60 protein-coding genes (1 of these 60 only partly in view) are annotated in these 57,309 nt (G+C 41.3%); 29 read left to right on the forward strand and 31 right to left on the reverse strand.

What is annotated here, in order from left to right; all coding sequences use genetic code 11:
- The 4 genes from G3T18_RS10065 to G3T18_RS10080 form a co-directional block, all read left to right on the forward strand.
- Positions 1-200 (forward strand): glutathione binding-like protein (locus tag G3T18_RS10065; protein WP_224410422.1); only part of this gene is annotated, 200 nt, incomplete at its 5' end.
- A 24-nt stretch (positions 201-224) separates the two neighbouring features.
- Positions 225-1,100 carry an alpha/beta fold hydrolase gene (locus G3T18_RS10070; RefSeq protein WP_224410423.1) on the forward strand — a complete coding sequence of 292 codons (876 nt, stop codon included), beginning with the start codon at positions 225-227 and terminating at the stop codon, positions 1,098-1,100.
- Between the two features lie 23 nt (positions 1,101-1,123).
- Positions 1,124-1,303 (forward strand): hypothetical protein, encoded by a 180-nt coding sequence (locus G3T18_RS10075; RefSeq protein WP_224410424.1) that lies wholly within the window; start codon positions 1,124-1,126, stop codon positions 1,301-1,303.
- A gap of 425 nt (positions 1,304-1,728) precedes the next feature.
- Positions 1,729-2,019 carry a hypothetical protein gene (locus G3T18_RS10080; RefSeq protein WP_224410425.1) on the forward strand — a complete coding sequence of 97 codons (291 nt, stop codon included), beginning with the start codon at positions 1,729-1,731 and terminating at the stop codon, positions 2,017-2,019.
- Positions 2,020-2,023: 4 nt separating this feature from the next.
- Here G3T18_RS10080 and G3T18_RS10085 read toward each other — a convergent pair whose 3' ends face one another.
- From G3T18_RS10085 to pstS, 10 genes are all read right to left on the reverse strand, one after another.
- A complete protein-coding gene (locus G3T18_RS10085; RefSeq protein ID WP_224410426.1) occupies positions 2,024-2,488 on the reverse strand; it encodes a DUF2358 domain-containing protein in 465 nt (154 codons plus the stop codon).
- A 14-nt stretch (positions 2,489-2,502) separates the two neighbouring features.
- The gene (locus G3T18_RS10090) at positions 2,503-3,291 is read right to left on the reverse strand and encodes a DUF1206 domain-containing protein (RefSeq protein WP_224410427.1); all 789 of its coding nucleotides are present in this window, start codon (positions 3,289-3,291) and stop codon (positions 2,503-2,505) included.
- A 291-nt stretch (positions 3,292-3,582) separates the two neighbouring features.
- On the reverse strand, positions 3,583-4,599 hold the full coding sequence (cydB, locus tag G3T18_RS10095; protein ID WP_224410428.1) for a cytochrome d ubiquinol oxidase subunit II: 1,017 nt from the start codon (positions 4,597-4,599) through the stop codon (positions 3,583-3,585).
- A gap of 96 nt (positions 4,600-4,695) precedes the next feature.
- A complete protein-coding gene (locus G3T18_RS10100) occupies positions 4,696-5,463 on the reverse strand; it encodes a DUF4253 domain-containing protein (protein ID WP_224410429.1) in 768 nt (255 codons plus the stop codon).
- A 59-nt stretch (positions 5,464-5,522) separates the two neighbouring features.
- Positions 5,523-6,965 (reverse strand): cytochrome ubiquinol oxidase subunit I, encoded by a 1,443-nt coding sequence (locus tag G3T18_RS10105; protein ID WP_224410430.1) that lies wholly within the window; start codon positions 6,963-6,965, stop codon positions 5,523-5,525.
- Between the two features lie 348 nt (positions 6,966-7,313).
- Positions 7,314-8,453, reverse strand: coding sequence for a 4-hydroxyphenylpyruvate dioxygenase (gene hppD, locus G3T18_RS10110; RefSeq protein ID WP_224410431.1), 1,140 nt, complete (start codon positions 8,451-8,453; stop codon positions 7,314-7,316).
- A gap of 124 nt (positions 8,454-8,577) precedes the next feature.
- Positions 8,578-9,390, reverse strand: a complete 813-nt coding sequence (gene pstB, locus G3T18_RS10115) for a phosphate ABC transporter ATP-binding protein PstB (protein WP_224410480.1) — start codon at positions 9,388-9,390, stop codon at positions 8,578-8,580.
- A gap of 309 nt (positions 9,391-9,699) precedes the next feature.
- The gene (pstA, locus tag G3T18_RS10120) at positions 9,700-10,662 is read right to left on the reverse strand and encodes a phosphate ABC transporter permease PstA (RefSeq protein WP_224410432.1); all 963 of its coding nucleotides are present in this window, start codon (positions 10,660-10,662) and stop codon (positions 9,700-9,702) included.
- Positions 10,659-11,651, reverse strand: a complete 993-nt coding sequence (gene pstC / locus G3T18_RS10125) for a phosphate ABC transporter permease subunit PstC (protein ID WP_224410433.1) — start codon at positions 11,649-11,651, stop codon at positions 10,659-10,661. Before pstC (G3T18_RS10125) ends, pstA (G3T18_RS10120) begins: the two co-directional genes overlap by 4 nt.
- Before the next feature lie 81 nt (positions 11,652-11,732).
- Positions 11,733-12,803, reverse strand: a complete 1,071-nt coding sequence (gene pstS, locus G3T18_RS10130) for a phosphate ABC transporter substrate-binding protein PstS (RefSeq protein ID WP_224410434.1) — start codon at positions 12,801-12,803, stop codon at positions 11,733-11,735.
- 286 nt (positions 12,804-13,089) lie between these two features.
- On the opposite strand from pstS, the gene G3T18_RS10135 reads away from it, so the two are divergent.
- A complete protein-coding gene (locus G3T18_RS10135; RefSeq protein ID WP_224410435.1) occupies positions 13,090-14,343 on the forward strand; it encodes a hypothetical protein in 1,254 nt (417 codons plus the stop codon).
- Here G3T18_RS10135 and G3T18_RS10140 read toward each other — a convergent pair.
- The 4 genes from G3T18_RS10140 to G3T18_RS10155 form a co-directional block, all read right to left on the reverse strand.
- Complete coding sequence (locus G3T18_RS10140; protein ID WP_224410436.1) at positions 14,340-14,759, reverse strand: ExbD/TolR family protein; 420 nt, start codon at positions 14,757-14,759, stop codon at positions 14,340-14,342. The two genes, G3T18_RS10135 and G3T18_RS10140, sit on opposite strands and share 4 nt — an antisense overlap.
- A gap of 463 nt (positions 14,760-15,222) precedes the next feature.
- The gene (locus G3T18_RS10145; protein WP_224410437.1) at positions 15,223-15,660 is read right to left on the reverse strand and encodes an ExbD/TolR family protein; all 438 of its coding nucleotides are present in this window, start codon (positions 15,658-15,660) and stop codon (positions 15,223-15,225) included.
- A 233-nt stretch (positions 15,661-15,893) separates the two neighbouring features.
- A complete protein-coding gene (locus G3T18_RS10150; RefSeq protein WP_224410438.1) occupies positions 15,894-16,661 on the reverse strand; it encodes a MotA/TolQ/ExbB proton channel family protein in 768 nt (255 codons plus the stop codon).
- A 139-nt stretch (positions 16,662-16,800) separates the two neighbouring features.
- Entirely contained in the window at positions 16,801-17,883 is a 1,083-nt protein-coding gene (locus G3T18_RS10155) for an NYN domain-containing protein (RefSeq protein WP_224410439.1), read from the reverse strand.
- A gap of 74 nt (positions 17,884-17,957) precedes the next feature.
- Between G3T18_RS10155 and G3T18_RS10160 the strand changes: the two genes are divergently transcribed.
- From G3T18_RS10160 to G3T18_RS10180, 5 genes are all read left to right on the forward strand, one after another.
- Positions 17,958-19,466, forward strand: a complete 1,509-nt coding sequence (locus tag G3T18_RS10160; RefSeq protein WP_224410440.1) for a UbiD family decarboxylase — start codon at positions 17,958-17,960, stop codon at positions 19,464-19,466.
- A gap of 40 nt (positions 19,467-19,506) precedes the next feature.
- Complete coding sequence (locus tag G3T18_RS10165) at positions 19,507-19,824, forward strand: hypothetical protein (protein ID WP_224410441.1); 318 nt, start codon at positions 19,507-19,509, stop codon at positions 19,822-19,824.
- Positions 19,825-19,915: 91 nt separating this feature from the next.
- Positions 19,916-20,161, forward strand: a complete 246-nt coding sequence (locus G3T18_RS10170; RefSeq protein ID WP_224410442.1) for a hypothetical protein — start codon at positions 19,916-19,918, stop codon at positions 20,159-20,161.
- 34 nt (positions 20,162-20,195) lie between these two features.
- The gene (locus G3T18_RS10175) at positions 20,196-20,570 is read left to right on the forward strand and encodes a nucleotidyltransferase family protein (protein ID WP_224410443.1); all 375 of its coding nucleotides are present in this window, start codon (positions 20,196-20,198) and stop codon (positions 20,568-20,570) included.
- 156 nt (positions 20,571-20,726) lie between these two features.
- Positions 20,727-21,062, forward strand: coding sequence for a hypothetical protein (locus G3T18_RS10180; protein WP_224410444.1), 336 nt, complete (start codon positions 20,727-20,729; stop codon positions 21,060-21,062).
- Positions 21,063-21,168: 106 nt separating this feature from the next.
- On the opposite strand, the gene G3T18_RS10185 is transcribed toward G3T18_RS10180, so the two are convergent.
- Positions 21,169-22,194: a sodium:calcium antiporter gene (locus G3T18_RS10185; RefSeq protein ID WP_224410445.1), complete on the reverse strand. Its 1,026-nt coding sequence runs from the start codon at positions 22,192-22,194 to the stop codon at positions 21,169-21,171.
- A gap of 384 nt (positions 22,195-22,578) precedes the next feature.
- On the opposite strand from G3T18_RS10185, the gene G3T18_RS10190 reads away from it, so the two are divergent.
- The gene (locus G3T18_RS10190; protein ID WP_224410446.1) at positions 22,579-23,076 is read left to right on the forward strand and encodes a DUF427 domain-containing protein; all 498 of its coding nucleotides are present in this window, start codon (positions 22,579-22,581) and stop codon (positions 23,074-23,076) included.
- Positions 23,077-23,311: 235 nt separating this feature from the next.
- On the opposite strand, the gene psb27 is transcribed toward G3T18_RS10190, so the two are convergent.
- From psb27 to pstC (G3T18_RS10210), 4 genes are all read right to left on the reverse strand, one after another.
- A complete protein-coding gene (gene psb27 / locus G3T18_RS10195) occupies positions 23,312-23,719 on the reverse strand; it encodes a photosystem II protein Psb27 (protein ID WP_263480339.1) in 408 nt (135 codons plus the stop codon).
- A 109-nt stretch (positions 23,720-23,828) separates the two neighbouring features.
- Entirely contained in the window at positions 23,829-24,635 is an 807-nt protein-coding gene (pstB, locus tag G3T18_RS10200) for a phosphate ABC transporter ATP-binding protein PstB (protein WP_224410447.1), read from the reverse strand.
- 57 nt (positions 24,636-24,692) lie between these two features.
- Positions 24,693-25,595, reverse strand: a complete 903-nt coding sequence (gene pstA / locus G3T18_RS10205; RefSeq protein ID WP_224410448.1) for a phosphate ABC transporter permease PstA — start codon at positions 25,593-25,595, stop codon at positions 24,693-24,695.
- Positions 25,596-25,617: 22 nt separating this feature from the next.
- A complete protein-coding gene (gene pstC, locus G3T18_RS10210) occupies positions 25,618-26,523 on the reverse strand; it encodes a phosphate ABC transporter permease subunit PstC (RefSeq protein WP_224410449.1) in 906 nt (301 codons plus the stop codon).
- 426 nt (positions 26,524-26,949) lie between these two features.
- Between pstC (G3T18_RS10210) and bioB the strand changes: the two genes are divergently transcribed.
- The 5 genes from bioB (at position 26,950) to dcm (ending at position 33,208) form a co-directional block, all read left to right on the forward strand.
- On the forward strand, positions 26,950-28,017 hold the full coding sequence (gene bioB, locus G3T18_RS10215; protein WP_224410482.1) for a biotin synthase BioB: 1,068 nt from the start codon (positions 26,950-26,952) through the stop codon (positions 28,015-28,017).
- Positions 28,018-28,019: 2 nt separating this feature from the next.
- On the forward strand, positions 28,020-28,604 hold the full coding sequence (locus G3T18_RS10220; RefSeq protein ID WP_224410450.1) for a biotin transporter BioY: 585 nt from the start codon (positions 28,020-28,022) through the stop codon (positions 28,602-28,604).
- A gap of 66 nt (positions 28,605-28,670) precedes the next feature.
- Positions 28,671-29,150 carry a signal peptidase II gene (lspA, locus tag G3T18_RS10225; RefSeq protein WP_224410451.1) on the forward strand — a complete coding sequence of 160 codons (480 nt, stop codon included), beginning with the start codon at positions 28,671-28,673 and terminating at the stop codon, positions 29,148-29,150.
- 93 nt (positions 29,151-29,243) lie between these two features.
- On the forward strand, positions 29,244-31,484 hold the full coding sequence (locus tag G3T18_RS10230; RefSeq protein WP_224410452.1) for a PBP1A family penicillin-binding protein: 2,241 nt from the start codon (positions 29,244-29,246) through the stop codon (positions 31,482-31,484).
- 161 nt (positions 31,485-31,645) lie between these two features.
- Positions 31,646-33,208 (forward strand): DNA (cytosine-5-)-methyltransferase, encoded by a 1,563-nt coding sequence (gene dcm / locus G3T18_RS25750; protein WP_318013953.1) that lies wholly within the window; start codon positions 31,646-31,648, stop codon positions 33,206-33,208.
- A gap of 23 nt (positions 33,209-33,231) precedes the next feature.
- Here dcm and G3T18_RS10245 read toward each other — a convergent pair whose 3' ends face one another.
- On the reverse strand, positions 33,232-34,257 hold the full coding sequence (locus G3T18_RS10245; protein ID WP_224410453.1) for a hypothetical protein: 1,026 nt from the start codon (positions 34,255-34,257) through the stop codon (positions 33,232-33,234).
- A 254-nt stretch (positions 34,258-34,511) separates the two neighbouring features.
- Positions 34,512-36,149 carry a DUF3352 domain-containing protein gene (locus G3T18_RS10250; RefSeq protein ID WP_224410454.1) on the reverse strand — a complete coding sequence of 546 codons (1,638 nt, stop codon included), beginning with the start codon at positions 36,147-36,149 and terminating at the stop codon, positions 34,512-34,514.
- A 118-nt stretch (positions 36,150-36,267) separates the two neighbouring features.
- Between G3T18_RS10250 and G3T18_RS10255 the strand changes: the two genes are divergently transcribed.
- The 4 genes from G3T18_RS10255 to G3T18_RS10270 all read left to right on the forward strand — a co-directional run bounded on the left by G3T18_RS10255 (position 36,268) and on the right by G3T18_RS10270 (position 39,785).
- On the forward strand, positions 36,268-36,618 hold the full coding sequence (locus tag G3T18_RS10255) for a rhodanese-like domain-containing protein (RefSeq protein ID WP_224410455.1): 351 nt from the start codon (positions 36,268-36,270) through the stop codon (positions 36,616-36,618).
- A gap of 191 nt (positions 36,619-36,809) precedes the next feature.
- Positions 36,810-37,898, forward strand: coding sequence for a heat-inducible transcriptional repressor HrcA (gene hrcA / locus G3T18_RS10260; RefSeq protein ID WP_224410456.1), 1,089 nt, complete (start codon positions 36,810-36,812; stop codon positions 37,896-37,898).
- A gap of 226 nt (positions 37,899-38,124) precedes the next feature.
- Positions 38,125-38,817 (forward strand): DUF2834 domain-containing protein, encoded by a 693-nt coding sequence (locus tag G3T18_RS10265; RefSeq protein ID WP_224410457.1) that lies wholly within the window; start codon positions 38,125-38,127, stop codon positions 38,815-38,817.
- Between the two features lie 68 nt (positions 38,818-38,885).
- Complete coding sequence (locus G3T18_RS10270) at positions 38,886-39,785, forward strand: ferritin-like domain-containing protein (protein WP_224410458.1); 900 nt, start codon at positions 38,886-38,888, stop codon at positions 39,783-39,785.
- A gap of 47 nt (positions 39,786-39,832) precedes the next feature.
- On the opposite strand, the gene G3T18_RS10275 is transcribed toward G3T18_RS10270, so the two are convergent.
- From G3T18_RS10275 to G3T18_RS10295, 5 genes are all read right to left on the reverse strand, one after another.
- On the reverse strand, positions 39,833-40,279 hold the full coding sequence (locus G3T18_RS10275; RefSeq protein ID WP_224410459.1) for a hypothetical protein: 447 nt from the start codon (positions 40,277-40,279) through the stop codon (positions 39,833-39,835).
- An 83-nt stretch (positions 40,280-40,362) separates the two neighbouring features.
- Positions 40,363-40,815, reverse strand: coding sequence for an SRPBCC family protein (locus tag G3T18_RS10280; RefSeq protein WP_224410460.1), 453 nt, complete (start codon positions 40,813-40,815; stop codon positions 40,363-40,365).
- Between the two features lie 202 nt (positions 40,816-41,017).
- Complete coding sequence (locus G3T18_RS10285; RefSeq protein WP_224410461.1) at positions 41,018-41,500, reverse strand: hypothetical protein; 483 nt, start codon at positions 41,498-41,500, stop codon at positions 41,018-41,020.
- Entirely contained in the window at positions 41,490-41,678 is a 189-nt protein-coding gene (locus G3T18_RS10290; protein ID WP_224410462.1) for a CPXCG motif-containing cysteine-rich protein, read from the reverse strand. Before G3T18_RS10290 ends, G3T18_RS10285 begins: the two co-directional genes overlap by 11 nt.
- A gap of 206 nt (positions 41,679-41,884) precedes the next feature.
- Complete coding sequence (locus G3T18_RS10295) at positions 41,885-43,510, reverse strand: B12-binding domain-containing radical SAM protein (protein ID WP_224410463.1); 1,626 nt, start codon at positions 43,508-43,510, stop codon at positions 41,885-41,887.
- Positions 43,511-43,733: 223 nt separating this feature from the next.
- Here G3T18_RS10295 and G3T18_RS10300 point away from each other — a divergent pair, with 223 nt between their 5' ends.
- Both G3T18_RS10300 and psb35 read left to right on the forward strand, forming a co-directional pair.
- Positions 43,734-46,301 carry a transglycosylase domain-containing protein gene (locus G3T18_RS10300; protein ID WP_224410464.1) on the forward strand — a complete coding sequence of 856 codons (2,568 nt, stop codon included), beginning with the start codon at positions 43,734-43,736 and terminating at the stop codon, positions 46,299-46,301.
- A gap of 245 nt (positions 46,302-46,546) precedes the next feature.
- The gene (gene psb35, locus G3T18_RS10305; protein WP_224410465.1) at positions 46,547-46,759 is read left to right on the forward strand and encodes a photosystem II assembly protein Psb35; all 213 of its coding nucleotides are present in this window, start codon (positions 46,547-46,549) and stop codon (positions 46,757-46,759) included.
- A 203-nt stretch (positions 46,760-46,962) separates the two neighbouring features.
- Here psb35 and G3T18_RS10310 read toward each other — a convergent pair whose 3' ends face one another.
- Positions 46,963-49,350 (reverse strand): NACHT domain-containing protein, encoded by a 2,388-nt coding sequence (locus G3T18_RS10310; RefSeq protein WP_224410466.1) that lies wholly within the window; start codon positions 49,348-49,350, stop codon positions 46,963-46,965.
- Positions 49,351-49,503: 153 nt separating this feature from the next.
- Here G3T18_RS10310 and G3T18_RS10315 point away from each other — a divergent pair, with 153 nt between their 5' ends.
- Both G3T18_RS10315 and G3T18_RS10320 read left to right on the forward strand, forming a co-directional pair.
- Positions 49,504-49,899 carry a response regulator gene (locus tag G3T18_RS10315; protein WP_224410467.1) on the forward strand — a complete coding sequence of 132 codons (396 nt, stop codon included), beginning with the start codon at positions 49,504-49,506 and terminating at the stop codon, positions 49,897-49,899.
- A 272-nt stretch (positions 49,900-50,171) separates the two neighbouring features.
- Positions 50,172-50,972: a tryptophan-rich sensory protein gene (locus tag G3T18_RS10320; protein WP_224410468.1), complete on the forward strand. Its 801-nt coding sequence runs from the start codon at positions 50,172-50,174 to the stop codon at positions 50,970-50,972.
- A gap of 4 nt (positions 50,973-50,976) precedes the next feature.
- On the opposite strand, the gene G3T18_RS10325 is transcribed toward G3T18_RS10320, so the two are convergent.
- Together G3T18_RS10325 and G3T18_RS10330 are read right to left on the reverse strand one after the other, a co-directional pair.
- Positions 50,977-51,981 carry a DUF389 domain-containing protein gene (locus G3T18_RS10325; RefSeq protein WP_224410469.1) on the reverse strand — a complete coding sequence of 335 codons (1,005 nt, stop codon included), beginning with the start codon at positions 51,979-51,981 and terminating at the stop codon, positions 50,977-50,979.
- Positions 51,982-52,093: 112 nt separating this feature from the next.
- Entirely contained in the window at positions 52,094-52,657 is a 564-nt protein-coding gene (locus tag G3T18_RS10330; protein WP_224410470.1) for a general stress protein, read from the reverse strand.
- Positions 52,658-52,872: 215 nt separating this feature from the next.
- Between G3T18_RS10330 and G3T18_RS25875 the strand changes: the two genes are divergently transcribed.
- Positions 52,873-53,103 (forward strand): zinc ribbon domain-containing protein, encoded by a 231-nt coding sequence (locus G3T18_RS25875; RefSeq protein WP_224410484.1) that lies wholly within the window; start codon positions 52,873-52,875, stop codon positions 53,101-53,103.
- A gap of 141 nt (positions 53,104-53,244) precedes the next feature.
- Here the strand turns inward: G3T18_RS25875 and G3T18_RS10340 are convergent, their stop codons facing one another.
- Positions 53,245-53,544, reverse strand: a complete 300-nt coding sequence (locus G3T18_RS10340; RefSeq protein ID WP_224410471.1) for a ferredoxin — start codon at positions 53,542-53,544, stop codon at positions 53,245-53,247.
- A 447-nt stretch (positions 53,545-53,991) separates the two neighbouring features.
- On the opposite strand from G3T18_RS10340, the gene G3T18_RS10345 reads away from it, so the two are divergent.
- From G3T18_RS10345 to G3T18_RS10355, 3 genes are read left to right on the forward strand one after another with little or no spacing between them, the layout of a single operon-like run.
- Entirely contained in the window at positions 53,992-54,978 is a 987-nt protein-coding gene (locus tag G3T18_RS10345) for a Gfo/Idh/MocA family protein (RefSeq protein ID WP_224410472.1), read from the forward strand.
- A gap of 20 nt (positions 54,979-54,998) precedes the next feature.
- Complete coding sequence (locus G3T18_RS10350; protein WP_224410473.1) at positions 54,999-55,349, forward strand: hypothetical protein; 351 nt, start codon at positions 54,999-55,001, stop codon at positions 55,347-55,349.
- Complete coding sequence (locus G3T18_RS10355) at positions 55,336-55,557, forward strand: DUF2283 domain-containing protein (protein WP_224410474.1); 222 nt, start codon at positions 55,336-55,338, stop codon at positions 55,555-55,557. The genes G3T18_RS10350 and G3T18_RS10355 overlap by 14 nt, the downstream gene beginning before the upstream one ends.
- Positions 55,558-55,564: 7 nt before the next feature.
- Here the strand turns inward: G3T18_RS10355 and G3T18_RS10360 are convergent, their stop codons facing one another.
- Positions 55,565-56,806, reverse strand: coding sequence for a Rid family detoxifying hydrolase (locus tag G3T18_RS10360; RefSeq protein ID WP_224410475.1), 1,242 nt, complete (start codon positions 56,804-56,806; stop codon positions 55,565-55,567).
- Positions 56,807-57,066: 260 nt separating this feature from the next.
- Between G3T18_RS10360 and G3T18_RS10365 the strand changes: the two genes are divergently transcribed.
- A protein-coding gene (locus G3T18_RS10365; protein ID WP_224410476.1) for a retroviral-like aspartic protease family protein crosses the window boundary here: on the forward strand, positions 57,067-57,309 show its 5' portion. 201 nt of this gene lie beyond the right edge of the window; the window shows 243 of its 444 coding nt (coding positions 1-243); it begins with the start codon at positions 57,067-57,069; its stop codon lies beyond the right edge, outside the window.

Genomic DNA, 57,309 nt, shown 5'->3' on the forward strand with positions numbered 1-57,309 from the left:
AGGTGATGGAAAAGCATTTACAAGAGAATCTATTTTTTGTTGACGATCGCTATACGATCGCTGATATTAGTTTATTCGCTTATACTCATGTTGCTGCTGAGGGAGGATTTGATTTAAACACTTTTCCTGCTATCCTGGCTTGGATAGAACGAGTTAAGTCTCAACCTCGCTATCTGGCGATCGCTGATTCTCTCAAATAAGCAAGTTAATGCGGATTTTTGTCTATGTCGGGATTAAATGGTTGGACGGAAGATTTTATTACTACGAATAGAATTAAATTGCATTATGTGACTCAAGGGGAAGGTCCTTTGATGTTAATGTTACATGGTTTTCCTGAGTTTTGGTATTCTTGGCGACATCAAATTCCGGAATTTGCGCGAAACTATAAAGTAGTTGCTTTGGATTTACGTGGTTATAACGATAGCGATAAACCTCAAGATCCGGAAGCTTATAAAATGGGTGAGTTAATCGAGGATGTTGAAGGTGTAATTAAAGGATTAGGCTATGAAAGTTGCGTTTTGGTAGGTCATGATTGGGGAGGTGCGATCGCATGGTGTTTCGCTTATGAATTTCCCCAGATGGTGGAAAAATTGATTGTGATGAATATTCCCCACCCTGCTTTATTTACCGAAGCAATTCGCAGTAATCCTCAACAAATGTTGCGTAGCTGGTATATCTTATTTTTTCAGTTACCTGGGCTACCAGAATTTTTGTTGCAGTGGAATGACTACAATGCGATCGCGGCTGCTTTTCAAAATCTGGCTATTGACAAAAGTGCCTTTACCTGGTCTGATTTAGAAGCTTATAAAGATGCGGCGGCGAAACGCGGCGCGCTGACAGCAATGCTAAACTATTATCGCCATGCTTGGAGTAGCTTTTCTAGTTCCTTAGAGTGGGAAGTATTAGATTTACCTACTTTAATGATTTGGGGTGAAGAAGATACTGCTCTCGCTAAAGAGTTAACTTATGGTACAGAAGCTTATGTTAATCATTTAACTATTAAATATATCCCGAATTGTAGTCATTGGGTGCAACAGGAACAACCTTTATTAGTTAATCAATATATGAGAGAATTTCTTACAGAGTCTTCTGCTAGCTAAGAATTGAAGTCAAGATAAAGCCGATGAGTGAAAATAAATTAGGAGTTTGTCCAGTTTGTGGGGTGAAAATCTTACGAGGAGATTTAGTCATCTTTTCTTATGGGGCAAAAGGAAATAGAATTAAACTTTGGGAACGAGTTTGTCAATATGCGACTAAACCTGGTTGTATTAATCCTCATCCTAATTCAGATAATAATTCGTAATTAACGACTTTTGTCCGAAAATTTTAGCCGGGGATCGAGATTAAAAACTATTTTTTCAGTTAAGGCTTGTACTTATCGTTCAAATTAAAAAAACTTATCAAAATATTTTGCGATCGCACCAAGCGCAAACTTTTCTTTCCTAAGACTAGACACATTCTGGTTTGTGAAATAAAATAATTATATTACTCGCAAAAAATCAATAAAATTATTTTTTCCCTCTGCCAAAAGGTCAAATTCGCTACAACTTTTTCCAGTTATTGACTACAACATTGCTAAAGAAACATCTTAACAAAAAAACTGTCATACTTTTTACTGCCCTAGGTCGATTATTAGGGGATTTATTCTCCCCCAGAAGACTGAAGGAGTTTTTGAGTAAGTAGTTGTAAGGTGTATGTCAACTCGATCGCATTCAGAGAGAGAAAATTATGTCAAAAAATAAAATAGGAATCTGTCCAGCTTGTGGAGTAAAAATAGTAGCAGGAGACAAAGTTCTGTTTTCTTTTGGACCTCCAGGAACTAGATCGAGATTGTGGGCACGTGTTTGCCAATTTGCCAAAAAACCAGGTTGTATTAACCAAGATAAAGAAGCAATTGGCGAAATTAACAAACTAGATTATTACGGAGATCCTGATGAATTACCATTGCCCGAAGGAAAAGAACTTCCCGAACCATTACCCGCAGTAGTTTCGGGTATGATGGGATCGAAAGGCAAGTAAGTATTTAAGACTTTTGTCGTTTTGTCGGCAAAAACTGCTTGAGAATCTCCTGCGGTTTTCGATCCCAAGTGTCGAGGTGTTCGTAAATTAAACCCTCTTCATTCATTTTATAAGTCGAATTACCGTTGAAAAATACTTTTGCTTGCCAGGGAACGCGCAAAGTACCGCGCACTGTCCAATCTACTTTAATTACATCTTTCGCTGCTTGGCGAATATTATGAACGTCAAAGTAGATTTCGCGAAAAAAGAGTTGAGCGTGAAAGCGTAACGTCCAGAAAATAATCCGGTAATTAAATTTGTATTTAAATGTATTTACCGGGTCGTTGAAATAAATATCTGGGGTGTAAATATCGTAGCTAATATCCTCTGCAAATAAAGTAGGTAAATCTTTTTGCAAGGTAGCAAGATTTTTTTCTACCCTTGCTTGATATTCGCTTTCACTCAATTCTGGACTTTCCGAAACAGTCATCTTCAATCCTTAAACTATGTCGTCCTAATTCGACGATATCGCGCTTCTACCCACATATAAATCCCGTAAGCCACTAAACCGAGGGCGACTATTCCCAAGAGAAACTTACCAAACGGTTGCTGTGCTAAAGTTTGTAAGGCTCCATCGAGTCCTCTTGCTTCGCTAGGATCGTACTGATAAGCTGCTTGTAAGAGGAAAAAGCCAATCATGGTTAAAACTACTCCTTTTGCAGCCAAACCAAACCTACTGATGCGAACAGCCCATTTTTCTTGTTCGAGATTTAACTCACTTAAATTGAGCTTTTTGCGGAATTTAACACTATAAGCTTTATATAGCATATAGAAACCAACACCGATCGCGATCGCGCCACCAATTCCGACTAACCAACGCCCAAAAGGTTGCTGCATTACCTTTGCTGTCCAATCTTGAGTAGAATCACCACTACCACCACCTTGACTCGAACCCATCGCCAGTAGCGCTGCATTGAAAGCTAAACCTGCATACAAAATTCCGCTACCTACATATCCTAAACGAGCCGCAATACCCTTGGCATCTGTACCCTTATTATCCGGATCTTTAATCGCTTCGACAAAGCGCCAAAGTACATAACCACACAAACCAATAGCCACTAAAACCAACAAAAATTGACCGAATGGTTGCGCGGCGATCGTTTGCAGCGCGCCTTTAGTCCCCGTCGTTTTCCCACCAGCGCTAAAAGCTGCCATTACTGCTAGTATACCAACGATCGCATAAACTACTCCTTTGGCTGCATAACCAAATCTTGCCAGTTTTTCAACCCACATTAAATCCTCCTTCGCCCCAGTTTCTTCTTCTCGGCGACTCTACAACTATGCGTTTTTCTAACTACGGAGGATAGGTCAAATTACACTGTATTTGCATCCACCCAACTACTTAGCTTTCTTTCTAGGTAAAGAAACACTAACGATGGAAGCAAAAAAAAGCAGTTTTTGTTAAGATTAGAAATCCCGATTAAAAAATTTCGGTAGCAGAATCAAACTACTCAAACAAGTAATATTTCTGCTTACCGCAATATCTGCAAATAAATTCTAGCATTTTCCCCAGCATCGAGGATGTCAATCGCCGCCGTAAGTTCCCGCAGTAACTTTCCCGCGAAAAACGACGTAAGAATAGATATTGTAGAAAATCATCACCGGAATCAATGCCCCAATCAAGATAATCATAAATACTAACGCGCTGGGGTCGGCTGCGGCTTCGTAAATCGTAATCTCTGTCGGGATAATGTAGGGAAATACAACTAATGCTAGTCCAATGAACGTCAGCAAAAACAGCAAAATTGTCCAGACAAAAGGTGTTCTTTCTTCTTTACGGTTGAGACTTTGTAACAGTAGCCAAATTAAGAGAACTCCCAATAAAGGAATCAGGGCGAAAATATAAATTTGCGGCGGATTTAAGAGGCGAATTCTCGCGTAGCCGTAGAAAATTGGAGTGGCGATGGTAATCAAAATTGCCCCAATTAAGGTAGTTATCGCAGCAATTTTAGCAGTTTTGTAATGAGTTTCTTGTAACTCGTCGCTAGTTTTCCAAACGAGATAAGTGGAACCAATTAAAACATAACCTTGAATTAAAGTTAAGGCTACTAAAACAGAAGGTAAATTTAACCAGTCCCAAGTAGTACCAATAAAATGACCAGCTTCATCTACTTTTATTCCGGCAAGTACACCACCAAGGGCAAATCCTTGACCGAGGGCGGCGATAAAACTACCAATTCCAAAAGCAAGATTCCAAAACCATTTCCGATTAGCTTGTTCGCGAAATTCAAAAGCTACGCCGCGAAAGATAAAGCCAAATACCATTAAGATAATGGGGATATAAAGGGCGTTTAAAATTGTCGCGTAAGCGAGAGGAAATGCGCCGAATAAACTACCACCCATGAGAACTAACCAGGTTTCGTTAGCATCCCAAACGTTGCTAAGGCTAGTCATTAAAATGCCTCGACGTTCTTCATTTGAAGCAGTAAGGGAAAGAATACCAACGCCGAGGTCAAATCCATCTAGCATGATGTAGAGGAAGAGAAATAAAGCGAGGATGAAAAACCAGACTTGCGGAAGAAAATAAGTTAGGGTTTCCATGTGTTTTTTTCTTGATTAATTGATTGTGGAGTTTTAGTTTTAGGCAGGATTTAATTTATTCGCTAATCTTGTCGGGAGAAGAAAGAAAGATTCTGTTTAATCCCACCAGAGAAATAAAAGTTTTTCCTTTGATAAAGAGTCTACTACCCTTTTTGGACTATCACAATCAGGACAAAATTCATAAACTTCCTCAGAAAAAGCTTTTAAATCTTCTGGAAGTTTAATAAAGTGTAGTTCTACCCAATCATTTCCAGCACCAACAACACTGAAGGAATATTTCTGTTTCCATCCTTCTAGTTTGCGGATAATGTCAACAGTTGAAAGCTCATAGTTAGCGGCATTAGTTTGTCTTACCCAAAGTAAAGGACTCGCATCTTCTGCTTTAAAAAATACTACCATTGCCTTACCAACATATCTTTCGATTGCGGTATCAAAGCCTAACCCAAAGATATGACAGTAGTCCAATGGAGATACAGCTGTAACGAGTGCCTGATAGCCTTGTGCAGCTAGCTGTGACTGTAGGGATAGAACCAAATGGCGCGATGTTTCTCTGGCGGCTTCTCTCTGTAAAAATAAATCCATTGGTTCTACTCGTTCTCGTATCTCGGACGATATGTTATTGAGGTAGTTATCCAAATCTCCGGGTATCAGGGCAGACATAACATCTAATTCTAGTCGCAACCACTGCAACCCGTCTTCTTCTTCGTCATCAGGTTCTACTCGTCCTGGAAAACTGGTTTCTGCAAATTCTTGTTTTACTGCCCATCCTTTGAGTGTAAACGGTGTCACTGGAACCGATACTAATGCTTCGATAATAACTAAGATTTCTCTGGCGATCGCGTTATCTTCTCTCGCTTGACTCATAGCCGATTTTTCCCATTTTTTTAGATTTCCTCAATTGGGGCAACCACGGAGGGTTGCCCCTACTGTTTGGCTTCGACGGGGCGTTCGTCGGGAATGAATTGTCCGGGTTTGGTATCGACGGCGGGTTTGGTTTCTACGCCCGGTACTGGTAAGTCTAATCTTGGTCCGCGACGAATGATGCGACTGCCGAAGTAGAGGGCGGTAAAAAAGAGTAAGGTGTAGGTAACTGCGAAGCCTGTTAAGGAGGTTAAAACGTTGCCTGGAGGCAGATTTGAGGCTGCGTCAACGGTACGAATTTGATTGTACACAATCCAAGGTTGTCGTCCTACGCAACGGACAATCCAGCCTGATTCTACCGCGATGTAGCCGAGGGGGGCGGCGAAAATCCAACCTGCTAATAGCCAGCGTTGTTGGTTGATGTTGTCTGGGGAAAGTTTACCTCGCAGCCATTGAATGACGGTGAGGAACATTAATCCGGCGAAGAAGAAGCCGATCGCGATCATGATGCGGAAGGCATAATAAATTAAACCTACCATGTGCGGTCGGTCTTCAGGTTTGTATTCTTTTAAGCCTTGGACGGGTTCGGATAAATTGGGTTTGAGTTCGAGAATGTAGCCCAAGGCGTTTGGTACTTTGATTTCCCAGTCGTTTGCTTCGGCTTTTTCGTTGGGAATGGCGACTAAACTCCAGTCTGCGGGTTGTCCGGCGGGAACTGTGTCCCAAAGTGCCTCCATTGCTGCCATTTTGGTCGGTTGTCGGTGATATACTTGTTCGCCACTGAGGTGTCCGACGTAAATTTGGAGTGGGGCTACGGCGATCGCTACTGCTAAGACGATTTTAAATGCTTTACTGAAGAAGGCTTCGTTACGTTTGTTGAAGATGTACCAGGCGCTAATTCCACCAATTACAAATAAGGATGTTTCTAATGTGGCGAGAAACATATGAGATACGCTTACTGCCATGAAGGGATTTAAAATTGCTTGGAAGTAGTCAAGAACGATATATTCGCCATCAATTAATTCCACGCCAGCAGGTGTTTGCATCCAAGAATTGGCGGTTAAAATCCAAAATGTTGATAAGTTTGCGCCCAAGGCAACAAAAATGGTGGCGAGAAAGTGAATAATCGGATTTACTCGTTCCCAGCCGAAGACCATAATACCTAAAAAAGCTGCTTCGAGCATGAATGCCCAAGATGCTTCAAAGCCGATTACGCTACCAAAAAAGTTACCGACTGCTTCGGAAAATGGCGCCCAATTTGTGCCAAACTGAAATTCCATTGGTATCCCTGTGGCTACGCCAATTCCGAAGTTGAGAACGTACAGCTTTGACCAGAAGCGGGCGTGATAGTAGTAGTCAGGATTGCGTGTTTTTAGCCAGATTGCTTCGACGATAACTAAATAAATTCCTAAGCCTGTAGTTAATACGGGCCAAAGCATATGGAAGATTGCTGTGAGTGCGAATTGCATTCGCGACAGCACTACGGTGTTAGAGAGAAATTCCATATTTTTAGTCAGTGTAAAGAGAACTTTTTAGGGCGAAACATTTTTTATTATGGCGTACAAATGATTTTCTTACCTAATTCTGGGAAATTTTTTTTGTTCTTTTGATTTACTGACTTTAAAGGATTAATTTACCATTATAATTGAAATTGTTTTATTTGTCAAAAGACGACCTGTCAATGTTAAAAATTGAGGTAAAATTTCGAGGTAAAATCGATTTTTATTGAAGTGAATGGAGAAATTGATATTTTTTCTTGTTAAGAAAAAAAGAAAGCAAATACAACAATTTTTTTGAAAAATAAAAAACGGCGATCGCGGCTTTTGTAAGTACCGAAAATAGCAAAATTGCGCTCAATGTTTGGACGGCAAAGAAAGACTTCCTCGTTTAATTTGTTCGCGTTCGATTGCTTCAAAAAGAGCGCGAAAATTACCTTCACCGAAGCCTTTGGCTTGAGAACGTCGCTCAATTAACTCGAAAAAGAACGTTGGTTGAGGGAAAATAGGCTGGGTAAAAATTTGCAAAAGTAACGGCGATCGCTGGTGTCTCTCACCGAGTTCTTGACAGTCTAGCAAAATTTGTTGCTCCGCGATCGCCTCCCACTCATCTGCAACTAAATTTAACTCTGGATGTCGCTGTTGAAGCTCGGTATAATAACTGTTTGGTACTTCTAAAAAAGCTACCCCAGCTTGACGTAACTTAGCCGTTACTTTGACAATTTGCGGTGTTTGTAAAGCAATATGTTGAATTCCCGCACCTCGGTTAACATCCAGAAACTCTTGAATTTGTGAATTAGGCGAAACTGGTTCATTCACGGGCAATTTTACACCACTTGCCGGATGAATCAAAACCTGAGAATATAAACCTGAGCGATCGGTTTCGATCTGAAAAGTCTGCTCTGGTTCAAAGCCAAAAACTCTTTGATACCAATCCACCGTTTCGGTTAACTTTCCCTTCGCTACATTCAAAACTACGTGATCGATACCTGTAAAATAACTGCGATCGGATTCCCTTGAGTGTACTCGATAATCAAAACAAGTTGATTGAGAATCAGGAGTTGACATTTTCCCAGTCCCCAATTCCCACTCACCAGTCCCCAATTGGCGATCGCATTCCGTTAAAGTATGACGTAAACCAGCGATACTGAGAATTTGACTTGATTTGATCGAACCTTGAGGAAATTGGCGTTGCTGAATTGGCTGAAGAAGCTTTGCACCAGAAGCAATAGCTTTAGCGATCGCCCTTTCTAAATTTTCCACCACAAAAGCAAGATCGGCAATTCCCGGCGGATGCTGCTGTAAATACTCAGCCACCGGGCTATCCTGAGTTAAAGGCGAAGACAAAACAAACTTAACTGCACCATTTTGCACTACTTCTGTCTGCGTATGGCGATTTTTGCCACTAGCTACCGACTGAAAGCCCATTTTCCGCACAAACCACCATCGCCACAATGAGGCATTTTCGACGTAGAAATGAATATAGCCTATTTTCATACTCGATTCAGTCTGAGAGCTTCTTTGTTGTCAATTCTCCCTGGTTTTGGGCGAGGAATGGTCACTCTCTAGACAGAATAACGCCAAATTCACAAAAATAAGTGACTTTCTGGCTGAATATTAGTTAGCCAAACCGCCCTTGCACATAATCACGGGTACTTTCATGAATAGCAGAAGTAAAAATCTCGACAGTCTTACCACATTCAACCATATGTCCGACGCGACTTTCATCAGTATTGAAGAAAGCCGTATAATCCGAGACACGAGAAGCCTGCTGCATATTATGAGTTACAATCGCAATTGTCAGACGCGATCGCAAACTTTGGATCAATTCCTCAACTCTCCGAGTCGAAATTGGATCTAACGCCGAACAAGGTTCATCCATTAATAATACCTTCGGTTCCACCGCCAAAGCACGAGCGATACAAAGACGTTGTTGCTGTCCCCCAGAAAGCGTTAAAGCCGACTTATTTAAACCATCTTTAACCTCATCCCAAAGTGCCGCATTTCGCAAAGCAGTTTCGACAATTTCGTCTAATTCCACTCTTTTTTGCGGACTAAAAATCTTCACGCCATAAGCAACATTATCGTAAATACTACTCGGAAAAGGATTTGGTTTCTGAAACACCATACCTATTTTCCGACGCAAGCGATTAATATTAACTCGTTTGTTATATATATCCTGTCCAAAAAATTCTACTTTTCCAGTTACTTTTACCTTACCTTCTAATTCGCCAATCCGGTTAAGTGCTTTGAGAAAAGTAGATTTACCGCAACCTGAAGGTCCAATTATTGCTGTAATCTGTTGTTGGGGGATATCCATTGATATCTCTTGCAACACTTTTTTGTTTCCGTAGTAAAAGTTTAAGTCTTTCACTCGCAAAGCTGGTGTTTCTGCTAAATTTATTTCCGGTTTAACTTTTCGTTCAAATTGCATTTTAAATATTTCAATAACAGTTTCTTTATTCATCTATTAGCAATTTCTTTAACCTACTAACTGCTACCTGCTAACTGATAACTGGTAACTGCTAACTGATAACTGATAACTGATAACTGGTAACTGGTAACTGCTAACTGCTACCTGCTACCTGATAACTGCTACCTGCTAACTGCTACCTGATAACTGCTACCTGATAACTGGTAACTGCTACCTGCTAACTGCTACCTGCTAACTGCTAACTGCTACCTGATAACTGCTAACTGGTAACTGGTAACTGGTAACTGATAACTGCTACCTGATAACCGTTTATCTTTGCCAAGGTTTACTGGTAACTAAACGAGACAAAATACTGGTAATTAAGACCAAGGTAATCAAAACCAAGCCAGCAGTCCAAGCCATTGCATTTTGGTCTTTAAAAGGCGAAGTAGAGTAATTGTAAATCAAAACCGACAAAGAAGGAGTAGGAGTCAAAAGTGTTTCGGGAATTCCTTGAATTACTGTAATTTTATCCATTCCTTCCGGTAAATTAAATAACATTTTTAATTGTTCAACCAGAGGTGGCCAAAAGTTACTAGAAAGTGCAGTAAAAAGTAAGGGTGCAGTTTCTCCAGCCGCACGCGCGATCGCTAGTAAAACCCCTGTAGTAATCGCCGGAAGTGCAGCAGGAATAATAACACGAAAAACCGTTTGAAAACGCCCACCTCCCAAAGCAGCAGAAGCGAGACGATACTGAGTAGGAATTAGCTTCAAAGATTGTTCGGTAGTCAGAGCAATAATTGGTAACATAATGATACCTAAAGCAAAGCCTCCAGCTAAAGCAGAAAAGCCAAAAGCGAGGACAACAACACCGTAAGCAAAAACACCAACTATAATCGAAGGAACGCTGCTTAAAATAACGATAATAAAACGAACAATTTCTGCGATCGCGTCTCCTGGTTGGGAAATTTCTGCTAAGAATACTCCAGTCATTATCCCCAAGGGAACGCTAATTAAACAAGCAATTCCTACCATTGTCAGTGTCCCAATAATCGCATTCGCAAAGCCATTTGGTTCGTCTTCTACTCCTGCGGGTGCAGGAAGAGAAGTTAAAGCTTCCCAACTTAATTGAGGTAGTCCCTGATGAACAATCTCGAATAAAATTGCTAATAAAGGTAACAAGGAAATCGCCGTAAAAATTAAAGCAATTGCTGTCATTCCCCAAGTAAATAAATTTCTAGTCAAAGATAAAGGTTGAGTTAGTTCATTTTCTAAAAATTTATCCGTTGTCATCTTTGTTTTTTCAGTCCAATTAGTTGCACCATCAAAACCGCGATCGCGTTCACAATTAAGGTAATCGCAAATAAAATTAAAGCGAGATACATTAAAGCACCAATGTGCAATTTGTCAAGGGCTTCGGGAAATTGATTTGCTAAAACAGCCGGAATTGTATAACCCGGAGCTAACAGCGAAGGACTAATATTAATCGAGTTACCAATCACCATTGTCACCGCCATTGTTTCGCCTAAAGCACGTCCCAAAGCGAGGATAACTGCACCTAAAATACCTGCACCAGCCGTGGGTAACAAAATGCGACAAATTGTTTCCCAACGAGTTGCACCAAGAGACATTGAAGCACTGCGTAATTCAGTGGGAACTGCTAATAAAACTTCGCGACTAATTGCCGCAATTGTTGGTAAAATCATAATTGATAATAGTACCCCAGCCGCAAACATTCCAATGCCAAAAGGTTCGGTGCTAAACAAAAAAAGCCAGTTAAAATTATCGTAAAGCCATTGTTGAAAAGGAGTAATAAAAGGAACTAAAACAAAAATTCCCCACAAACCCACAATTACACTAGGAATAGCCGCAATTAATTCCACCAAAAAACCCAACGGCGATCGCACCCAGATCGGTAAAAAATTCTCGCTGGTAACAATTGCTACAGACAAACCCAAAGGAATGGCGATCGCCAGCGCTAATGCTGAAGTCACCAAAGTACCATAAATAAAAGGTAAAGCACCAAACTCCTCAGCGCTAATATTCCACTGGGTATTCCAGAGAAAGTCTAAACCAAAATCGGCGATCGCCGGACGAGCATCTTTAAAGACAATCCAACTCATCCACAGCAGCACCCCAGCGCTAGCAACTAAAGCAAAAATCCAGACTAAACTAATAAATAACTTATCTTGCCAAATTTTTTCTCCTTTTGTATCACTCAAATTTAAATCATTTTCTGCATAAAAACTGCTCAATTTATCAGTTTGCTCGGAAAAATTCATCTTATTTACTCAGAAAATTCGCAATTGAGGACATCTCCTAGAGGGAAATGTCCCCAACACTACAACAAACAATTTTAGTTTCTAGGGACGAGCAGAAACTTCTTGTTTCATGGTATTAATTGCCCGTTGAGCAACAGATTGAGGAATGCGAGTATAGTGAAGCTGACCGTTAATATTTTGACCGTCAGTTAAAATCCACTCAACCATTTCTTCAATTGCTCGCTCTTTCGCCACATTTTCATACTCTTCTTTCAGCAACAGCCAAGTTACACCCACAATCGGATAACCATCTTCAGGATCGTCAGAATTAGCTGTAGTAAAATCTGGATTAAAGCGGATATTTTCTAAAGCTTTATCGGCATTTGCATCCGTAGGTTTAAGATACTGACCAGCTTTATTTTCCACTGCTGCCATATTCAAGTTATTTTCAAAAGCATAGTCTGCTTGAACATAGCCAATAGCACCTTCATTTTGCTGAACAACCGCCGCAACTCCAGCATTTTTAGCACCACCTAAAGTCGTCCCGGGCCAACTAGGAGCTTTGTCAGCAGCAATACTAGAACCAATCGCATTTAAATGGCTAGTAAAAATATAAGTTGTACCGCTACCATCCGAGCGTACGGCAACTCTAATTGGCTTATTTGGTAAGTTAACACCAGGGTTATCAGCACTAATTCTGGAGTCATTCCAACGAGTAATTTTACCTTCAAAAATAGCAGGTAAAGTTTCGCGAGACAGCTTGAGATTGCTAACACCTGGTAAATTATAAACTACCGCTACAGCACCACCAGCCGTCGGAACCATCACCATTCCTTTCTTCATCTGGCTTTTCTCACCTTGCTCCGGTGGTGCATCGCTACCAGCAAAATCAACCGTATCAGCGATAAACTGCTTAATTCCGCCACCGCTACCGATAGCTTCGTAATTGACCCGAAGACCTTTTTTCTGGCGAATTTCGTTAAAATAGCGATCGTAAAGTGGCTTAGGAAATGATGCTCCTGCGCCATTAAGAGTAATATTTGCTTGGGCGGTAAAAAATTCTTCTTCTGAAACTACTTCTGAATAGTTTACCGCTCCAGAAGTTAAAGAAACAGTTACAGCCGCTACTGAAACGGCAACAGCGCGGCGCAAAGTAGTCGTCAGGAAAATCATATTTTTTCTCGATAATTAGGATCGAGTGATAGAGAATTCCGACTTTAAGACTATCGAAATGTTTTTAAGGAAAAGTAAGCGAACAAATAAGCTTTTATTAAATTAAAGTTAATCGAAGTTTAAGAAATGATTTGTCTTTTATATTTGCCTTTGTTAACTGAACTTTTTCCAACAATTATCTTAAAATTAAATTTATCTTTATTATTATTACTACTGCTGTAAATTTGCTACTTGTTTTTCTTCGCCAATTACAGTTTCATAAAGTTATATCGCCCTCAGTGCCACCATGAACCCGCCATTCTTCCTCAAAAATTTACCCAAGCCAGTGCGAATCTTATTTCGCCCGATGCTGTTTATCTCCTTGGGATTACACATCGCCCTACTAATGCTTCCCATTCCTTCTGACTCAAAAAAAGCGAAAATAGAACCTCTTGAAGCCGAAAAAGAATCAGAAGTAAAGATTACCAAGTTACCACCAAAAACCTCTCCCTCACCAACTCCTAAAGCTTCTCCCCAAGCCTCTATTTCACCAACTCCCAAACCATCGCCAACTGTCTCTCAAGCCAAACCGACTCCCCGACAATTAGCAAACCAACTCATAACTCGACCAAAACCAACCCCGACACCCACACCAACTCCAGAAACCAAGCCAACTCCAACCCCAACCCCAACTCCAGAAACCAAAACAACCCCAACCCCAACACCAACCCCAGAAACCAAAACCACACCAACGCCAACTCCGACACCCACACCAACCCCAGAAACTAAGTCAACTCCAACACCAACGCCAACTCCAACACCGACACCCACGCAAACAACTTCCTCGACTCCATCCCAAAGTCTCGAAGATTTCATTAGAGAATTTCCTACTTATAAACAAGCCCAGCCAGGTTCAGGAGAAATTTTGCGCCCTGAATTTGATGAATCTGCTTATATTTACAATACAACTGATAAATTAGAGCAAGTAGCCGACACTTTCGAGTCAAACCTTTTACCAGAAAAAGAATATAACGCCCAACTAACTACAGACGAAAATAATTTTAAAGTTCTTACAGTATCTAAAGGCAAAATAACTCAATATCTACACCTAATTTCTCAAGGGGAAAAAGTGGCTTTCTTGCTTTTGGATAAAACCTATAACTTAGACGCGCTCAAAACTGCTAAAACGGGAGAAGTTGACTTTAATAAAACAGCATTTATCATGATTGTTTCAGAATTAGAAAAGCAGTATGAAGAAGGAACAACTCCCGTTGACCGCAGTCTTCTCAATGAAGGTAGTAAATTTCAAAATTCTGACAAATTCGATTTCCGAGTAATGACCGGAGCGCCTTTTCTCAATCCTCCTACAAAACAAGAACTTATTGATTCTTTGGGTCGTTTGTTACAGCAGGGAGAAGTTAACTTTAACTTTGAAGAAGTAGGTACTTACGGAGGCGGTTCTTTGTATAAAGTATCGCGGGAAACCTTTGAGATTTATGTTATTTTTGCACCTGCTGGAGATAGAACGGCGATAATTATTGCTGATGAATACCCTCGCTAGCTCTCACTTTCTATAGCTAGGGAAACGTTTTCGCCGCCGATATCTTTCATTTCTACTAATAACTGGATGACTTGTTCGTAAGGGACTTGATTGTCAGCTTTGAGTAAAACTGCACCTCGATTATTTTCGTTTAAATAAGCTTGTATTTGAGTAAATAACTGTTCTTTTGTTAAAGGTTGTTCGTTTTGAAAAATGCCTGATGCTGTTAATTCTACTAAATAAGGTTCGGGTAAGTCTTCTAGTGGTTCGTCGCTAGCTTCTGTGTTAGTTGGTAGCTGCACGTCTACGGCTAATTCGTTAAGTAAGGTGGTGGAAATTAAGACAAAAAATGCCAATACTGCCATCATTACGTTTAACATGGGGATGAGGTCGATGGTGGGTATTTTTGAGTTTTCTTGTCTGGTTTTAAAGCGCATAGTTTGTCTTTAGTTAGTTTTGCTTTTGAGGCGGAGCCTCTAGAGGGTGTTACTACGCGGAGCATGGTAACAAGAATTTACCTCGTTTCTCGGCTCTACTTTTTCTGAGAGGCGGAGCCTCTAGAGGGTGTTACTACGCGGAGCATGGTAACAAGAATTTACCTCGTTTCTAGGCAGAGCCTAGAAATGCTAAATTAGAGGCGGAGCCTCCTGTGAATATTCGAGGCGGAGCCTCTAGAGGGTGTTACTACGCGGAGCATGGTAACAAGAAAAATTGTAACAAGAGGCAGAGCCTCTAGATGGTGTTACCACGCGGAGCATGGTAACAAGAATGGCGCATTTGTCTCGTTTCTTGGCTCTGCCGAGAAATGCTGATTTTGAGGCTCTGCCTCTTGTATTCGAGGCGGAGCCTCGCTAAGATGTTACCACGCGGAGCATGGTAACAAGAATGAGGAGATTTAATTTAACTTCTTTGAATGGAAAGAGAAACGGAATCTCCGCCTATTTCTCCCATTTTTCTGAGTAACTTTTCTACTTGTTGGTATTCTAACTCGCGGTCGGCTTTGAGAACGATCGCGCCGTTAGGGTTTTCAGCGAGATATGCTTGCATTGCTTCAGCTAATTCGGCTTCGTCGATTATCCGATTTTCAAGTAAAATATCGCCTTCTAAGCTTAAGCCGACTACTAATTTTTTTTGAATTTCTTGTTCGCTAACTCCTCCTTCTCCAGCTTCTGTTCCCGGTACAATAATATTACCAATTCGTTGACCTGTTAAGCCCATTGAGGTAATAATAAAAAATGTCAAAACTGACATTAATACGTCTAACATGGGAACGAGGTTAACTTCTGGTAATGAGGAACCTGGTTGTTGATTTTTAAAGCGCATATTTAATGATTTCATCAAGTAAGAAGGTTCTTGAGATTCTGACGCTCCTAACGTCGCTATCGCTGCGCGTCACGCTTCGCTCAGAATGACAGGATAGAAATTTGCTTATTAATCAAGGTTCTTCGCTTCATTTGATTTCGCTTAGAATGACAGTCTTGAGATTCTGACGCTCCTAACGTCGCTATCGCTGCGCGTCACGCTTCGCTCAGAATGACAAATAAAACAAATTAAGAATAAAAATTAACTTGTTAATATTCTTCGAGGGAAACGGAATCATTGGGGTAGGAATTGGCGGGAGGTAAAGAAGCTGGATTTTCTTGGGCTTGTGCTTTTTCTTCGAGATAAGGTTCGTACCAAATTTGACGATAAATTAATTCTAATTCGCTACCAACTTCGGAAAAGTAATCCATTTGACGGGCTTGTAAAGTAACTAAAATTCGGAAAATTATTAAAGCAACAATTGCGACAACCATTCCGGCGGCGGTAGTTAGTAATGCTTCGCCAATACCTGCGGCAACTTGGGCATTTTCCTCGACGGAACCGCCTCCGCCAATGTTAAGGTTGTTAAACGTATTAATCAATCCTGTCACGGTTCCGAGTAAACCTAAGAGAGGCGCGATCGCAATTACGGTTTCTAGGAATTTGTCTCCTCGGCGCATTTTGATGAATTCTTTGTCTCCGGCGGCTTCCATCGCTAAACGAAAGGTTTCTGGTGTGGGGCGTTTCAGCTTGAGTGGGGCGTAGAGGAAGCGTCCAATGGGCAAAAAACGGGCATATTCGGCGATTTCTGCGGCTTTTCGCAAGTCAAAACCCGCCGCTTCGAGCACGTCGCGCACGATGCGATCTTCTTGGGTGAGCAGTCGAAACCAAAACCAAGCTCGCTCTAAGCCACTGGCGATCGTTAGCACTGATAATGCTAAGATGGGCCACATCACGGGTCCGCCTTTGAGAAATTCGTCGAATAAGATTCGTGGTGCTTCTTCTATTGTTGCTGGAGACTGTAAGAATAAGTACATTGACTGTAGAGCAAGTAAATTAATCATTTCATTCGACTAGCATATCCGATCTGTTTCTGCTCGTGGATTAAGGAAAAGTTAACAATTTGGCTGGGAAAATGGAGGTTAAACTGTTTTTTACTTCGGTTTGGGAATTAAGTTAGCTAAGAGGATCGTAAATAATAACTACTTCTTGCTTTTTTCCTTGTGGGTTAAGTTTTAATTTTGTACTCGATTGAATAAAATTACTTAGTTGAGAACCTAAGCCTAACTGTTTGATGATTATTCTCGGAGAAATTCCGTAAATACTTCTAAATTCTGTGCCTAAAATACCTAAAGAAATTTTCGTATCAGGATATTTAATTTGTAACTGGATAACGCATTTCAATAAAGCTTTTTCTAAGTCTTCTTTAGTGTTAATTTGGCTGACATTGGTGGTAGGAATAATAGCGCTAGTAGTTTCCGGATTTTCGGCTGCGCGTGGAAGCAAAGAATGCAAGTCTTGTTTGTTAGTTTCGTCGAGTGCTTTACCATTAGAACTATGACGATCGCTTTGGTGGTTTGATTGTTCTTGGCAAAGAGTAATTAGGTGAGATAATCGTTCTAGGCGAGAGGCGATCGCGTGATGTTCTGTTTGAATTAAGTTCTCGATTTTGGCGAAAACTTGCTCAAAATTGCTAATTTCAGCATTTTGGGCGAGAGAATAGGTCTTTGCCTGATTATTGCGACGGTTTTCGATGGTAATCTTGTCATTGTGTCTGATTACTCGATAAACAGTCAAGCCTTTATTTTGCAAATCATTACAAAGATGAGTTAAAATCCAATCGCTCGAACAGACAAAAACTTCCTTAACTGTGGGATACTGAAGGAAGATTGACGAACCAACAGCAATCATTTTTGCATCAGCGCTATCTTTCCCATTAGGAACATGAATTAATTGATAGCCGCGATCGTGAAAGTCTAGATCGTGTTTATTAATCGAGGAATTTTTCCAATTCGCAAAAGCAATTTTAACTTGTAGAGGATAGCGAGAAATACTCGCGAGAAAAGCTTCTCCTTGAGGGTCTAATTTAATATTTTCAATATCCAAAAGTAAAACAGCAATTCCTCTCGAAGAGGAAGCAACTTTTTCAATCAGCGAGATCTTGCAGCTTAAACAACGGTATCTCCTTCTCCCCTCACGAGATCCCGCTTGACTGATTTGGTTTGACCCACAACGGGGACATTTCATCTGTTCTTGCATCGATCGCTTCTCTTTTTCTTATCGTTGCCTGTCACAGCGTAAGATAGAAAGAGTGCTTAATACTTCTTAAAATTATGGCGAGAGATTTACGAGGATTTATCAATTTATTGTCAGAACGAGGACAATTACGCAGGATTCAGGCATTAGTAGACTCAGATTTAGAAATAGCGGAGATTTCCAACCGAATGCTACAAGCAGGAGGTCCAGCATTAATCTTTGAAAATGTTAAAGGTGCGTCTTTCCCAGTAGCGGTAAACTTGTTAGGAACGGTAGAACGCATCTGCTGGGCGATGAATATGCAACAACCCGCAGAGTTAGAGGAACTTGGTAAAAAATTGGCGATGCTGCAACAACCGAAACCGCCGAAAAAAGTATCTCAGGCGATCGATTTTGGGAAGTTGCTGTTTGATGTTGTCAAGGCGAAACCAGGGCGAGATTTTTTCCCCGTTTGTCAGCAAGTGGTAATTCAAGGGGAAGATTTGGATCTCAATAAATTACCTTTAATTCGTCCTTATCCGGGCGATGCAGGGAAAATTATCACCTTGGGACTGGTAATTACTAAAGATTGCGAAACCGGAACGCCCAATGTGGGAGTTTATCGGCTTCAGTTGCAGTCCAAGAATACCATGAGCGTTCATTGGCTGTCAGTGCGAGGTGGGGCGAGACACTTGCGGAAAGCAGCCGAAGCTGGGAAAAAATTAGAAATAGCGATCGCGTTAGGAGTCGATCCTTTAATTATTATGGCAGCCGCTACGCCGATTCCGGTAGACCTCTCCGAATGGTTATTTGCCGGACTTTATGGCGGTTCTGGCGTAAAATTAGCTCAATGTAAAACCGTAGATTTACAAGTACCAGCCGACTCAGAATTTGTCTTAGAAGGAACGATCGCACCTGGGGAAGTAATGTCCGACGGACCTTTTGGCGACCATATGGGTTACTATGGCGGCGTGGAAGATTCGCCTTTGATTCGCTTCCACTGCATGACACACCGCAAAGATCCCCTTTATTTAACAACATTTAGCGGTCGTCCCCCGAAAGAAGAAGCCATGATTGCGATTGCTTTAAATCGCATTTATACGCCAATTTTGCGGCAACAAGTCTCGGAAATTGTGGACTTTTTCTTACCAATGGAAGCCTTGAGTTACAAAGCTGCAATTATCTCTATTGATAAAGCTTATCCCGGACAAGCAAGAAGGGCAGCTTTAGCTTTTTGGAGTGCTTTACCGCAGTTTACTTATACCAAATTTGTCATCGTTGTCGATCGGGATATTAACATTCGCGATCCTCGCCAAGTAGTCTGGGCAATTTCCTCGAAAGTAGACCCTTCCAGAGACGTTTTTATTCTTCCCGATACACCTTTTGACAGCTTAGATTTTGCTAGTCAGAAAATCGGTTTAGGTGGTAGAATGGGAATCGATGCTACGACGAAAATACCCCCAGAAACCGAACATGAATGGGGCGCACCTTTAGAATCAGATCCCGATATTGCAGCGATGGTAACTAGACGCTGGGCGGAATATGGCTTAGAGGATCTCGAATTAGGCGAAGTCGATCCTAATTTGTTCGGTTACGATATGAAGTAGGATGAAGTAGCGATCGCCAAAAATTATTGACTCTAAAACTATGGCAAGTAATCAGCAGGAAACAAAAGTTAAAATTACTGTCACAATTGTTATTTGGAGTTTTGCCACGGGAATGTTAGCTATTTGCATTCCCATCGTCGCCATTACTCATAGCGGCGTAATTCTTCCTCTTACCTTAATTTTAGCTGTAAGTGGCATTACCTGTACCCTTTTGTCTTCTCCCCGCGCCCCAGTAGAAAACTCTCCTAAATCAACCTCCAATTTGCAAGAGTTAGAAGAAAGAATTGTTAATTTAGAAGCAATTTGTAGTAGCAATGAATTTGAGATTAAAAAAGAGTTTAAGCAACTAGATTCATAAGATTAGTTGCTTCTGAAGCAAAATTAGGGTGGAAAAAATCCACCCTTTTGAAAATAGAAGCTAAAAATTAAATGTTTCTTAGATTAAAACTATGGAAAATATTTTAACGAAAGTGGTTATTTGTATCAATAATAGTGGTTGTGATGACTTAGAATTATTGAAGATTTATCAGGTGCTACCTGACGAATCGGCGGCAAAAAATAGTTATCTCAGAGTGATTGACGAATCGGGAGAAGATTATTTATATCCAGAGAGTAACTTTACTATAATTAATTTATCTCCGTCCCAAGAAAAAATTTTGTTCCCTTTGCTAAAAAAAGACAAGAACAATTTGTAGTCACATAATAAAGAGGAGAAATATTTTTAGAGCAATGAATTATCAACTTACACCCGAACAAATGGAAATATATCGCGCTGGAGCGAGACGACGCAGACAGCAAGAGCAAGAAAGAATGGTAAAAAAACAGCAAATTGGTTGTCAAGTAGCCAAAGAAGCAGCAGAGTTGTTAAAAAGAGAATTTGGAGCGCAAAAAATTGTTATTTTTGGTTCCATGTTGAAGCTTGATAAACTCCACGATTGCTCGGATCTCGATCTCGCAGTTTGGGGCTTAAATCCTAGAGATTATTATCGCGCAGTTGGGAAACTTTTGAGCTTAGATCCAGATATTCCTGTGGATCTTGTGGAAGTAGAGTCAGCAAAACCTCATATACTGAAAGTAATTGAAGAAGAAGGAGTACCTTGGTAAATTATAAGTAATTGTACTTAACCCATCTGTGGGAACTGCGAGCAGGAAGTCAAATCCGCGATCGCGCAATAAAATAGAAACAGAACAGTCAAACTATTTAAGATGTTAATCTTGACTGGAAAAATTTAACATCGAGACGGTAAACCAAGAAAAATTATGTCGCATCTAGAGAAAAATTCTTCTGCAAACTCCCAAGATATTCGTATTACAGCCACCAAGAAAATTTGGTCTTACGCGACTGGAATGTTAGCCTTGAGTTTGATTTTTGCACCTGCTAGAAATAGCGTTATTTTACCTTTAGCAGTAATTTCTGGTGCAGGAATTAGTACCGCTTTTGTTTGGAAAGATGAGAAAAAATCCGGAAAATCTTTGTCTTCAGAGCAATTGCAACAAATCGATGAAAGAATTGCTAATTTAGAAACTATTGTCGCTAGCGATCGCTGGGACTCAAATTTGCAAAAATTGCCAGCCCGCGATAACTATTCTTCGTGAAAAATCTACCATAATAAATTAAAATTGTCAAGACTTTTTTGTCAAAATTATTAAGTGAATATAGAGAAATATCCTGTAGAGAGGTTTCCGGAAACATCTCTACACTTTAACCTTGAAAAAATAGCAAAGCGAAACCGCCCAAATATAAAATTATCACCAAAAAACTTTCAAAGCCAATATTAGCAATACCGTGTTTCTCGCGTCTGAGTAAACCCAAAAGTAAAGTTCCAGTCATCAAAATAGTCAAAGCCATGACAAAAATTTGACGATTATTAATATCGTGATAAATCGAACCATCTCGATAAGCAAAATCGGAAAAAGCTAGTAGTAGGACATCAAAACTATTACCACCAATTACACCACTAACACCCAAAGTTAATGCACCACCACGCACTGCGGCTACCGTCGTAACTAACTCGGGTAAAGAAGTAGATACAGCCGTAAAAATACCACCAACGATAGATTCAGAAATACCCGTATTCTCAACAATTGATAAACCAGATTGTGCGACTAAATATCCGGCTGTTGCAACCAAGGCTGCTAAGAAAATAAACTTTAACCACAAACTAAATAATCCCTTACTACCAAGATTAGCTTCATCAGGTTCATCGAGGAAAGTTTGTTGAGTTTGTTTCGGTCCCCACATCGGTTTTTCTTGAGCTTGTGCAACCAAACGCAAACCGAAAATATAAGTAGCAATGAGAATAATTGTACCCGGATGAATAGCCCAAAGACTATATTCAGGACCAGAAAAAGATAACAAAGGAATTGCCAAAAGCGTAATTAAGAGAGTTCCCTGCATCAAATTAGCAATCGAAGCAGCAGCGTGTTCGAGATTAGCTTTATTGTAAGCGATATCAGCGATCGCCAAAAATGCTGTTTGCGCGGCAATTCCTCCCAAAGCATTACTAATCGCTAATTCTGGATAACCCTCCCAAGCAGCAGTTACCGAAGTCACAATTCCCGACAAAGACGTACTACCACCGAGAAATAAAGCACCAACAATAGCTTCGCCCATACCCGTTTTATCTGCCAAACGGTCGGCTACTTTTGCCATTCGGGTTCCTAAAAAAGCAATTACTGCGGCGGCTAGTAAAAATAAACCGATACTAATAGTTAGTGAGTCAACCACGTTAGTTAATTTAAAGTTGTTTGAAGTTGGTATCCACGCTTCAGCGCAACCAATCCCATGTTTATTATTTCTGGTCTTACTCTCAAAAACATATCCCACAAGTGAGATTATCAGTGAACAGCGATCGGTTATCAGTTATCACTCCCCAGTCCCTAGTCCCCAGTCCCCAATCAGTGAACAGTGAACAGTGAACAGTGACCAGTTTACCCTCGAATCTGTGGTTCTTCTAATTCCACCTTCTTTAATCTCTGTGATTGACAATCCCGACTGTTCACTGATTACTGATAACTGCTAACTGAAAACCCCAGTCCCCAGTCCCCAGTATCCATAGAAAAATGACCGTCGCCTCCGTTAAGATAAACGATGTAGCAATAAGCCTTAACTATGTTTAAACCTCAACGAATCGAACCAAAACCAGGTCAAGAGTCGGTTTGGGACTATCCGCGTCCTCCCCGTCTCGAACCAAGTCCGAAACGTATTCGAGTGGTTTTCAATGGTGTGGCGATCGCTGATAGCCAAAATGCTCAACGGGTACTCGAAACCAGTCATCCGCCAGTTTACTACATTCCCCCAGAAGATATTAAAATGGAGTATCTCCAACGCACAGGTAGACAATCTTTTTGCGAGTGGAAGGGAAATGCTGGCTATTACACGATTGTAGTTAACGATAAGCAAGCCGAAAATGCAGCTTGGTTTTATCCTCATCCGACTTCCCGATTTGCACCGATAAAAGATTATGTTGCTTTTTATCCTAGTCGCATGGATGCTTGTTATGTAGACGAAGAACAAGTACAAGCACAAGCAGGGGATTTTTATGGAGGTTGGATTACTAGCGATATTGTCGGTCCTTTTAAAGGTGGTGCAGGAAGCTGGGGTTGGTGACTACGAAAATTTTTGCCTTTTTTATGATTAGAACTTATGTGAAACAGTTAGCTTTTTAGGAGAAGCTTATCCTTGTATCGAGCTAATTTTTGAGGTTACTTTCTCAGCCAATCCTAGATTCGTTCTCTGCTGTAGAACCGTAATTTCCTAAATAATAAACGAGCAGTACCCAGTGGGGAATAACTGCTCGTTTAGTGACGAATTGCTCGTCTAAGAACAATCTGCTAGAACTGAATTAAGAACCTCGTTTGAGAGCAAATTCTATCTGGCGAAACTCTTGTTCGAGACGTTTTTTCAATTTGTCTGGTATGGGACGACGGTAAGAAGAAGGTGTAAAATAGCCAGCCGCACTGTTTAATGCGGTTTGCATGGTTGTAAACGATCGCAAAGCTGCGACTTTATTATCTCGGCGATAGCGAGAAGCATAATCGTTAATTTGCTTGCGTACTAACTCGGCTACCTCTTTTTTATTCGGCGCATCCTGGGGTAATTCGATCGCTGTTCTGAGACTATTAAGCAATGTTAAACTATCTTGACGATAGTTGCCGTTTAGTCCGGTGTCGGTGTTACCGCAGCCTGTTAAGGCGATCGCGACTACCAAAACCAGAGCCAGCAAACTAGATAAGTAGCGTCTTATAGGCATGATTAAAATTGATGTTAGCGAAAATCGAAATTAAAATCCATCGTACCTTGAATTGGGGTAACTTTTGGTTTTGCTGTTTAATTTTCTGTCTTTGGTAGTACGCTTATCCTTAACCAAAACGTCCGCTCACGTATTGCTGAGTTGCTTCTTCTTGAGGACTTTGGAAAATGACTTCAGTGCGATCGTATTCGACTAAATAACCTTGACGTTTACCATCATCTGTGGTTTGCACGTTAAAAAATGCTGTTCGATCTGCTACCCTTGATGCTTGCTGCATATTGTGAGTAACGATCACAATTGTATAATTTTCCTTAAGCTGATGAATTAATTCTTCTACTTTGAGTGTCGAAATTGGGTCGAGAGATGCACAAGGTTCGTCCATCAACACTACATCTGGTTCTACGGCGATCGTTCTTGCGATACACAAACGCTGTTGTTGTCCCCCAGAAATGGCTAAACCACTTTGTTTGAGCTTATCTTTGACTTCATCCCAAAGTGCTGCACCGCGCAAGCTACGTTCGACTAATTCATCCATATCTCCTTTGTAACCGTTAATTCTCGGTCCAAAGGCGATATTGTCGTAAATTGATTTCGGAAAGGGATTCGGTTTCTGAAACACCATCCCGATTTTACGTCTCACTTGCACTGGATCGACATCAGAAGCGTAAAGATCCTGACCGTGATAAGTGATTCTTCCTTCTCCTTTAAAGACGGGAATTAAATCGTTGAGACGGTTATAGCAACGCAGTAAGGTACTTTTCCCGCAGCCAGAAGGACCGATAAAAGCAGTAACGCTATTTTTAGGAATTGGTAAATTAATTCCCTTTAAAGCCAAGAAACTGCCGTAATAAACGCTCCAGTTTTCGGTATTTAAAACTGTTTCTTTTTGGGTGGTGATATCCTTTTGAGTAACCATTAATTCAATCCTCTCGTTAAAAATTTTCTTGTATTAACGCGTAACCAAATTGAGAAATTAATAAGTTCGTCTTGCAGTTGCCAAACGGGAAATGATACTGGTTAGCAAAACCAATAGCACCAAAATAAAAGCCGCCGCAAAAGCCAGTTCCCTTTGATTTTCAAAAGGTACGATCGCGAAATTATAAGCCAACACTGATAATGAGGCTGTTGGTTCCATCAAAAATTCCTTCCAATTGGGCCAAAATTGGGTAAATAAGGCGGTAAATAACAAAGGTGCTGTTTCTCCGGCTGCACGGGCTACAGCTAGAGTTACGCCTGTAATAATCGCGGGAACTGCTGCGGGAAGCACTACTCGCAACACGGTTTGATAGTCATTTGCTCCTAGCCCAACTGAGGCTTGTCGTACTTCTTGGGGAACTAATTTTAAGGCTTCGTCGGTAGTCCGAATGATGATTGGTAACATCAAGACAGCTAAAGCGAATCCTCCCGCCCAAGCGGAATAAGATTTAGTTGTTAAAACGAAAACTGCATAGGCAAATACACCGACAATAATTGAGGGTACGCCGCTCAAAACGTTAGTGGCAAAACGAGTCCATTCAGCAATTTTTCCGTTACTAAATTCGGACAGATAAATTGCTGCCATTACACCTACGGGAACGCTAATTAATGCACCAATTCCTACCATCAGAATTGTGCCCAGAATCGCGTTACCAAATCCGCCTCCTTCCACGAGTGGTGGTGGTGGTAATTCGGTAAAAATTCTTGGTTGGAGTTGACCAATTCCTTGAATAATCACGTAGGAAAGAATTAAAAATAAAGGAACGATCGCCAAAACCATGAATAAACCCGCAACTCCGGTCATAATCAAGCCGAATAAGGTACGACCAGATTTAGGGTTACGTTTCAGGGTAGTGGGGTCAAATCTAGAGCTAGGACTATTGTGAATATCTAAAGTCATCTTTATTTTTGGTGAAAACTAATTAAATTCTCTGGAGTCTCTTCACTAGCATTTGGGCTAAGATGTTGACTACTAAGGTCATGGCAAACAAAATTAAGGCAGCATACATCAAAGCTGCTACTTGCAAGCCACTTGCTTCAGCAAATTGGTTAGCAAGAAGCGAGGCGATCGTGTTAGATGGTTCAAAGATTGATAAATTTACTTTGTTGGCGTTACCAATTAACATTGTTGCTGCCATTGTTTCTCCTAACGCTCTTCCTAGTGCTAACATGATGCCGCCGATGATTCCTGAAGAAGCAGCCGGGAGAATTACTAGGATAATTGCTTCCCAACGGGTTGCACCTAAACCGACTGCGGCTTGACGCAAATCTTTGGGAACGCTAGAGATGGCATCGCGAGAAATTGCGGCGATAATTGGTAAGACCATGACTGCTAAAACTAATGCCGCAGGTAGCATTCCCGGTCCTTTTAAAGGTGTGATTTCTTTGAGAAAGGGAATTAAGACAAAAATTCCCCATAAACCATACACTACGCTGGGGACAGCCGCAAGTAATTCGACGAGGAAAACGAAGATTCTTTGTACTTTGGGTGGTAAGTAATCTTCGCTGAGAAAAATTGCTACTCCAAGTCCGATGGGAACAGAAATTCCTAATGCAATAATTGAACTAACAATTGTGCCGTAAATTGCTGGTAAAACGCCGTATTCTTCTCGCGGTGGGTTCCAACTACTATTGACCCAAAATCCTAAACCAAATTCAGCGATCGCTGGTACTGCCCGAATCGCGACGATCGCTGCAATCCAGATTAGCATAGCTAAAATTGAGAGGGCGAAAATACGTGCTGCCCATTTAAAACTATTATCTGTTACCCGCTCTCTTGGGGGACGGGGTTCTAGTCTTTGATTAAAATCTCCACTTACTGAACTCACACTTTAACCTCTATCTTTAGATACAATGTTCAAGGGGTATTATATGGTATTATTGTTTATTTTTCCTTTTAGTTTTGAGACTTGGCTCTTTTTCATTTGAGTTACATTTTGTCGGAAAAAGTTGTTCTCAGTTTGGGGAATTTGTCTTTAGCTGTGAAATTAAAGAGAAATTTGGTTAGTAAATCTTAGCAGGGTATTTTTAAGATTAGGTAAAGTAATTAGCCTTGAGAAAATTTTTTCCCTTTGGCAAAGTAAAGATTTTGATATCATAGAAAAGATGATTTGTCAAGGGAAAAATAGACAAAAGACGTGCAGAAGCAATCTCGAATGAAATGATAAAATGCAGATTGCACAAAAGTTAGGCGAAAAGTGGTGCAAACATCAGTTTCAAGTTCGACAAAAACTCGTGACTCTGGTGGAGAGAAAATCCCCACACCAGGAGAAGCATTACAAAAGTGGCTCAACACTTTGGCGGCAAGAATTATTAATGGGGAGTTAATATCGAAAGAAGAAGCGCGATCGCTAACGGAAATTTCCGCTCAAGAAAATATTTTGCTCTTGTGCGAAGCGGCTGACAAGATCCGTCAAGCTTGTTGCGGCAATACAGTAGATTTGTGCAGTATTGTCAATATCAAATCGGGTAATTGTTCGGAAAATTGCAGTTTTTGCGCTCAATCTGTGCATCATCCGGGCAAAGATTCGCCAATTTACGGTTTAAAATCAAAAGAGGAAATTCTCGCTCAAGCTAAAGCAGCCGCAGCCGCAGGTGCAAAACGCTTTTGCTTAGTTTCACAAGGACGAGGAATTAAATACAATAGTCCGAAATCTAGCGAATTTGAGGAAATTATCGCCACAGTCAGCGAAATTATTGCCCAAACCCAGATTAAACCCTGTTGTGCTTTAGGAGAAGTCACCCCCGAACAAGCACAAGCCTTGAAAGAAGCCGGAGTCACTCGTTACAATCACAACTTAGAAACCTCCGAAAATCATTATCCCAACATAGTTACCACTCATAGCTGGCGCGATCGCGTCGAAACCGTGAAAAATATTAAAGCGGCGGGAATTCAAGCTTGTACGGGCGGTATTATCGGCATGGGCGAATCTTGGTCAGACAGAATTGACCTCGCTTTTGCACTCAGAGAATTAGAAGTCGAATCAGTACCGATTAACTTACTCAATCCCAGAAAAGATACACCATTAGGAGAACAAAGCAAACTCGATCCCTGGGAAGCACTCAAGGCGATCGCCATTTTCCGCTTTATTTTACCTCAGCAAATTCTCCGTTACGCTGGAGGTAGAGAAGCTATCATGGGCGAATTACAAAGCTGGGGACTCAAAGCCGGAATTAACGCCATGTTAATCGGACATTACCTCACCACCCTCGGACAACCTCCAGAACAAGACCAAGCTATGCTAGCATCCTTGGGATTAGAAGGTGGTGAAGCGCCCATTCCTGGTGAATACTCAGCTACTCACGCAAGTCGAAATACCTAACTGTGTCTGCTCCCAACCAACTCCTTTGGACGATCGTCGGTTTACTATTAACCATTGGTGGTACTTTTGTCGAAGCTTTTGCCACCAATGTACCTTGGAATTGGGCAGAACGAGGGGTACAAATTTACTCTCTCAAGGTTAGTTTTCAAATTGGTGCGGTACTGCTAGCTGGTTGTTTAGGAGGCAAAAACGCAGGCGCTCTTTCTCAAATTGCTTACATTATTTTAGGCTTAACTGGGCTACAAGTGTTTAATGAAGGCGGAGGTTTAGAGTACCTCACTCAACTCAGTTTTGGTTATTTGCTCGGTTTTATTCCTGGGGCTTGGATTTGCGGCTATTTTGCCTTTCAAACTAAACCGCGCTTAGAATCTCTGGCTTTTAGTTGTCTTTGCGGCTTGCTAACGATTCATATTTCCGGGCTTACTTACCTGATTGTTTTGTATGTGGTGAGTCCCGCAGGTAGCATAGAGACGGGACTCTGGGAAGCGATGCTAAATTATTCTGTTTATCTTTTACCCGGACAGCTAGTGGTGATCTGTGCTGTGACTGTAGTAGCGTTTTTCCTGCGTAAAGTAATGTTTTATTAATTCTGAATCATTGTTGTCAGGCGATCCGATCGCGATCGCCGACAAATTATCAACTAGAAACAACCAATGACCAAAAATCGCTTTTTCTGGATTGTTGCCTTAGTCGGGCTATTTCTGGATCAATTAACTAAACAAATAGTCTTAGACAGTTTTCAGGAGATTGGTGAAACAGTTCCTTTGTGGGAAGGGGTTTTCCATCTTACCTACGTTACAAATACTGGGGCGGCGTTTAGTCTGTTTACGAATGGGGTTCATTGGCTGCGCTGGTTATCTTTCTTAGTTAGTATTGGTTTAATGGCGCTGGCTTGGTTTGGTCCGCGCTTAAAAATTAGCGAACAGTTAGCTTGTGGCTTTATTTTTGCTGGGGCGGCTGGTAATGGCATTTGTCGGTTTGTCTACGGTCACGTGATTGATTTTCTTGACTTTCGGCTGATTAACTTCCCAGTGTTTAATCTGGCAGATATCTTGATTAATATAGGAATTATTTTTCTGTTGATTGCTACTTTTCGCGACACTCCCAATCGAAATAATCGTCGAGAAAGTTAGAAACAATTCTCGTTCTCAGCCGATTTTGAGGTTGACAAATTACAATATTTGTGTATTTAAGACTTAGTTTTTTTGCCAAACCAACGAAGATAAATGAGTAACCAGCCTCCGCGTAATCCCCAAACCCAAATTTCTCAAGTTTTTACCCAAGCAGTCCAAACGATTGCTAATCTGGGCGCAATGGCGCTGAAACCGGGGGCGAAGGTTCCCGAAATTCAGATTAGCGATGCGGGTAAGTCAGCCGAGTTTCCTTTGTTAGGAGATCGATATTCATTGGGACGTAGTTCTAAGTCTTGTGAAATTGTGGTGCGGAACCCGGTGGTAAGTCAAGTTCATTTGTCAATCGAACGCGATCGCAAAAGTCCGAGACATTTTAACTTGAAAGATGAAGGTTCGACCAACGGGATTTATTTTGGAAAGCGTCGGGTAACAAATATTCGCTTGCGTCACGGCGATAAATTTTCTCTCGGACCGCCGGAATTAGCCGAAGCAGTGGAAGTAAAATATTACAATCCGCCGCCGTTTTTAATTCGGGGATTGCGGTATGGGCTTTATGGTATGGGTGGAGTAGTGGGGATTGCAGCTTTAGCGATCGCCGTTGAATGGACAAAGTTCTCAGTACGTCCTTTACCCAGAGGAGTCCAAGGTCCGGTGGTAGTTGTCGCCCGCGATGGGGAAACGCCTCTACGTCCGCAACGTAACGAAGTTCACCGGGAATTAAGGAATTTAAGTGATTTTTCGCCTTATTTACGCCAAGCAGTGATTGCATCGGAAGATAGCCGCTATTACTGGCATTTTGGCGTCGATCCGTTAGGAATTTTACGGGCAATAATTATTAATTTACAACGGCAAGGCATAGCTCAAGGTGGTAGTACGATTACCCAACAGCTAGCGAGAAGCTTGTTTGCAGACTACACCGGACGAGAAAATACCGCCCAGCGTAAACTGCGGGAAATGGTTGTCGCGCTGAAAATGGAGACATTTTATAGCAAAGACGAACTGCTAAAAACCTATTTGAATCGAGTGTATTTAGGTGTCGGGAGTTCGGGATTTGAAGACGCGGCACAATTTTACTTTGATAAATCCGCCGCCGATCTTGATATTTCCGAAGCTGCAACCTTAGTGGCAATTTTACCAGCGCCAAATAGTTATAACCCCGTCCAGGACTATGATACCGCCGTTCAGCTAAGGAATCGCGTCATTACACGGATGGCGCAATTAGGGATGATTAGTAGTGAAGAAGCATCTCGTGCGAGGCGATCGCGCATCGAAGTCAGCCCCGAAGCCAGAGAAGCCCTCAGCAGCACGATCGCGCCTTATTTCTATAGCTACGTTTTCCAGGAATTACAAACTTTACTCGGCGAAGAATTAGCCGCAGAAGGTAACTTTATCGTCGAAACAGGCTTAGATATCAGTACCCAAGCCCAAGCCGAAGCCGCACTGCGTAACTCGCTTCGCACGAATGGTGCCAGTCTCGGCTATTCTCAAGGTGCAATTGTCACCCTCGATACCAACACTGGGGAAATTGTCGCTATGACTGGCGGTGCAGACTACTCCCAAAGTCAGTTTAACCGCGCCACCCAAGCCCAACGACAACCCGGATCTACTTTTAAAGTCTTCGGCTACGCCGCCGCCTTAGAAAGAGGCATTTCTCCCGGAAAAACCTACTCCTGCGCCCCTTTAACCTGGCAAGGACGCAGTTATCGCGGTTGCGAGCGTAGTAGTGGCAGTATTGATATGTATCGCGGATTAGCTCAATCCGAGAATTCCGTTGCTTTGCGAGTAGCTCAAGATGTGGGCTTAAACCGAGTCGTGGAAATGGCGCAACGCTTAGGAGTTGACTCGCGTTTGCAGGCAGTACCCGGTTTGATTTTAGGACAAAGCGAAGTTAACGTCCTGGAAATTACTGGCGCTTACGCCACTTTCGCCAACGACGGTGTTTGGAATCGTCCCCACGCAATTACCAGAATCCTCGACAGTGGCGACTGCGAAAACGACAACCAACCCCAAACCTGTCGAGTCATTTATGATTTTTCTCAAGATGCTCAAAGAGAAAGACAAGTAATCTCTCCCGGAGTCGCCCAAACCATGACAGCCATGTTACGAGGAGTTATTCAAGGAGGTACTGGTAGCGCCGCCGCGATCGGTTTTGGCGAAGCCGGAAAAACTGGTACAACCGATCGCGCGGTTGATTTATGGTTTATTGGTTATGTCCCTAGTCGAGATTTGGTTTCCGGGATTTGGTTAGGTAATGACGATAATTCTCCTACTAGAGGCAGTAGCGGACAAGCTGCTCAATTGTGGGGTAATTATATGCGTCAAGTCGTGAGGTAAATCATCTTTCCCTCGTTACTTGGCTCCAGCCGAGTAACGACTCCTGGAGGCAGAGCCTCCCGTTCTCTAACAAGCGGCTCCAGCCGCAAATTGTGCGTGTCACGGCAGAGCCATGACACCAGAGGATCAAAAATTGAAAGATTGTTTACTCAAGCTGATAAATGACTCCAGCAATTTCCTCTCTTAAATCTCCTTACCTAGATTTACTAAACCAGGAATTAACCTTACCAAAAGCAGACAATCAAGCACCTTTAGTAATTGATTTATTTGCCGGATGCGGAGGATTAGCTTTGGGTTTTGAATCTGCTGGCTTTCGTACTGTTGGCTATGAAATGTTAGCTGATGCTTGTGCTACTTACACAAAAAATTTATCAGGAAAATGTCATCAAGTTACGCTGACGCGCCATCCTGAATTAATCGATAATGCTCAAGTAATTGTTGGGGGACCTCCCTGTCAACCATTTAGTAAAAATGGATATCAACTTGGTTTATTAGATAGTCGAGATGGTTTTCCGATTTTTCTTGATGCTGTTGCAAGCTATCGTCCCCAAGTTGCTTTGTTCGAGAATGTACGCGGAATGCTTTACCGCAATCAAGCTTATTTCGAGCAAATTGTCGCCGCTCTTTCTCAACTAGGTTATACAGTTGAATGGGAGATTTTAAATGCAGCCGATTATGGAGTTCCTCAGCGCCGACAGCGACTTTTTTGTATTGCTCATCAAGCCGTCTGGAATTGGTTTCCCAAAACACATTTATCTCCTTATACAGTGGGAGAAGCGTTGGGAGAATTAGCATTTAAGATACCACCTGATGCCCAGTTTGTTACTCCTAATCAAGATAAATATATTCAAAAATACGAGCAAGCTTCTCAATGTAAGAAACCAAGAGATTTGCACTTAAATGCACCTGCTCGAACAGTAACTTGTCGCAATTTGAGCGCTCCCACTGGCGATATGTTGCGTATTCGTTTACCTGATGGACGTAGGCGAAGATTAACTGTGCGAGAGGGCGCTCGTTTGCAAAGTTTTCCTGATTGGTTTGAATTTCAGGGTAGTCACCAAAGTCAGTGTCAGCAAATTGGAAATGCAGTTCCTCCTTTACTCGCGAAAGCTTTAGCTGTAGCTGTTAAAGATTGTCTTGAAGCTGGAAAGAAAGGATTAAAAGCTCATTCTTTTCAGCCTGTACAATTATCTCTGAATCTTACTCTGAAAAACCCTGAAAAATCACCTAAGAAAAATCCCTCTGGAAGCAATCGCTTAGAACAAAAAAGATACATGGAACCCAAAATTGAACAAGCGTTACAAATTCTTAAAGCAGTTGGTATTCCGGTTGATTCGCAAACACCAAGACGTAAGTTACGTTTAGCATTAGCTTTACTAGCAGTAGCGAATATTAAACCAAATACAAATTGGGATGATGCTGCTTATTGGGAAGGAGTTGGTTCTTGGGCTTTAACTTCACGAGAAATTATCAATTTTTGGAATACTTATTATCTAGAAGCTTTAGGAAAACCGCTATCCAGTGGTTCTTATGACGATGTGCGACGTAAAGATTTGGCGTTGTTAGTTCCTTCTGGTTTAGTATTACGCAGTGTTGCTAATCCTAATGCTGCGACAAATGACCCAACTCGCAGGTATGCTATTGCTGCTGATGCGAAAAATGTAGTTCGTCAATTTGGCACTTTTGAGTGGGAAGAAACGGTAAATCAAATTGGGATTGTTTAATCTCCGTTGGTACTTTTCGCAGATTATCCAGAATTGATCTTTGTCGGAAGTTCAGATAAAAACGAGCGTACTGATGAAATAAAAGCATAAACATTCTTTAACGTTGCTGTATCTTCGATTTCTATATGTTGCTCATCCTCTGTATTCTCTTGACTGTTTAAGTAGAAGCGGAAACGGATTTTCAAATTTCCTTCATCAGGAGATTTTATCCATCTTGACAAAACTTGAATTTCAAACAAAAGTCCATAATTAGCGTGATAGGTTATAAGAGTAAATTTCTCTAAATCTTCCTCTTCAATTACTTCTGAAATAACTAACTCTAAATAAGCTATTAAGGAAGCTAGCCTCTCGTGTGCTATGTATTCAAAGCTCGACTTAGATAAATAATTAAAAGGAGCCGACATTTGGCTAAGTCTAATCTGAATTATGCTCCATCTTTTTCTATTTTCTAAGCTACCCAACAAAAAGGTTATTTTCCAAGTAGAAAAATTTAGTTCGCTAGTTCTCTTTATTTCTAACTGCACGCAATTTTCTGATAAATATTGAGGCTTTAATTTTAATTCTCTTTCTATCTCTCTTGACCTTTCAAAAATAAAATGCTCTGGACGAAGCTTGCTCATCTTTCCTAAGATATCTTCGTTTAGTGAATTAATAAGGGAATGTATTTGCTCTTTTTCAAATCCAATTTGTAAGTTAAAATCAGAGATTTCAACACCCATTTGATGAACAAGCGCACAAAGTATGCTACGAGAACCTAGTAAAGCTTCATATTTGATTTGAAGTATAATTCCTTCATCAACGGATTGGACTGACTCAATTAATTCATCGGCTGATGTTAATTTATAGCTTTTCGGGTAACAGTTAATAATTTTCCCAATAAGATGAGCGAATTGAACAGCTTCATCTTGAGAAAGTTTTGGAATTAGTGCAACAAAGTCATTAACTGTAATTTGCTTATCTACTTCCAACAACGAATTTTTTATGATTAGCAATTCATCAAGCGAAAATTCGATTACAGCTATTTCTTTAGTGAAGTTGAGAGTCTTCATGTTTAAACTAGATATTTAGTTTGTAGTAGAGACGTTGCGTGCAACGTCTCTACATAAATTTGCAGTTGATTAATTACCTAGTTTTAGGAAGGCGGAGGCGCGAGAAATGCCGTTTTCTGTGCCGCTACTGGTGATGGAGGACTAAAGTCCTCACTACGTACGAACGGTGATGGAGGACTAAAGTCCTCACTACGTACGAACGGGTGATGGAGGACTAAAGTCCTCACTACGTACGAACGGTGATTTGCAGTTGATTAATTACCTAGTTTTAGGAAGGCGGAGGTGCGAGAAATGCCGTTTTCTGTGCCGCTACTGGTGATGGTGAGGCTGTGTAAGTTCTCGAATAAGGGTTGACCGAATAATTCGATTACTTGTAGTAATGGTAATTGTTTTTCAAAAATTGGTTGACTTTTTTCCCAATCTATGTATACATAGCCGTTATTGTTTTTGGGTAAGGTGGCGATATTTGCCTGAAATTCGGGGTTTGCGAGGAGGGAATTGTCGGAGAGTGCTGCGGCGATCGCGTCCACGGAGTTTGCGATAATTTCGTATTTGCCGATGCTTGTATGCACTCCTTTAACTTCGGTAGCAAGTTGTTTTTGGGCGGCTTTTAGTTCAGTCCAGGCGGTTATTTGTTGCCGATCTCCTAAACTAAAATTACCGATGTTTAAGCCGCGTTTCTGAGCAATTTTATCTAAGTTAGCAATTCCTGTTTCTGTGGCTTCTGGATTATTTTTTTCAGCTACAAATACCCAGTCATTATTAGGAAGCAAGGAAATAGCATATTCGCCGTTTACCCAAGGAAAAACTTGTTGAGATAAATCAATTTGAAATTGACTGTTGAGATTGGCTAGAATTTGTTTAAAGATTCCGCCGACGAAATTTCCCGCAGTTAATTCGGTAGTTAAATCGGTGTTAACTTTCTCTAAATCAGTTCCCGAAGCACTTAAAATACTGTTTGCGGGAAGATATTTTAAAGCTGCTACAGGTTGAGAAAGAATGGGTTTTTGTTCTGGTTTATTCGTAGTTCCGAGTAAGGCTGTTTGGGCGACTAAACCTTGCGGATCTAGTTGAATAGCTAAAGTAATTGTTTCTGCTGACTCGGCTTTGGGAGTTGTTTGGTTGCCAAACCAAGCGTTAGCAGCAGCAAGATGAGCAAAAGCTACGCCAATACGCGGTGTAGGAATTGTGTCTAATGCTTGTTCGTAAAAGGTGGCATTTTTTAAGTTTAAATTGCTTGCTTGGGCGTTATTAATTGCATCGCGCAAGACTTGGGAACTATTGGCAAATAAAACAAAATTACCGACAACGCCACTAGCTAAATTACTTTCTTTGCTAGTAGTTAAAGGACGACGATAAAGTAGTTTAACTCCTTTGTAGTCATCAGAAACTAAATCTGAGGTTCCGGCGATCGCGCTCTTACTGTAATACAATTGCAGAAACTCACGAGCTAGTTGAGCGTCTCGATGCTTGACAGCCAGCAAATATCCCGGCTGTACGCCATTTTCCGCGTTGCGATCGTAGTCTAAACTCGTAATCGCCAGAGTAATTTCGTCTCCCAGCCAAGGTTGAATATCTTTGCTATAGCTGAGTCCCGTATTTGCGAGTAAACTAGCTTTAATTTCGTTTAATTCGCGATGCGATCGCCCTCTTTGGGAAGGACGCGCTTGCAATTGTCGAAATGCTTCTAAACGATCTGGGTTTACCAGCAAAGAAATCATTGCTGGTGCTTGTCTGGGGATAAATACTGTTGCGGTTGGGTTAGCCGCTCCCTCCCCCTGTAACAAGGTTAGAGGAGTTTGAGCTAAAATCCAATTTAAGCCAGCAACACCAATCGATAGCAGTATCAGACAACCAGCAGCTAGAGCCAAGAAAAAAGAGCGAAGCTTCATAAAATCAACCATTACCAGCAGCAAACAGGGCTATCCTGCCCATACTATTATTTCAGGTTGTTTGCTAATTTGAACGATGAAGATGTCTTAATTCATTCTTAGCTATCAAATTCAGCTTATGTCTATCTCTCAAAACTCTCGTGAAATTACTGTTGAAGAATTGGCTACCTTGAGATCCCAAAACGATCGCCCTGTACAATTGATCGATGTGCGAGAACCAGCCGAAGCTGCGATCGCGCTCATTGATGGCTTTGTTTTACTTCCTCTCAGTGAATTTCCTCAATGGTCCGAACAAATTCCTGTTCGCTTTGACCCCAACTTGGAAACCTTGGTAATCTGTCATCATGGCTATCGTTCTGCCCAAATGTGTCACTGGCTACGAAGCCAAGGCTTTACAAATGTTAAAAATATTCTTGGGGGTATCGATGCTTACTCATTGCGTGTCGATCCCAGTATTCCTCGTTACTAGCTTTCTGACTTTTTTCCGATTAAAATTCTTAGTCAGATTTGCTATCCTCTTTAATAATTAAGCTAATCTGTGCCAGATTAGTTAATTTTCGCCAAAATTTAACCTTACTGTCGAAAAAGTGACAGTAAGTTTATTACCACAAAAACAATATTTAATCCAAAATTTTAATAAAAAGTTAAAAATTGCTGCCAATGGCTAAAAAAACAAGTTTGAGCGATCGCCACTTACGCATTCTCTGGGCAACTATCAGACACTATATCACCACTGCCGAGCCAGTGGGTTCTAAAACCTTAGTTAACGAATACGATTTTAGCGTTAGTTCTGCCACAATTCGCAATGCAATGGGATGGTTAGAAAAAGCAGGATTACTTTATCAACCCCATACATCAGCCGGAAGAATACCTTCTGATTCCGGATATCGAGTGTATGTCGATCGATTGCTCATTCCCAACAAAGCCAACCAAGAACGCATCGAAAAATTACTTACTAAACAGCTTAACTGGGAAGCAGGTAATTTAGAAATTTTATTGCGCGGTGCAGCCCAAATGTTAGCAACATTAAGTGGCTACATTGCGATTATTACCATGCCCCAAAATTCTACCACCCAAGTGCGCCACGTGCAATTAGTCCAAGTTGCTCCCGACAGAGCAATGCTAATTTTAGTTACCGACTCCTACGAAACCCAATCAATTTTAATCGAATTACCAGGAGAGGAAAATAAATCCGCACCAAATCCCGAACTAAATGAAGGAGAATTACAGATATTATCTAACTTTTTGAACAGCAAACTTAAAGGGCGATCGCTAACAGATTTATCGAGTTTAGATTGGCGCGAATTAGGACGAGAATTTGAACGCTATGCTAATTTGATCCGCAAAGTTCAAAAAGAATTAAGCCGCCGTCAACAATTGCCTAATTCCACACCAATTATGGTGCGCGGAATTGCCGAAGCTTTACGCTTGCCAGAATTTTCAGAATTACAACAAGTACAAATGTTACTTCACTTACTTGAAGAAGAACAAGACCAACTTTTACCCTTAATCTTTGAGTTACCAGAAGGAGATAATCCTGGGAAAAAAGTTAGTATTAAAATTGGTTCAGAAAACCCTCTCGAACCCCTCAACACCTGCACCCTCGTTTCCTCGGTTTATCGTCAAAAAGATGTTCCCGTCGGTAGCGTCGGCATTCTCGGACCAACCAGAATGCTTTACGAAAATGCGATCGCGCTCGTAGAATCTGTAGCAGATTACGTTTCTGATGCTCTCACACAAGCAGCTTGAAGGGGACTGGGGACTGGGGACTGGGGACTGGGGACTGGGGACTGGGGACTAGGGAGAGGGGGAGGACAAGGAGGAATTAGGAGATTAACTGATAACTATAGTCATTAGCAATAAAAGCGACATTTTGGTAGTGGGAGCATCTTGCTCCCTGATAGCGAACAAGATGGTCGCACTACGGAAATTAATTTGAACTACTATAAACTCAATCACCAACTACTAAATACAAATGAACAATCAACTAATCAGAAAAATTGGCTTTTGGTTGCTATGGGCGGGATTTCTGGGTTATGCTTTTTTCCTAGCACCTCCTAATCAACCAGACACCTTTGAATTAATCAAAAATATGTCCCTAGGTAATTTAGCAGGAATTAATCCAGCGATTGTAGCTTTATTCTATTTAATGGGCGTTTTTCCTGCTATCTACGCTTGCTTATTATTGATCGATGGTAGAGGACAAAAAATCTCAGCTTGGCTGTTCGTTTTGCTATCATTTGGTGTCGGTGCTTTTGCGATTTTGCCTTATTTAGCTTTACGTGAAATTAATCCTGAATTTCCAGGAAATAAAGATTGGTTGATAAAGTTGCAAGACTCCCGTTGGTATGGAATATTTTTGGCGATCGCGACAATTAGTTTACTCGCTTTTGGTATACTGAAAGGCGATTGGACTGATTTTGTCCAACAATGGCAAACCAGTCGCTTTATTCACATAATGAGTCTTGATTTTTGCCTCTTATGTTTGTTATTTCCCGCTTTGGTTGGTGACGATATTCAGCGACGGGAAACCGAAAATAGTCTTCTTTTGCGAATAGTAGCGATCGTACCTTTATTAGGTGCAGTTGCCTATTTGTGTTTGCGTCCCAATTTATCAGAAAATAAATCAGAAGAAGTTCCCAGTAGTCAAGTCAGTTTAACAAATTGAAATTTTTTGTGGAGTAAAGTTATAATAAGAAATAATTCTTTACGGAAAAGTGATTTTCAATTTAAATTATGGCTGTTACTTACGCAAAAAAGTTTAATAATTCACTGACTGCACGCGATATACTCAAACAAGTAGTATGCGATCGCGAACTTCATTTAATCACTCTCAATCGTTACCGCTACAACGAACAACGTAGCTGTAAAGACTTAACCGATGTCATCGAAAGCTTAAACGGTACTCCCAAAGAATTAGTCAAAGACTTATCTCGTCACGTCTCAGACGAAGCCCGTCATGCAAATTGGTTAACCGATTTACTCATCGATTTAGGTGCAGATGTTGGTACACCTCCAGGAATGTCTTACATCGACGAATTTGAAAGATTAATTGACCAAGATTCCTTCAAATCAAACAACCATCTTGAAAATGGAATTATTGCTGCTTTAGCATCAATTAACGCCACCGAAAAACGCGGTTGTGAATATTTTGCCGCACACATTTATGCTTTAAAACAAGCTCCTCAAACCGAAGAAAATATTAAAATTCGCGAAACAATTGCCAAGATTTTTCCTGAAGAAGCAGGTCACGTGCGTTGGGGAAATCGCTGGTTAGCAAAAATCGCCAAAAAAAGCCCCGAACATCGGCAAAAAGTTGAGCAAGCAAAACTCAAATATAGCGCCATCGAACAAGCGGCTTATGAGTCAGGAATGGATATTATGTTAGGGGCAGAATTACGTCGCTTAAATCATTTGGTAGAAATTACTAATACTATGCCGATGTGGGAACGGACACAATATTTTGTCGAACGTTTACCCCAAACACTTTTCAATTCCGAATTACAAATGACTCGATTTCGCATTGCCGAACGCGCATGGAAACGCGACCCTCAAGCATTTATCGAGAAGTTTGTCCCCATGTTTTTTAACGGTTTGAGTAAGATAGAAGACAGCCAAAAAAAAGCAAAAGCCTAGATACATAAAACCCCTGTAGAGACGTAGCATTGCTACGTCTCCAAAAGTTAATTTTCTCTGGCTGATTGACTACCCAAATCTTCCGGTCCCCAAGCATTAACCAATCTGTCAGTACGAACTCTTCCGTTAGGAAATCTTACCATCAAACGCCGTCGGCTAAAGTCGAGCGTATAAGTATATTCGCCGTTATTAGCGACAAAAATCTCATTTTCGCGATCGTAATTAGAAAGAGTTATAGTTAATTGTCTGCTACCATCTTTGGGAGCGCCAATGTAATATTTTGGCAATTGGCGATTATTTTCTGCCGAGCAAATAAACAAGGCGTAATCGCGTGTTTCTGCCACGTATAACTCTTGGGAATTAGCATTTGGACAAAAACTAGCTTCCGACTGAGCAACTTCCCAAGCTGCGGCTGAGGAATTGAAGTAACAAAAACTCGCTGCTCCTATCAGAAATGGGCTAATTAAGGCTTTACTATTGAACAGAGACTTCATCGGTAATAGGTAAAAGGTTTAAAAAGTCAAAAAGGTAATCGCGTAACCATCCTATTTTACTCTCGACTACTCTTGACTGCTCGCTAAATACCCTTTTCGCATTCCTTTTTCGTGACTTCGTGGCGATAACGAAACATATCTCTCAGTCGGGCTTCTACCCACCAGCCCAAAATTAATTCGGCTAATTCTCCTCCAGGTATTGCATATTCTATCGAATCTGTCAAGCGAGTTTGCCGATTTTCCGCCACAAATTGATGTTTATGTCGCCAAAACTCCATCGGTCCGTCAATTTGTTCGTCAACAAATATTTGATATTTTTTACATTCCGTATGATGCGCTAACCAGCGCACCGGAATTACTCCTAAAAAAATCTTAAATTCGCTAATTGCACCCACAGCTAACCCTCCCTCTCGACGCACAATTTGCACGGGTTGCCAAGGAGGAGTTAAAACATCTAAAATATCCGGTCGTTCGTGGAAATTCCAGACAATTTCTACCGGAGCATTAATCAGACTAGAATATTGAAAATGCAGCATAAAAATATTTTACTAGATTCGATTTAAAAATACAAGCGGGTGGCTTGGCAAAATCTAATTTACCCTACTTAATTGTGACGTTTATGTCTTCTTTTTTCGGTTATAACCATTGCGATCGTCAACGTCAATATGCTTTAGATATTCTTTTACTTCACAAGTAAGGTGAGCAATTATACCTTACTTGTCAACCAAGAATTAACCATCAGTTAGATGATTGTAAATAGGGAAGAGAAAACCAATCAATTAGCGGTTGTTTGAGTAGTTCGCGATTACCTTGGGTAATACTTAAAAATCGCCCTTGGGCTGTATTTGAGATGACGTAGTAAATGTTACCATCAATTGCTTGATAAACATTATTACTTAAATCAACTTCGGTAATTTCGACATTGACAACAGCGCCATCTAATTTGCGTATTCCTTTATAAAATTGAGGATAAAGCCAGCCACAAATATTAATCCAAAAATCTTTGGTTTCTCCAGCGAAAAAAGAAACAAAGCCATCACCACAATTATTTCTAGCGCTAGCAAGAATAAATTGCTGAGATTCAGTTTGTTTGGCTGAATTTAGGTTGGCTTTCACGGGATTTATTGTTGAAGCAAGAAATAAGCTTATGCTGAGGAATACTAAACAGATATTTCTGACTTTTGCTGCTTGACTAAAGCTTCCAAGTAGATTAGCTTTCATAGTCTGTATCAATTTCTATATCTAATGTTTCTTCATCTACTCTGACATAAAGTATATTCGGGCGACAACAAACTTGACAATCCTCAATATATGATTGTTGCATTCCGGCACTAATATCGATAAATGTTGTATTTAGTTCGCCACAAAAGGCGCAGTAAAATTCGGCTGTATTTTGCATATTTTCTGGTGGTTTGTATTTTTTAAAGAGGTGATTTTTTGCTTAGTTTGACTATGTTAGTGGCTAAGGAGGGGGCCATTTTTCCAGCTTGGATTGGTAGCGGAAAATTCCTGAAAATGATTTTTCTTAAATACATCAGTTTCAAGAGGAATTGTTGCCAAATTCGCCTACATTTGCCAAAATAAGCCGCGCCGATTATTTTCAAGTTAGATGCGAGATCGATCGACGGGAAAATGAGTCTCAGCCTCAGCTAAATGTTTTTTAAGAGTGGCTACTGGTAGAGGTGCTTGGATGTGATTCCAAGGTAAGGTTTGCTCGAGTTTCCAGTTATCGTGGACGTAGAAATCGAGGTGGGGAATTTGTCCGCGCATTTCTTTAAAAGCACGTTTAAAACTTCCGACAGTATCACCGTAGTTTCTAGTTAATTGTAGCAGAGGAGCGAGGCGGCGATCGCCACGGGAGATTAAAGCTTGAATTATTGACCAGTTATAACTTTCTGGGCGAAATTCTATTCCTTTTTTTCCTAGTTGTTTTTGTAATAATTTTAGTCTTTTTTTCGCTTGCGAATTGACGCCAAACCACTGAAAAGGCGTATGCGATTTGGGAACGAATGTGCTGCAACCCAAGGTGAGACGCAAACCTGGGGCAGATTTCTTGATAGTTTCCATCATGGAAATAGTTTCTTCAATATCGGCTAATTCTTCGCCGGGAACGCCAACCATTCCATAAAGTTTTATTCCTTTTAAACCACCTGCTTTAGCATTGATTGCCGCTTGTACAATTTCGTCATTTGCTAACTTCTTGTTTATAATTTGTCGCAATCTTGCCGAACCACTCTCAACCGCAATTGTCAGCGAACGAGTATCGCGCTTACTTAAAGTTGCAGCTAGTTTTTCTGTCACTGTATTTGTCCGTACCGAAGCGATACTTAAACGCACGTCGTCGTACTTTGGTTGACTGAGATAGTCGAGTAAAGTTTCAAATTCGGGATGTTGGGTAACTGATGCACCTAATAAACCAATGCGGTTGGTAACTTTAACTCCTTTTTCAATCGCGGGAATTAAAGAACTTTCTAAGTTAGCAGTGCGAAAAGGTAAAGTTAGATAACTAGCTAAACAAAAACGACACATTTCTGGACAACTTCGCACTACTTCTACCATGTAAATATTAGCCCAAGCTGCCTCTTCCGTAACAACTGTAGATGCGGAAAGAGTGTTACCGCGATAGGTTTGTTTTTCTACTTGTGCGGGAATTGAACTATCTACTGGTTGAATAGATTTAATTGCACCATCAAGGCTGTGATAAGTAACTTCATATAAACTGGGGACATAAACCCCAGGAATTGTGGCTAAATGACGCAATTTTGTGGCACGATCTGCTTTTCTAACTTGTTTATAAGCTTCAATAAAATTAGCAAGTAAATTTTCGCCATCACCGAGTAAAATTATGTCAAAAAAGGCGGCAAAAGGTTCAGGATTAGCAGTTAAAACAGGTCCGCCACCAAATACTAGAGGATGGGTATCTTTTCTTGAGGTAGCTTCGAGGGGAATTTCTAAAGATTCGAGGAGATTGAGGATATTGACATAATCCAATTCCCATGATAAAGAAAATCCTAGGAGTTCAGGATTGCGAGGTAAAGATTCGGCGCGATCGCAAAACAAACGAGAAACCTGCAAATCCGATCGCGTGGCTAAAGTTGCCCAGACAATCTGGTAGCCTAGGCTAGTAATGCCGACGCTGTAGTCGTTGGGAAAAGCAAAGACAACGGGAATAGCGTCAGCATCGGGGGTAGCAGGAGTAAATAAAAGACGTTCGGAGGCAAAAAGACTCAAGGTTTCTGTTTAAATTGGGGATTAGGGATTGGGAATTGGGGATTAGGGATTGGGCATTCAGTATAATATCAGTTTATCTCACAATTTTGCTTGGTCTTCCCAGTCCCCAGTCCCCAAATCTTGAGGAAATGAAAAATAGCGATCGCAAAACTCGATCCTCGACATACAATAAGCAAGCATAAGCGCGAGTAGCGGTGGGTCGTGGTCGAACTGAGGAGCAAAAATGTTTAATCTTATTCCCCCGATGCTGAGACAAAAAGCCAACAAAGCTAATGACTCAACATCCGCAACACCAGAAACAGTCTCTAGTGAGGATTCTAACTCACCTCTGGTGGAGGAAACCACAGCAACGAGAATCCAAACAGATGACGAAGCCGAAATTGACCCGGAAAAAGAAAATAATGCTCGAAAATTACCAGCAAAACTGGTAGAATTTTGCCAGAAAGTACCAGTACCCGAAAAAGTTGCCAAACAGTTTCGGGAACCGCGATCGCTACATCGTCGGTATTGGTTCTGGCTGAGTTTAGTAGCGGGTGTAGGTGTAAGCGGCGGCGCGATCGCTCTGGGTGTGGTAGCCTGGAAGCTTGAAAATAGCGTGCCGAAATCTTACGATGAAGTCCTCACCTATGCTCGTGAAGGTACTTTGACAATTAAATCTGCTGATGGGGCGGTTCTGCAAGAAATTGGACCTGTTACCCACGAAAAGCTGGCAATTGACGAAATTCCCGAACAAGTACAAAATGCTTTTATCGCCAGTGAAGACCGTAACTTCCGAGAACATGGCGGTGTAGATTATGGTGGTTTAATTCGCGCTAGCTTGTCGAATACGAAGTCTGGGGAAGTTGTCGAAGGGGGTAGCACGATTACCCAACAATTAGCTAGACTGATTTATCTCGACCAAGAACGCACAGCGTGGCGGAAAGCGAGAGAAATTCGCATCGCCCAAAAGATAGAAAATAATTACGAAAAAGAGCGGATTTTAGAGCGTTATCTGAATTTAATTTATTTAGGTTCGGGTGCTTATGGAATTGGTGATGCAGCTTGGGTTTATTTCAGTAAGTCCGTAGATGACTTAACTTTAGCCGAAACTGCAACCTTAGCAGGAATTGCACCAGCCCCAAGTGAATTTTCGCCGTTTGAGAATCCTGAATTGGCGAAACAGCGTCGGGATGAAGTGTTGCGACGAATGGCAAAAGAAGGTACAATTAGCCAAGCCGCAGCCGAAAGTGCGATCGCGTCTCCTTTAGAAACAAAACGTAGCAAACCGAAACGTTTACAACGTCAAGCGCCTTATTTCACCGAATATGTGCAAAAGGAACTGAAAAAAATTGTTCCGGAAGAGGCTTTACAAGCAGGCGGAGTTGTGGTAGAGACAACTCTGAATAATGATTGGCAAAAACAAGCCGAAAAAGCGATCGCCGAAACCCTAGCCGAAAATGGTGAAAGCCTCGCTTTTGAACAAGCAGCCTTAGTCGCGATCGATCCCCGGAACGGCGGAATCAAAGCAATGGTAGGCGGTAGCGACTTTAGCAAAAACCAATATAACCGCGTTACCCAAGCCCAAAGACAACCAGGATCGACATTCAAAACCTTTGTCTACGCTACCGCGATCGCCGCAGGATTTTCGCCCAACCAAGGCTTCATGAATGCCAAATATGTCGTCGATGACTACAAACCCGAAAACTATAACAAGTATTACAGCGATAGCTGGACTTCGATGCGCGAAGCGTTGATTCAATCAATCAACGTAATTGCAGTTCGCGCCCTTGTCGATGTAGGTTGGGAACCGACAATCGAAGTAGCGAAAAAAATGGGTATCGAATCGAAACTCGAACCCGCTTACGGACTAGCACTTGGCGCGTCAGAAGTCAACCTTTTAGAACTAACCAACGCCTACGGAACCCTAGCCAACAAAGGTGTTCGCCAAAAAGCAAACGGGATTGTGAAGGTTCTAAATAGCAAAGGAGAGACGATTTACGAAGCCGAGAACAAAGGCGATCGCGCGATCGATGCCGAATCCGCCGCGATTACCAATTGGATGCTTCAAGGAGTCGTCAGTAGCGGTACAGGAAGCGCCGCCAAATTAGACCGCCCTGTAGCTGGAAAAACAGGCACATCCGACGAAGCCCGCGACTTATGGTTCGTCGGTTACGTCCCCCAATTAGTCGCAGGAGTTTGGCTAGGAAACGACGACAACAAGCCAACCAAAGGTAGCAGTAACACCGCCGCAGCCGCTTGGAAAGACTTCATGAGCGAAGTCGTCGAAGACTTACCCGAAGAAAAATTTGACGAAATTCCCAAAGAATTAGGCGATCGCGAAGGCAGCATTAAAGCCAAACCACTAAAACCGAAAAACCAATACTACATCTACAAACCCAAACCCAAACCACAGCCTCGCGTTACCGCTACCAGAAGTTCTGGCTCTACATCCCGTCGTAGCTATAGCGGCAGCAGTTCCCGTCGTAGCTCATCCGGCTCAAGCAGAAGCTACACACCTCGTCGCGCAGCCGCACCAGCCCGACGCAGCGCGCCAGCCCCCGCACGGCGTACCTATCAAGCACCAGCCCGACGCAGCGCACCAGCCCCAGCCCCAGTACGACGCAGTGCGCCAGCACCAGCCCCAGCCCCAGTACGACGCAGTGCGCCAGCACCAACACGCCAAGCCGCACCGCCCCCACCACCCCCACCACGGGCAGCAGCACCCGCTCCCGCAGCACCGCCACCACCTGTAAACCAAGCTCCGGTGCTGAACAAACAAGCCAAACCTCCCGTAGCACCACCGCCTCCCTAAGAAGGAGGACAAGGAGGAGGGGGGAGACAAGGAGGAGGGGGAGGACAAGGAGGAGGGGGAGGACAAACTGATAACTGAACCCAGTCCCCAATCCCTTCCAGTCCCCAATCCCCAATCGCCAATCCCCAATCCCTAGTCCCCAATATCCCCCAAACTCCTGATTAAACCTGGGATTGATGGAGAATTACCCGATCTTTGGTAGGATAACCAAAAAAGAAGCACCAAAATTAAGGAGTTTATAACTTATGAATCCATTATTAGCAGAAGGAACTGCCGTTGCTGGAAATTTCCCGATTTCGTTTACGGCTGTTTATGTAGTAGGATTTGTCGCGGCAGTAACGCTCGGTTCGATCGCCTGGTATAATTCCAAGCGCCCGGTTGGTTGGGAAAATAAAGAGCGTCCCGATGTTGTTCCCAAAGTTGATAAAGAGGAAAATCCTGGAGTTGGTAAACCTTAATAAGACAATTTGTACTGTTTAAGAAGACTTTTTTTGGTGAGACGCGGATTTCGCGTCTCTATTTTTAACTGGGATAGCAGAAAATTTTAGTTTTTGTCAAATATAATCAATGTATCGAGCTAATTTTTCAGGTTACTTTTTCAGCAAACCCTAACTTAGGTGGAGATAAATAAGCTTTCGATCTTATGCAGCAAAGTGCTAATTTATTTTGCTAAGAGTAAAGTAGCTTCAATTTCTTGGCGTACTTCCCTAGTAATATAACAATCACTGTTGAGGCACTCTACTAATAACTGATTAGCTTCATAGTAATTTTTCAGCGCTTGTGCTTGTTCTGGGCTAAATTGCCAATTGTGACCAATATTGCGATAATTAATGGTAATCGTTCGGAGTTGATTTGTCCAAGCTGTACCATTTTGCTGCCACCACTGCTGAAATTCGGCTTCAGATTCGCGATCGCCGGGTAATTGTTGTTTAAGTTTTTGCAAAGCTTGACCTAATTTGGAGTTGGCGGCGCGATCGCAGGCGAGAGCAAATGCACCTAGAAAGGCATAGGGACGATCTGTATTACGCAAATCTTGGGCGCGATCGCAGGCTAAGGTGAGGATTTCGTCTAAACCGATATCGAGGGCGCGAATGTTACCCAACATGACAAGAATAAATAAGTTGCGATCGAGGGCGCGTACTAATTCGCAATTGCGGTAATTTTTTGGGTTACGATTAGTTTGTTGAATACAGGCAAGATTGAAGTAAAATGCTCTGACTGCGGCGGCTTTAAAAGTAACTTCTACAGTAAGAGTTTTTTCATTTACCCAAGTTAAAAATTCCTGTAAGTAAGCATCTTTGGCTAGCAAATTATCAATTTTTGCTTTCATCAACAATAATAAACAATCGGCTTGAGGTAACATTCCTACTGCCAGTAAAAAGATTTCGCGCCAGTTTTTTTCGGTAATTCGAGCGACTAAATTGTTGAGCGATTTTTCTAATTCTTGGGGAGAGGAACTGGTGACAATTTTGCGGGCGGTAAAATACTCTTGAAAACTCAAATGAGAAAAAGAATAAATTCCTCTGGCTCGTTCGACTAAAATCCCGTGTTGTGTTTCAATGGATTTAAGGACGGCGGCACTGTCAAGTTGTAAAGCACGAGAGTCAGTTTCGCTCTCGGTGAGATTGCGAAGATAGTCAGCAATATACTTTTCAATGTCTTTTTGTTTGAAGAGAAATTCTTGACGCTCGAAAGTAATCAGTGCGAGATTAGAAAGTAAATCTTTCTTACGCTGTACCGAGAGTTTTTGGTAAACGCGATCGCGGACAATCCCCCGTTTCGCATCCCATTTTCTCATTAAAGTCGCAATTCCACAACCGTATAACTCGGCGCGATCGCTAGGAAAATCACCATTATCTTCAAATTCTAAACACAACAATGTTAGTAGCAAGGGATTAGTTGCGAGTTCCTGAATTCGGTGATTTGCTTGCAGTTGTGCTAAAAATTGTTCGGCTTCATAAACGGTTTCGCTGTCGCCTTTTTTGGTTAGACAAGCCAGATTACTATCTATTTCTTCACCTTGAGAACAAATTACATGACAATGACTTTCAGTACGACCCAAATTAGTATGATATTTAGCTGTAAACCATTTCTGAACAAAAGATTCAATTTGCTGGTAACTAAAATCAGCAATTTCTACTTCCGTGAAGTTATCTAAAGTAGATTTTCGTACTGCGGTGCGACAGGCGATCGCGAAACGATTGCGGTGATATTGACAATAAAAATTGCGAATTTCCTGATTTACTCGCAGAACATCTTCGGCTTTAACTTCATCGATGCCATCAATTAAAATTAACGCTCTCCCTTCGTTCAGTAATTTGGCTGTTTGCGCTTCACTTACGTCAAAAATCAACAACAGCTTGATAATATATTCCCTCAAACTCGGCTGATTTTCTGATTCGGAAAAGTGTCTCGCTACCAGAAAAATTGGCACTAAATCGCCGAGCAAATCGCGATAGCTGCACTGAAGAGCAAGATATTTTAAAAATGTAGTTTTTCCCGATCCGGGTTTACCGAGAATTGTCAGTTTTGGATAACGCCGCACCGCTTCTTCCGCAGGACAACGTTCTTCATTGAGTCGATTGAGTCCAAGGCGATCGCCGTTTTCTGCTTCCGGACTAAACTGTTGTAAGAGTTCGGCGATCGTCAAATTTTTCCGTCGGGGAATTTTTTCTAAGATATTCACTTCTGTGTAAATATCGCTAATTTCGATCGGACGGGACATATCTAAAACCCGAATTGTGCCGCACTGATCTTGCAGACTGAGGCGTAGTTTGGTACAAATATTATTAACTAAAGTATCGATATTTTGCAGTTCTGGCGCTTGGGGTTCCTCCTCAAAAACCTCTTCCCAGTCGAAATCGAGTCGAAAGCAAATTTCCTTAAAAATTGTTTGATCTACTGGCTTCCCTGCAAAAAATTTTCCTACAGTCTGACGCACGCAACCCACTTCCTCAGCCAACTGTTGCTGAGTTAATTCCGTGCGCTGGAATGCTCGGATTGCTTTTTGTCTGCCTAATTCTGATAGTTTAAGCGATCGCCTTGCCATTGCTAATCAATCAACTTGTGTAAAATTTAGTTAATTTTTTTTGCAAATTAGCGCCATTTTAACATTGCTCTCACTAACTTAAACATTACGCTAACTTGGCTTTGTCATGCTGGAATTTACTTAAATTCTAATTAATTATACCGAGAGGTTGTCATGAAAACAGTCCTAATAGTCGAAGACGAGGTAATTAATGTTAAAGTGTTCTCCAAAATTCTCACTAAGCAAGGTGGATTTGCCGTCAAACACAGCGAAAATCCTGAAGAAGTAATCCAACTCGCCAAATCGGGGCAAGCGGATGTTATCTTGATGGATGTTTCTCTGGCAAGGAGTTTTTATCAGGGTAAACCAGTAGATGGGATTAAAATCACGCAAATGTTGAAGGCTGATTCTACTACTGCGAGACTACCAGTTATTTTAGTAACCGCCCACGCCAGAGAAGGCGATCGCGAAGCATTTTTGCAACAAAGTGGTGCTGATGGTTATATTCCCAAACCTGTTATCGATCTACAAGATTTCCTCGCGCAAATTGCCGCGATGGTACCAGTATAGTTACAAGAATAAGTTTGGAGATTTTTTAGTTCCCGCCAGGAGGAAAATTTGCTGAAGGTGCAAGTCTACAAGATGAAAGCGATCGCGAATGTTAATCGTCAATCACAGATTCACGCTGGCGAACGCAGATTTAGCTTATACTATCTTAATCTGCGTTCCAGCTTGGTCTGTTGGCAATGATAGTTACAGGTTTCTTTCTCTGGGCAGTGGATTTGAGCAGAATGATTTTCTAACTTAAGCTTAAAATAGGCTTAATTGAGTTAGAGCAAATTATGAAATTCAACCGTGACTTGGTTAGACAAATCTTTAATTTAACGTCTATCCTCGGTGCTTTTGGGATTAATATTTGGGCTAATCTCGCCCCAATTAAAGGTTTGACGATTGGCGAAATATCAAATCAAATATTTGGCGATGTTTTAATTACTCCAGCTAGTTATGCTTTTGCTATTTGGGGAGTAATTTATTTAGGGTTGATTAGTTTTGCAGTTTATCAGTTTTTACCAGCTCAACGCCATCAGGAAAAATTGCGTCGGCTTGGTTACAGTTTAGGGTTTGCTAGTTGGGCACAAATTGTTTGGGTATTTGTCTTTTTGTCTCGCTGGTTTGTAATTTCTTTAGTGGCTATGATTGCCATTTTGCTACCTTTACTTGGTGGATACTTAAAATTAAGAAATGGGGACAAAAATTTTTCTCGTCAGGAGCGATGGTTGATGGTAATTCCCATTAGTATTTATTTAGGTTGGATTAGCGTAGCAACAATTTTGAACGTCGCGATCGCTTTAACGAGTGTCAACTGGAATGGTTGGGAAATCAGCCCGGTAGTGTGGACATCGATGATGGTAGCCGTCGCGGGAATAATTGGTGCTACAGTAATTAAACAACAGCGAGATCGAGCATTTGGCTTAGTCTTAGTTTGGGCGCTAGTAGCGATCGCAGTTCGTCATTGGGAGACACTGGCGATCGCCCTAACATCCGTAGTCGTCGCGATCTGCTTAGTTATTTTCCTCATTTTCCAGCTATTACGATCTCGCCGCAATAACTTTAAATCAGCAGAAAAGCCCCTAAATGACTGATTAATTAATTAGCCGCAGCAGGTGTAACAGCTTCCACTTGACTTGATTGAGTAACATCGAAAATTACTTTAAATGTTTCCCCCAATTCTTCCTTCAGGGACGCTTCAAACAAAGTTACTTGTTCGGGAGTAATTGGTTGGGTAGAGCGAACATCTACTTTAATTAAAGGTGGATTGGTATCGCGAAAAACTTCTGTTTTCGTTAGCTGCATATTTTCTTCAGTTAATAAAGGACTATTAGCCACAACTCTTCGCACAGAATCATTAACTTGAGCTTGCTGAACCAAATCGATAAAGCTAACTCCTAAAGGTACTGCTAACAAAGCAATGAGAAACAAACTAACTCCCCAAGAAACCGAGCGTCCGAGTTGACTTTTTCGAGCATAACCACTGATTACATAAACACAAATGCAAGCGAGATTGATGCCAATCAAATTAGTAAAATAAAGTAAAAAAGCACCAAAACTTAATTGCCATAAACCTTGGGAAAAAGTCAGCCCAATGACGCAAATTGGTGGCATCAAGGCAACAGCGATCGCCGTTCCCGGTAAAGCATCTCCCAAAGAAGGGCGAATTTTCGCATAAGCACTAATTCCCCCCGCAACAATCGCAATCAGTAAATCGACTAAATTCGGTTGGGTACGTGCTAAAACTTCTGTCCCAAATTCCGGAATCCCAATAACTAAACCAACCAAAGACGAACTGATAAAAGCAATCAAAGTACCTGCCGCGATCGAAGAAAAACTACTACGCAGCAGGATTAAATCTCCTTCCAAGGTAGCAAAAGAAAATCCCCGTAAAGGCAGCATTAGAGGTGCAATAATCATCGCACCGATAATGACGGCAGTACTATTCAAAATCAGTCCGAAAGTAGCGATTAAACAAGAACTGACAATCAGAACGATATAGTTGAGAGTTAGCTGCGAATCTTTAACCAGAGATTCCCTCAGCTTGAGTATGGGAATTACTTTCACCCAATAATTAGTGACCGAATGCCAAAGATTTTGCATTAGTATAGATACCCCTGATAAATGCAATAGCTCCAATGCTAATTTATCTTTGGCAGGTCACTTCGTCGAGCTCGGGAATTCTTTTACGAGATTTTACTGAGGCTATTAACGATCAGATCCCCATCATGCTGCGGCTGTAAGGGGTGGTTTCGGGTGCATTGTACATTGCCCAATCGCGAATGCCTCGGTTGTTGAGAATTGTTTGAGCAGTAGTAATTTCCGCTTCGCTTCCTTCGACGATAACTAAATAATCACCTTCAGAAACTCGATTATCGTAGTATTTTGCCCGATCTTCCGGTATTCCCCAACCGATGAGTGCGCCAGCTAAACCTCCACCAGCAGCACCAAAACCGCTACCTAAGAGAGTGTTAGCCAAAACTACACCAGCTTCAGCCACCGGACCGACTCCAGGAATAGCCAAGACACCTAAACCGCCAATTAAGCCTAATAAACCTCCCGTAGCCGTACCCGCGATCGCACCTGTGGCTGCACCTCCTTTAGCTTGTTCGTCAGGTGTTTTATTGACATTTGCACCGCTCATGTGTTCGTATTGACTGGCATCTTGAGCGATAACTGAAACTTTGTCCATATTAAAGCCAGCATCTCTAAGTTCCATGAGAGCTTCTTGTGCATCTTCACGAGTAGCAAAAATTCCAACTGCGCGTTTAATAGCCATTTTATTCTCCTGTTCTCATATCTGCTTGCACAAAGGGAGAATTAATCATTTTTGTGCTTTTATTAACACGATCATTGTGTCAATTTTGCTAGGCTATCTTCATCAGTCTGTAGGATAGCCTTGGTTTCTCTCTTCAGAGGGGTGGCTGAAAACCGCGACGGTTTATTTCTTATTTGGCGATCGCCATTTGTCTATGTCAATCAATATTGAATCTTTTGGGAAAGAAGTTTCGTAAAATAATCGTTGCTCTACCGCCCCATTACATTTCCCAGAACTATCCAAAATGCCGAAAATCCACGGCAAAATCCCTGTCTAATCGCACTCACAACTTTAGTTGCGGTTTTGATGAAGACAGGGATGTAGTTGCCAGTACGAGCGTCCTGCAAAAAGGACTCCGTATTGTAGGGCAGACAAAAAAGACTATCGATGAGATGGAAAACGCTTGAGTGAGATACTGCCTCTATTGTGGCTGGAGAAATTCAGTCACAGCAAGTATACTCGTTGCATGAAGAATCACCCTCCTTCTAGGAGGGGTGAATATCAAACTAGACTTTCTAATACCTAGACTGGGAATTAAACCAAGAGTTTTAGTAGAGAGCTTCTTCTTGGTGAGTTTCGATTTTGCAATCTGAACGAGGATAGGCAACACAAGTGAGGACGTATCCTGCTTCCATTTGATCGTCATCCAGGAAAGACTGGTCAGACTGATCGATCTCGCCATCTAACAGTTTACCTGCACAGGTGGAGCAAGCACCAGCACGGCAGGAGTAAGGTAGATCGAGTCCTTGTTCTTCTGCAACGTCAAGGATGTACTCGTCATCAGGTACATCAATAGTGGTGTTAATACCTTCAGCTTCGTTAACTAAAGTTACTTTATAGGTTGGCATTTGTTTTTCTCCTCTGGTTAAGGAACAGTGTTTTTCTTTTGTTGAAGCCGGATTAAGCTTTTTGCTTGAAGCTTCATTTTCGATACTACGAGAAAAATACCTCGTAAAGACGCAGCATTAGAAATGAGATTCTTAATCAAATGTAAAATAAGAAATCTTTATAAATTAATTGTAGGCTAAGTAGAGGCGAGATCGAAAAAAAGTCTTCTCCGTAACATAGTTATAGTAGTAGTTTCATTTAAACCCTTGCCAAACAAGAGTTGCCGAAAAACCCGCATAAATTAGTATTAGTTATAGTTATAGTTATAAATGATGATTTGTACTTACAGGGAAAATTTTCCTCGAGGAAGCGATCGCCTTAACCATTTCTCCCAGCTAGCAAATAACTGAAAAATCTGGTTTAAACAGCAAAATTCTCTTTTAATGGTTGAAGAGTAAGTGATAAATATGGATACCGAAACCAGACAACCGCTAAAAGTAGGCTTAGTCGGCACTGGCTATGCCGCAACTAAACGCGCAGAAGCATTGCAAGCAGATCGGCGATCGCATCTCGTCGCAGTTACTGGTCATACTCCAGAAACTATTGCAGCATTTAGCAGCAACTACAATGCCTCCCCAGTAGGATCTTGGCAGGAGCTCCTCCAAGATCCACAATTAGATTTAGTAGTCATCTGCACGATTAACCGCGATCGCGCCGCGATCGCCCATGCTGCTATTGAAGCTGATAAGCACGTCGTCGCGGAATACCCCCTCGCCCTCGATCCCCAAGAGGCACAAGCTATAATTAACCTTGCTCAAACCAAAAATAAACTCCTCCACGTCGAACATATCGAACTCTTGGGCGGTTTGCACCAAGCCATCCGCCAAAACTTACCAGAAATTGCTCCAGTTTTCTTTGCACGCTACATTACTATCAACCCCCAACGCCCCATTCCCCAACGTTGGAGTTACAACCACTCCATGTTTGGTTTTCCTCTCAGTGGCGCACTTTCTCGGATTCATCGCCTCACTGATTTATTCGGGAAAGTGGCTACAGTCAACTGTCAGTCACGGTTTTGGGATACCGAAGCTGACTACTATCGCGCTTGTTTGTGCAACGCTCAACTGCGCTTTGAAAACGGGATTATTGCTGAAGTTACCTATGGTAAAGGAGAAACTTTTTGGAAAGGCGATCGCACTTTTGAAATTCACGGCGAGAATGGAACACTGATTTTTGCCGGATCTCAAGGTAAATTAATTCGAGGAGAAGCAGAAATACCTATAGAAGTTGGCGATCGGCGGGGTTTATTTACTAAAGATACTACTATGGTTCTCGACTATTTATGTGAAGGTACACCTTTATACGTCACCCCTGATGCTAGTCATTATGCCCTACAAGTCGCCGAAGCTGCTCGCATCTCCGCAGCCACAGGTAAAACCTTTGAATTAAGTTAGAAACTTAGTCTCTAACATCTTTGTTCAAAACTCGTTTTGGCGAGCCAATCAAACTCAATTTTTACTTTCAAGCGTCAAACCTTCCTTCTATCTCTACAGTTATTTGGTCTGAGTATATACGATATCGAGCCAAATTAAGAAACTTCGATCTCACCAAAATCGAGGAAATCATTAAATATTCTGGAGAGAGATACTATGATGTAGAAACAGGTAGAATGGTTGCTGTAGGTAAACACGACAATCGCTTAGTTATCATTCCTTATGAAAGTAGCGGCGATGCGATCGCACCTGTAACTATTCACGCTACCACACGGCGACAAATACGATTTCGCTTAAGAAATAGGAGGTTTATCATTAATGAATCAAACTAAAATGACCTATTTTGAACAAGAAGATATCCTTCACTTGACAATCTCTGAGGAACCAGAAACAGCTAGTGTAGAAATTAGTCCCAATATTACTGCTGAACTCAATGATGCTGGAGAATTAATTGGTATAGAAATTATGCAAGCAAACTCTTTTATCCAAAATATAGTTTTAGAATCAACCCAAGCCAAAATCCTCAACCTTTCTGCCTAAAATTAACTTAAATTACCGCCACACAATCCATCGCTACCAAAGCATTTTGAGGAAGTTGAGCAATTTGCAGACAAGCACGAGTTGGCGCACTAACATAATCAAAATACTTTCCATACACTGCCTCAAAAGCAGAAAAATTTTGCATATCAGTTAAATAAACTTTAGTTTCCACCACATCCTGAAAACTAGCGCCAGCAGCATTTAAAATAGCTTGAATATTCGCCATCATCTGTTCAGTTTGTCGCTGAAAATCATCAGGATAGAGAATATCATTAACCCTCAAATCAATCCCAATTTGTCCATTAATAAAAATTAATTTACCATCCGCCGAAATACCTTGACTATTTAGCCCTTTTAGTTTAGGCGCTAACTCAGTAAAAATAACTTGTTTCTGCTGATTATAAACTATTTTCGAGTCAACTTCACCAACTTCGGAAAAATAAATTTCCCCATCAGGCATTATAGCGCGAGTAAAATCGACATCCTCAAAAATTGTTCCATAAGTTTTCGCATCAGTTAAGTCAGCTTTTTGTAAATTTGCTTTCGTAAAATCAGCATTCATCAAATCAGCCTTACACAAACTCGCTCTTTCTAAATTCGCTCCTCGCAAGCAAGCTTTTCTTAAATTAATATTCTCTAATGTAGCGCCAGTAAAATCAACATTTGCTAAATTAAATTCTGACAAATCCATGCTTGTCAAATTCACTCCCTTTAATTTAGCACCCTGAAGATTTACTTCCTGAAATTTGACCGAATTAAGACTAGCTCTAGTTAAATCTGCTCCTGCTAAATTAGCTTTATTTAAATTTGCACCATTAAAATTTGATTGAATTAAATCTGCTTGTTTAAGTGACGCAAATTCTAAATTTGTAGAATTTAAATTTGCATAATTTAACTTTGCAAAATCTAACTTTACCTTAATAAAAATACTGTAAGCAAAATTACTTTTACTCAAGTTAGCTTTACCAAGATCGGCACGACTGAAGTTTACCTGATGATTTTCAGTATTAATTCCCTGAAAATTTGCTTCTATCAAAATTGCTGCGGTAAAGTCTGCTTTATGAATTTTAGCTCCAGTAAAAATAGCTTTACTTAGATCTGCACCTTTAAAAATTGTACCAGTTAAATCCGCAGCAGTTAAATCAACACCTATTAAATCAACACCTCTCAAATCAAATCCAGCTAACTTAGCTCTTTGAAAATTTCTTTCACCATTTGCGTATTTTGTCAGAAATTCTTGTGCATCCATAAGCCAACTCTCAACACTCTAAAATCTCATTTTACAACTAAAAGAAAACCTGAGCGAACTTCCTTTGCGTCTCTGCGTCTACTCTGACGAGTTTTCCTCCGGAGTATGCGAGAAAAAATCATCTCTTCATTCTTTGTAACTACGCCACAAAAAGCATTGTACAACTAAAAGAAAACCTGAGCGAGCTTACTTTTCGTCTTGGCGAAAGAATTCCTAAAATCTGTTAAAATATTAGTGACGAATCAAGGTAAAATATAACCATGCAACCAACCAAAGAAACCTCAATGGGCAAAGTTACAACAACTATCGAAATTACCAATCGCATCGACCAAGCTAATGCAGCAAACGGCATTATTTCGCCCGATCGAATACGCTCAGTTACCTTAAATAACGTGCTAGTAGATACAGGAGCAACCACTTTATGTTTACCGAAAAATATTATTGCCCAACTAGGCTTAAGTTTGCTGCGAGAAGTTGTAGTAGAAACAGCCACGGGTATCAGC

This window comes from Oscillatoria salina IIICB1 (genome assembly GCF_020144665.1).
Lineage (GTDB): Bacteria > Cyanobacteriota > Cyanobacteriia > Cyanobacteriales > SIO1D9 > IIICB1.

Bases quoted from the DNA above. Each gene is read 5' to 3' on its own strand.
- G3T18_RS10070 (WP_224410423.1), top strand. From the start codon at position 225: ATGTCGGGATTAAATGGTTGGACGGAAGATTTTATTACTACGAATAGA.
- G3T18_RS10075 (WP_224410424.1), top strand. From the start codon at position 1,124: ATGAGTGAAAATAAATTAGGAGTTTGTCCAGTTTGTGGGGTGAAAATC.
- G3T18_RS10080 (WP_224410425.1), top strand. From the start codon at position 1,729: ATGTCAAAAAATAAAATAGGAATCTGTCCAGCTTGTGGAGTAAAAATA.
- G3T18_RS10085 (WP_224410426.1), bottom strand. From the start codon at position 2,488: ATGACTGTTTCGGAAAGTCCAGAATTGAGTGAAAGCGAATATCAAGCA.
- G3T18_RS10090 (WP_224410427.1), bottom strand. From the start codon at position 3,291: ATGTGGGTTGAAAAACTGGCAAGATTTGGTTATGCAGCCAAAGGAGTA.
- cydB (WP_224410428.1), bottom strand. From the start codon at position 4,599: ATGGAAACCCTAACTTATTTTCTTCCGCAAGTCTGGTTTTTCATCCTC.
- G3T18_RS10100 (WP_224410429.1), bottom strand. From the start codon at position 5,463: ATGAGTCAAGCGAGAGAAGATAACGCGATCGCCAGAGAAATCTTAGTT.
- G3T18_RS10105 (WP_224410430.1), bottom strand. From the start codon at position 6,965: ATGGAATTTCTCTCTAACACCGTAGTGCTGTCGCGAATGCAATTCGCA.
- hppD (WP_224410431.1), bottom strand. From the start codon at position 8,453: ATGAAAATAGGCTATATTCATTTCTACGTCGAAAATGCCTCATTGTGG.
- pstB (WP_224410480.1), bottom strand. From the start codon at position 9,390: ATGCAATTTGAACGAAAAGTTAAACCGGAAATAAATTTAGCAGAAACA.
- pstA (WP_224410432.1), bottom strand. From the start codon at position 10,662: ATGACAACGGATAAATTTTTAGAAAATGAACTAACTCAACCTTTATCT.
- pstC (WP_224410433.1), bottom strand. From the start codon at position 11,651: ATGAATTTTTCCGAGCAAACTGATAAATTGAGCAGTTTTTATGCAGAA.
- pstS (WP_224410434.1), bottom strand. From the start codon at position 12,803: ATGATTTTCCTGACGACTACTTTGCGCCGCGCTGTTGCCGTTTCAGTA.
- G3T18_RS10135 (WP_224410435.1), top strand. From the start codon at position 13,090: ATGAACCCGCCATTCTTCCTCAAAAATTTACCCAAGCCAGTGCGAATC.
- G3T18_RS10140 (WP_224410436.1), bottom strand. From the start codon at position 14,759: ATGCGCTTTAAAACCAGACAAGAAAACTCAAAAATACCCACCATCGAC.
- G3T18_RS10145 (WP_224410437.1), bottom strand. From the start codon at position 15,660: ATGAAATCATTAAATATGCGCTTTAAAAATCAACAACCAGGTTCCTCA.
- G3T18_RS10150 (WP_224410438.1), bottom strand. From the start codon at position 16,661: ATGTACTTATTCTTACAGTCTCCAGCAACAATAGAAGAAGCACCACGA.
- G3T18_RS10155 (WP_224410439.1), bottom strand. From the start codon at position 17,883: ATGCAAGAACAGATGAAATGTCCCCGTTGTGGGTCAAACCAAATCAGT.
- G3T18_RS10160 (WP_224410440.1), top strand. From the start codon at position 17,958: ATGGCGAGAGATTTACGAGGATTTATCAATTTATTGTCAGAACGAGGA.
- G3T18_RS10165 (WP_224410441.1), top strand. From the start codon at position 19,507: ATGGCAAGTAATCAGCAGGAAACAAAAGTTAAAATTACTGTCACAATT.
- G3T18_RS10170 (WP_224410442.1), top strand. From the start codon at position 19,916: ATGGAAAATATTTTAACGAAAGTGGTTATTTGTATCAATAATAGTGGT.
- G3T18_RS10175 (WP_224410443.1), top strand. From the start codon at position 20,196: ATGAATTATCAACTTACACCCGAACAAATGGAAATATATCGCGCTGGA.
- G3T18_RS10180 (WP_224410444.1), top strand. From the start codon at position 20,727: ATGTCGCATCTAGAGAAAAATTCTTCTGCAAACTCCCAAGATATTCGT.
- G3T18_RS10190 (WP_224410446.1), top strand. From the start codon at position 22,579: ATGTTTAAACCTCAACGAATCGAACCAAAACCAGGTCAAGAGTCGGTT.
- psb27 (WP_263480339.1), bottom strand. From the start codon at position 23,719: ATGCCTATAAGACGCTACTTATCTAGTTTGCTGGCTCTGGTTTTGGTA.
- pstB (WP_224410447.1), bottom strand. From the start codon at position 24,635: ATGGTTACTCAAAAGGATATCACCACCCAAAAAGAAACAGTTTTAAAT.
- pstA (WP_224410448.1), bottom strand. From the start codon at position 25,595: ATGACTTTAGATATTCACAATAGTCCTAGCTCTAGATTTGACCCCACT.
- lspA (WP_224410451.1), top strand. From the start codon at position 28,671: ATGACCAAAAATCGCTTTTTCTGGATTGTTGCCTTAGTCGGGCTATTT.
- G3T18_RS10230 (WP_224410452.1), top strand. From the start codon at position 29,244: ATGAGTAACCAGCCTCCGCGTAATCCCCAAACCCAAATTTCTCAAGTT.
- dcm (WP_318013953.1), top strand. From the start codon at position 31,646: ATGACTCCAGCAATTTCCTCTCTTAAATCTCCTTACCTAGATTTACTA.
- G3T18_RS10245 (WP_224410453.1), bottom strand. From the start codon at position 34,257: ATGAAGACTCTCAACTTCACTAAAGAAATAGCTGTAATCGAATTTTCG.
- G3T18_RS10250 (WP_224410454.1), bottom strand. From the start codon at position 36,149: ATGAAGCTTCGCTCTTTTTTCTTGGCTCTAGCTGCTGGTTGTCTGATA.
- G3T18_RS10255 (WP_224410455.1), top strand. From the start codon at position 36,268: ATGTCTATCTCTCAAAACTCTCGTGAAATTACTGTTGAAGAATTGGCT.
- hrcA (WP_224410456.1), top strand. From the start codon at position 36,810: ATGGCTAAAAAAACAAGTTTGAGCGATCGCCACTTACGCATTCTCTGG.
- G3T18_RS10265 (WP_224410457.1), top strand. From the start codon at position 38,125: ATGAACAATCAACTAATCAGAAAAATTGGCTTTTGGTTGCTATGGGCG.
- G3T18_RS10270 (WP_224410458.1), top strand. From the start codon at position 38,886: ATGGCTGTTACTTACGCAAAAAAGTTTAATAATTCACTGACTGCACGC.
- G3T18_RS10275 (WP_224410459.1), bottom strand. From the start codon at position 40,279: ATGAAGTCTCTGTTCAATAGTAAAGCCTTAATTAGCCCATTTCTGATA.
- G3T18_RS10280 (WP_224410460.1), bottom strand. From the start codon at position 40,815: ATGCTGCATTTTCAATATTCTAGTCTGATTAATGCTCCGGTAGAAATT.
- G3T18_RS10285 (WP_224410461.1), bottom strand. From the start codon at position 41,500: ATGAAAGCTAATCTACTTGGAAGCTTTAGTCAAGCAGCAAAAGTCAGA.
- G3T18_RS10290 (WP_224410462.1), bottom strand. From the start codon at position 41,678: ATGCAAAATACAGCCGAATTTTACTGCGCCTTTTGTGGCGAACTAAAT.
- G3T18_RS10300 (WP_224410464.1), top strand. From the start codon at position 43,734: ATGTTTAATCTTATTCCCCCGATGCTGAGACAAAAAGCCAACAAAGCT.
- psb35 (WP_224410465.1), top strand. From the start codon at position 46,547: ATGAATCCATTATTAGCAGAAGGAACTGCCGTTGCTGGAAATTTCCCG.
- G3T18_RS10310 (WP_224410466.1), bottom strand. From the start codon at position 49,350: ATGGCAAGGCGATCGCTTAAACTATCAGAATTAGGCAGACAAAAAGCA.
- G3T18_RS10315 (WP_224410467.1), top strand. From the start codon at position 49,504: ATGAAAACAGTCCTAATAGTCGAAGACGAGGTAATTAATGTTAAAGTG.
- G3T18_RS10320 (WP_224410468.1), top strand. From the start codon at position 50,172: ATGAAATTCAACCGTGACTTGGTTAGACAAATCTTTAATTTAACGTCT.
- G3T18_RS10325 (WP_224410469.1), bottom strand. From the start codon at position 51,981: ATGCAAAATCTTTGGCATTCGGTCACTAATTATTGGGTGAAAGTAATT.
- G3T18_RS10330 (WP_224410470.1), bottom strand. From the start codon at position 52,657: ATGGCTATTAAACGCGCAGTTGGAATTTTTGCTACTCGTGAAGATGCA.
- G3T18_RS10340 (WP_224410471.1), bottom strand. From the start codon at position 53,544: ATGCCAACCTATAAAGTAACTTTAGTTAACGAAGCTGAAGGTATTAAC.
- G3T18_RS10345 (WP_224410472.1), top strand. From the start codon at position 53,992: ATGGATACCGAAACCAGACAACCGCTAAAAGTAGGCTTAGTCGGCACT.
- G3T18_RS10355 (WP_224410474.1), top strand. From the start codon at position 55,336: ATGAATCAAACTAAAATGACCTATTTTGAACAAGAAGATATCCTTCAC.
- G3T18_RS10360 (WP_224410475.1), bottom strand. From the start codon at position 56,806: ATGGATGCACAAGAATTTCTGACAAAATACGCAAATGGTGAAAGAAAT.